Annotated in this window: 53 protein-coding genes (1 of these 53 running past the window's edge); 37 read left to right on the top strand and 16 right to left on the bottom strand. The window is 48.7% G+C overall.

Annotation, left to right across the window (positions count from 1 at the left end; translation table 11 throughout):
* The first annotated feature begins 350 nt into the window (after nucleotides 1–350).
* From hutU to J2Z65_RS20760, 4 genes are all read left to right on the top strand, one after another.
* On the top strand, nucleotides 351–2024 hold the full coding sequence (gene hutU / locus J2Z65_RS20745; RefSeq protein ID WP_167051637.1) for a urocanate hydratase: 1674 nt from the start codon (nucleotides 351–353) through the stop codon (nucleotides 2022–2024).
* A gap of 16 nt (nucleotides 2025–2040) precedes the next feature.
* Nucleotides 2041–3336 carry an imidazolonepropionase gene (gene hutI, locus J2Z65_RS20750; RefSeq protein WP_167051639.1) on the top strand — a complete coding sequence of 432 codons (1296 nt, stop codon included), beginning with the start codon at nucleotides 2041–2043 and terminating at the stop codon, nucleotides 3334–3336.
* Complete coding sequence (hutG, locus tag J2Z65_RS20755) at nucleotides 3333–4301, top strand: formimidoylglutamase (RefSeq protein WP_167051641.1); 969 nt, start codon at nucleotides 3333–3335, stop codon at nucleotides 4299–4301. Before hutI ends, hutG begins: the two co-directional genes overlap by 4 nt.
* 174 nt (nucleotides 4302–4475) lie before the next feature.
* Nucleotides 4476–5639 (top strand): YecA family protein, encoded by a 1164-nt coding sequence (locus tag J2Z65_RS20760; RefSeq protein ID WP_167051643.1) that lies wholly within the window; start codon nucleotides 4476–4478, stop codon nucleotides 5637–5639.
* Nucleotides 5640–6052: 413 nt separating this feature from the next.
* Here the strand turns inward: J2Z65_RS20760 and J2Z65_RS20765 are convergent, their stop codons facing one another.
* Nucleotides 6053–6280 carry a hypothetical protein gene (locus tag J2Z65_RS20765; protein WP_167051645.1) on the bottom strand — a complete coding sequence of 76 codons (228 nt, stop codon included), beginning with the start codon at nucleotides 6278–6280 and terminating at the stop codon, nucleotides 6053–6055.
* A 228-nt stretch (nucleotides 6281–6508) separates the two neighbouring features.
* Between J2Z65_RS20765 and J2Z65_RS20770 the strand changes: the two genes are divergently transcribed.
* The 3 genes from J2Z65_RS20770 to J2Z65_RS20780 all read left to right on the top strand — a co-directional run bounded on the left by J2Z65_RS20770 (nucleotide 6509) and on the right by J2Z65_RS20780 (nucleotide 9128).
* Nucleotides 6509–7174 carry a TVP38/TMEM64 family protein gene (locus tag J2Z65_RS20770; protein WP_167051647.1) on the top strand — a complete coding sequence of 222 codons (666 nt, stop codon included), beginning with the start codon at nucleotides 6509–6511 and terminating at the stop codon, nucleotides 7172–7174.
* A 42-nt stretch (nucleotides 7175–7216) separates the two neighbouring features.
* Nucleotides 7217–7921: a phosphatase PAP2 family protein gene (locus tag J2Z65_RS20775; protein ID WP_167051649.1), complete on the top strand. Its 705-nt coding sequence runs from the start codon at nucleotides 7217–7219 to the stop codon at nucleotides 7919–7921.
* Nucleotides 7922–8117: 196 nt separating this feature from the next.
* Nucleotides 8118–9128 (top strand): LLM class flavin-dependent oxidoreductase, encoded by a 1011-nt coding sequence (locus tag J2Z65_RS20780; protein WP_167051651.1) that lies wholly within the window; start codon nucleotides 8118–8120, stop codon nucleotides 9126–9128.
* Nucleotides 9129–9160: 32 nt separating this feature from the next.
* Here J2Z65_RS20780 and J2Z65_RS20785 read toward each other — a convergent pair whose 3' ends face one another.
* On the bottom strand, nucleotides 9161–9469 hold the full coding sequence (locus J2Z65_RS20785; protein ID WP_167051653.1) for a hypothetical protein: 309 nt from the start codon (nucleotides 9467–9469) through the stop codon (nucleotides 9161–9163).
* An 84-nt stretch (nucleotides 9470–9553) separates the two neighbouring features.
* Between J2Z65_RS20785 and infC the strand changes: the two genes are divergently transcribed.
* The gene (gene infC, locus J2Z65_RS20790; protein ID WP_167051655.1) at nucleotides 9554–10039 is read left to right on the top strand and encodes a translation initiation factor IF-3; all 486 of its coding nucleotides are present in this window, start codon (nucleotides 9554–9556) and stop codon (nucleotides 10037–10039) included.
* A gap of 161 nt (nucleotides 10040–10200) precedes the next feature.
* Here infC and J2Z65_RS20795 read toward each other — a convergent pair whose 3' ends face one another.
* A complete protein-coding gene (locus tag J2Z65_RS20795; protein WP_167051657.1) occupies nucleotides 10201–10983 on the bottom strand; it encodes a C39 family peptidase in 783 nt (260 codons plus the stop codon).
* 245 nt (nucleotides 10984–11228) lie between these two features.
* On the opposite strand from J2Z65_RS20795, the gene J2Z65_RS20800 reads away from it, so the two are divergent.
* The 7 genes from J2Z65_RS20800 to J2Z65_RS20830 all read left to right on the top strand — a co-directional run bounded on the left by J2Z65_RS20800 (nucleotide 11229) and on the right by J2Z65_RS20830 (nucleotide 20338).
* On the top strand, nucleotides 11229–11735 hold the full coding sequence (locus J2Z65_RS20800; protein ID WP_167051659.1) for a hypothetical protein: 507 nt from the start codon (nucleotides 11229–11231) through the stop codon (nucleotides 11733–11735).
* A complete protein-coding gene (locus J2Z65_RS20805; RefSeq protein ID WP_167051661.1) occupies nucleotides 11732–12979 on the top strand; it encodes a M48 family metallopeptidase in 1248 nt (415 codons plus the stop codon). Before J2Z65_RS20800 ends, J2Z65_RS20805 begins: the two co-directional genes overlap by 4 nt.
* Before the next feature lie 144 nt (nucleotides 12980–13123).
* The gene (locus tag J2Z65_RS20810; RefSeq protein WP_167051663.1) at nucleotides 13124–15343 is read left to right on the top strand and encodes an AraC family transcriptional regulator; all 2220 of its coding nucleotides are present in this window, start codon (nucleotides 13124–13126) and stop codon (nucleotides 15341–15343) included.
* Nucleotides 15344–15504: 161 nt separating this feature from the next.
* On the top strand, nucleotides 15505–16455 hold the full coding sequence (locus J2Z65_RS20815) for an ABC transporter permease (protein WP_240159431.1): 951 nt from the start codon (nucleotides 15505–15507) through the stop codon (nucleotides 16453–16455).
* Nucleotides 16456–16465: 10 nt separating this feature from the next.
* Nucleotides 16466–17329, top strand: coding sequence for a carbohydrate ABC transporter permease (locus J2Z65_RS20820; protein ID WP_167051665.1), 864 nt, complete (start codon nucleotides 16466–16468; stop codon nucleotides 17327–17329).
* A gap of 26 nt (nucleotides 17330–17355) precedes the next feature.
* On the top strand, nucleotides 17356–18930 hold the full coding sequence (locus tag J2Z65_RS20825) for an extracellular solute-binding protein (RefSeq protein ID WP_167051668.1): 1575 nt from the start codon (nucleotides 17356–17358) through the stop codon (nucleotides 18928–18930).
* Between the two features lie 16 nt (nucleotides 18931–18946).
* Nucleotides 18947–20338, top strand: a complete 1392-nt coding sequence (locus tag J2Z65_RS20830; RefSeq protein ID WP_240159432.1) for a sulfatase family protein — start codon at nucleotides 18947–18949, stop codon at nucleotides 20336–20338.
* Nucleotides 20339–20576: 238 nt separating this feature from the next.
* Here the strand turns inward: J2Z65_RS20830 and J2Z65_RS35725 are convergent, their stop codons facing one another.
* The 5 genes from J2Z65_RS35725 to J2Z65_RS20850 all read right to left on the bottom strand — a co-directional run bounded on the left by J2Z65_RS35725 (nucleotide 20577) and on the right by J2Z65_RS20850 (nucleotide 25695).
* The gene (locus J2Z65_RS35725; protein WP_275690982.1) at nucleotides 20577–20702 is read right to left on the bottom strand and encodes a hypothetical protein; all 126 of its coding nucleotides are present in this window, start codon (nucleotides 20700–20702) and stop codon (nucleotides 20577–20579) included.
* Between the two features lie 242 nt (nucleotides 20703–20944).
* A complete protein-coding gene (locus tag J2Z65_RS20835) occupies nucleotides 20945–22090 on the bottom strand; it encodes a conserved virulence factor C family protein (protein ID WP_167052109.1) in 1146 nt (381 codons plus the stop codon).
* Nucleotides 22091–22169: 79 nt separating this feature from the next.
* Nucleotides 22170–22757 (bottom strand): guanylate kinase, encoded by a 588-nt coding sequence (locus J2Z65_RS20840; RefSeq protein WP_167051669.1) that lies wholly within the window; start codon nucleotides 22755–22757, stop codon nucleotides 22170–22172.
* Nucleotides 22758–22917: 160 nt separating this feature from the next.
* A complete protein-coding gene (locus tag J2Z65_RS20845) occupies nucleotides 22918–24825 on the bottom strand; it encodes a DEAD/DEAH box helicase (protein WP_167051671.1) in 1908 nt (635 codons plus the stop codon).
* Nucleotides 24826–25008: 183 nt separating this feature from the next.
* On the bottom strand, nucleotides 25009–25695 hold the full coding sequence (locus tag J2Z65_RS20850) for a hypothetical protein (protein ID WP_167051673.1): 687 nt from the start codon (nucleotides 25693–25695) through the stop codon (nucleotides 25009–25011).
* 279 nt (nucleotides 25696–25974) lie between these two features.
* On the opposite strand from J2Z65_RS20850, the gene coxB reads away from it, so the two are divergent.
* The 13 genes from coxB to J2Z65_RS20915 all read left to right on the top strand — a co-directional run bounded on the left by coxB (nucleotide 25975) and on the right by J2Z65_RS20915 (nucleotide 40045).
* Nucleotides 25975–26991, top strand: a complete 1017-nt coding sequence (gene coxB, locus J2Z65_RS20855) for a cytochrome c oxidase subunit II (RefSeq protein ID WP_167051676.1) — start codon at nucleotides 25975–25977, stop codon at nucleotides 26989–26991.
* A gap of 27 nt (nucleotides 26992–27018) precedes the next feature.
* Complete coding sequence (gene ctaD, locus J2Z65_RS20860; RefSeq protein WP_167051678.1) at nucleotides 27019–28890, top strand: cytochrome c oxidase subunit I; 1872 nt, start codon at nucleotides 27019–27021, stop codon at nucleotides 28888–28890.
* Nucleotides 28887–29501, top strand: a complete 615-nt coding sequence (locus tag J2Z65_RS20865) for a cytochrome (ubi)quinol oxidase subunit III (protein WP_127453747.1) — start codon at nucleotides 28887–28889, stop codon at nucleotides 29499–29501. The genes ctaD and J2Z65_RS20865 overlap by 4 nt, the downstream gene beginning before the upstream one ends.
* A gap of 1 nt (nucleotide 29502) precedes the next feature.
* Nucleotides 29503–29820 carry a cytochrome C oxidase subunit IV family protein gene (locus J2Z65_RS20870; RefSeq protein ID WP_167051679.1) on the top strand — a complete coding sequence of 106 codons (318 nt, stop codon included), beginning with the start codon at nucleotides 29503–29505 and terminating at the stop codon, nucleotides 29818–29820.
* Nucleotides 29821–29901: 81 nt separating this feature from the next.
* Nucleotides 29902–30759 carry a cytochrome c oxidase assembly protein gene (locus tag J2Z65_RS20875; RefSeq protein ID WP_167051681.1) on the top strand — a complete coding sequence of 286 codons (858 nt, stop codon included), beginning with the start codon at nucleotides 29902–29904 and terminating at the stop codon, nucleotides 30757–30759.
* A gap of 18 nt (nucleotides 30760–30777) precedes the next feature.
* Nucleotides 30778–31233 carry a DUF420 domain-containing protein gene (locus J2Z65_RS20880; protein ID WP_167051683.1) on the top strand — a complete coding sequence of 152 codons (456 nt, stop codon included), beginning with the start codon at nucleotides 30778–30780 and terminating at the stop codon, nucleotides 31231–31233.
* 139 nt (nucleotides 31234–31372) lie between these two features.
* Complete coding sequence (locus tag J2Z65_RS20885; RefSeq protein WP_167051685.1) at nucleotides 31373–32743, top strand: sodium-dependent transporter; 1371 nt, start codon at nucleotides 31373–31375, stop codon at nucleotides 32741–32743.
* A gap of 132 nt (nucleotides 32744–32875) precedes the next feature.
* Nucleotides 32876–33778 (top strand): ATP-binding cassette domain-containing protein, encoded by a 903-nt coding sequence (locus J2Z65_RS20890; protein WP_167052111.1) that lies wholly within the window; start codon nucleotides 32876–32878, stop codon nucleotides 33776–33778.
* Entirely contained in the window at nucleotides 33771–35057 is a 1287-nt protein-coding gene (locus J2Z65_RS20895) for an ABC transporter permease (protein ID WP_167051687.1), read from the top strand. The genes J2Z65_RS20890 and J2Z65_RS20895 overlap by 8 nt, the downstream gene beginning before the upstream one ends.
* Nucleotides 35058–35429: 372 nt before the next feature.
* Nucleotides 35430–36866, top strand: coding sequence for a sensor histidine kinase (locus tag J2Z65_RS20900; protein ID WP_167051689.1), 1437 nt, complete (start codon nucleotides 35430–35432; stop codon nucleotides 36864–36866).
* A gap of 284 nt (nucleotides 36867–37150) precedes the next feature.
* Nucleotides 37151–38035 (top strand): carbohydrate ABC transporter permease, encoded by an 885-nt coding sequence (locus J2Z65_RS20905; RefSeq protein ID WP_167051691.1) that lies wholly within the window; start codon nucleotides 37151–37153, stop codon nucleotides 38033–38035.
* Complete coding sequence (locus J2Z65_RS20910; protein WP_167051693.1) at nucleotides 38032–39042, top strand: cohesin domain-containing protein; 1011 nt, start codon at nucleotides 38032–38034, stop codon at nucleotides 39040–39042. Before J2Z65_RS20905 ends, J2Z65_RS20910 begins: the two co-directional genes overlap by 4 nt.
* A gap of 175 nt (nucleotides 39043–39217) precedes the next feature.
* On the top strand, nucleotides 39218–40045 hold the full coding sequence (locus J2Z65_RS20915; RefSeq protein ID WP_167051695.1) for a metallophosphoesterase family protein: 828 nt from the start codon (nucleotides 39218–39220) through the stop codon (nucleotides 40043–40045).
* Here the strand turns inward: J2Z65_RS20915 and J2Z65_RS20920 are convergent.
* Nucleotides 40042–40932 carry a LysR family transcriptional regulator gene (locus J2Z65_RS20920; RefSeq protein ID WP_167051698.1) on the bottom strand — a complete coding sequence of 297 codons (891 nt, stop codon included), beginning with the start codon at nucleotides 40930–40932 and terminating at the stop codon, nucleotides 40042–40044. The two genes, J2Z65_RS20915 and J2Z65_RS20920, sit on opposite strands and share 4 nt — an antisense overlap.
* 167 nt (nucleotides 40933–41099) lie before the next feature.
* Here J2Z65_RS20920 and J2Z65_RS20925 point away from each other — a divergent pair, with 167 nt between their 5' ends.
* From J2Z65_RS20925 to J2Z65_RS20945, 5 genes are read left to right on the top strand one after another with little or no spacing between them, the layout of a single operon-like run.
* On the top strand, nucleotides 41100–42479 hold the full coding sequence (locus J2Z65_RS20925) for a GntP family permease (RefSeq protein WP_167051700.1): 1380 nt from the start codon (nucleotides 41100–41102) through the stop codon (nucleotides 42477–42479).
* A gap of 24 nt (nucleotides 42480–42503) precedes the next feature.
* On the top strand, nucleotides 42504–43289 hold the full coding sequence (locus tag J2Z65_RS20930; RefSeq protein ID WP_167051702.1) for a 3-hydroxybutyrate dehydrogenase: 786 nt from the start codon (nucleotides 42504–42506) through the stop codon (nucleotides 43287–43289).
* A 44-nt stretch (nucleotides 43290–43333) separates the two neighbouring features.
* Entirely contained in the window at nucleotides 43334–44041 is a 708-nt protein-coding gene (locus tag J2Z65_RS20935; protein ID WP_167051704.1) for a CoA transferase subunit A, read from the top strand.
* Nucleotides 44038–44712: a 3-oxoacid CoA-transferase subunit B gene (locus J2Z65_RS20940; RefSeq protein WP_167051706.1), complete on the top strand. Its 675-nt coding sequence runs from the start codon at nucleotides 44038–44040 to the stop codon at nucleotides 44710–44712. Before J2Z65_RS20935 ends, J2Z65_RS20940 begins: the two co-directional genes overlap by 4 nt.
* The gene (locus tag J2Z65_RS20945) at nucleotides 44709–45893 is read left to right on the top strand and encodes an acetyl-CoA C-acetyltransferase (protein WP_167051708.1); all 1185 of its coding nucleotides are present in this window, start codon (nucleotides 44709–44711) and stop codon (nucleotides 45891–45893) included. Before J2Z65_RS20940 ends, J2Z65_RS20945 begins: the two co-directional genes overlap by 4 nt.
* Before the next feature lie 90 nt (nucleotides 45894–45983).
* Here J2Z65_RS20945 and J2Z65_RS20950 read toward each other — a convergent pair whose 3' ends face one another.
* The 7 genes from J2Z65_RS20950 to J2Z65_RS20980 form a co-directional block, all read right to left on the bottom strand.
* On the bottom strand, nucleotides 45984–46883 hold the full coding sequence (locus tag J2Z65_RS20950) for a fumarylacetoacetate hydrolase family protein (RefSeq protein WP_167051710.1): 900 nt from the start codon (nucleotides 46881–46883) through the stop codon (nucleotides 45984–45986).
* Between the two features lie 87 nt (nucleotides 46884–46970).
* The gene (locus tag J2Z65_RS20955; RefSeq protein WP_167051712.1) at nucleotides 46971–47744 is read right to left on the bottom strand and encodes an SDR family NAD(P)-dependent oxidoreductase; all 774 of its coding nucleotides are present in this window, start codon (nucleotides 47742–47744) and stop codon (nucleotides 46971–46973) included.
* 16 nt (nucleotides 47745–47760) lie between these two features.
* Entirely contained in the window at nucleotides 47761–48510 is a 750-nt protein-coding gene (locus J2Z65_RS20960) for an IclR family transcriptional regulator (protein WP_167051714.1), read from the bottom strand.
* 302 nt (nucleotides 48511–48812) lie between these two features.
* On the bottom strand, nucleotides 48813–49493 hold the full coding sequence (locus J2Z65_RS20965; protein WP_167051716.1) for a TIGR00266 family protein: 681 nt from the start codon (nucleotides 49491–49493) through the stop codon (nucleotides 48813–48815).
* Nucleotides 49494–49536: 43 nt separating this feature from the next.
* On the bottom strand, nucleotides 49537–50736 hold the full coding sequence (locus J2Z65_RS20970; RefSeq protein WP_167051718.1) for an MFS transporter: 1200 nt from the start codon (nucleotides 50734–50736) through the stop codon (nucleotides 49537–49539).
* A gap of 144 nt (nucleotides 50737–50880) precedes the next feature.
* Nucleotides 50881–51123: a hypothetical protein gene (locus J2Z65_RS20975; RefSeq protein WP_167051720.1), complete on the bottom strand. Its 243-nt coding sequence runs from the start codon at nucleotides 51121–51123 to the stop codon at nucleotides 50881–50883.
* 275 nt (nucleotides 51124–51398) lie between these two features.
* Nucleotides 51399–52304 carry an ArsR/SmtB family transcription factor gene (locus J2Z65_RS20980; protein WP_167051722.1) on the bottom strand — a complete coding sequence of 302 codons (906 nt, stop codon included), beginning with the start codon at nucleotides 52302–52304 and terminating at the stop codon, nucleotides 51399–51401.
* 178 nt (nucleotides 52305–52482) lie between these two features.
* Here J2Z65_RS20980 and arfA point away from each other — a divergent pair, with 178 nt between their 5' ends.
* From arfA to J2Z65_RS21000, 4 genes are all read left to right on the top strand, one after another.
* Nucleotides 52483–53994 (top strand): arabinosylfuranosidase ArfA, encoded by a 1512-nt coding sequence (gene arfA / locus J2Z65_RS20985; protein WP_193580731.1) that lies wholly within the window; start codon nucleotides 52483–52485, stop codon nucleotides 53992–53994.
* 241 nt (nucleotides 53995–54235) lie between these two features.
* Nucleotides 54236–54568: a c-type cytochrome gene (locus J2Z65_RS20990; RefSeq protein ID WP_167051726.1), complete on the top strand. Its 333-nt coding sequence runs from the start codon at nucleotides 54236–54238 to the stop codon at nucleotides 54566–54568.
* Nucleotides 54569–54665: 97 nt separating this feature from the next.
* Entirely contained in the window at nucleotides 54666–56690 is a 2025-nt protein-coding gene (locus J2Z65_RS20995) for an LTA synthase family protein (protein ID WP_167051728.1), read from the top strand.
* A gap of 312 nt (nucleotides 56691–57002) precedes the next feature.
* Nucleotides 57003–57671, top strand: the 5' portion of a protein-coding gene (locus tag J2Z65_RS21000) for an ABC transporter permease (protein ID WP_167051730.1). It continues 108 nt past the right edge of the window; 669 of the gene's 777 nt are visible here — the first part of the coding sequence; it begins with the start codon at nucleotides 57003–57005; the stop codon falls past the right edge of the window.

Raw genomic sequence — 57671 nt, forward strand, 5'->3', positions numbered from 1 at the left:
GCGTTGTTACGTTGTCTCATTCCGCTCGCCTCCCTTTATATGAATAGTACCTTATTTCCCATGGTACTCTCCAATTTAATTAGGGGGCTTAATAGACAACAGCCTTTTGAGCGAAGGAAAGGGAACCTTGGGCCGCTATTTCGTCATTCTGGACTCATATTTGAAGATTGAAGGGAAATAAGGCTCTGTAGTTACCCGCCACACCCTCCAATAACGCTTTTCGCAGAAATAAGGGAACACAGTTCCCCTTAATACCGGGAGATTTCAAATACTTAAGTAACGCTTCTCCAAAACACACTGGCTAATTGCAGGTAGGAAGTTAACCTTATTAGATCAAAGGAGATGTTGATATGACGAATACCAACCATGCGAAGAGAGAGATCCGCGCCCCTCGTGGAACCGAATTATCCTGCAAAGGCTGGGTGCAGGAAGCAGCGATGCGTATGCTGATGAACAACCTTGACCCCGAGGTCGCAGAGCGTCCGGAGGATCTTGTGGTTTACGGCGGTATTGGCAAAGCAGCGCGGAACTGGCCTGCGTTTGACGCTATTGTGCGTGAGCTCCAGCGGTTGGAGAACAACGAAACGCTGCTCATCCAATCCGGCAAGCCGGTCGGCGTTTTTAGAACGCACGAACGCGCGCCGCGTGTGCTGCTTTCCAACTCTGTGCTCGTGCCCAAATGGGCGAATTGGGAGCATTTTCGCGAGCTCGAAGCGAAAGGACTCATGATGTACGGCCAAATGACAGCGGGCAGCTGGATTTACATTGGAACGCAAGGGATCCTGCAAGGGACTTACGAAACGTTCGCGGAAGCGGCCAGGCAGCATGCAGGAGGTACGCTCAAAGGTACGTTGACACTGACAGCCGGTTTAGGCGGCATGGGTGGTGCGCAGCCATTAGCGGTCACGATGAATGAAGGCGTCGTCATCGCTGTGGAGGTCGACCGCACGCGCATCGAGCGCCGCATTCAAACACGTTACTGCGATGTGCTCGCAGAAACGTTAGATGAAGCGCTGCTTCTCGCGGAGGCAGCAATGAAAGCCGGGAAGCCGCTCGCCATCGGACTTCTGGGTAACGCGGCGGAGGTGTACCCGGAATTTGTGCGGCGCGGTATAAAGCCGCATTTTGTAACAGATCAGACTTCGGCTCATGATCCGCTTATCGGGTATATCCCGGCTGGCATGACGCTGGAGGAAGCCGCTGGTCTGCGGGAGCGTGATCCTGATGCGTACGTGCAGCTTTCCAAAAGCAGCATGGCTGCGCATGTGCAAGCGATGCTCGAGCTGCAGAAGAGGGGCTCCGTCGTTTTCGATTATGGCAACAACATTCGTCAGGTTGCTTTCGATCAAGGCGTCTCTAACGCCTTTGATTTTCCGGGCTTCGTTCCTGCCTATATCCGCCCGTTGTTCTGCGAGGGCAAGGGACCGTTCCGCTGGGCTGCGCTTTCGGGCGATCCGGAGGACATCCGCAAAACCGATGAGCTCGTGCTGCGCCTCTTCCCGGATAACGCCCATTTGCACCGTTGGATCAAAATGGCGGGTGAGCGCGTCGCCTTCCAAGGGCTGCCAGCGCGTATTTGCTGGCTCGGCTACGGCGAGCGTGAGAAATTCGGCCTCGCGCTCAACGAAATGGTCCGCAGCGGCGAGCTGAAAGCGCCGATCGTAATCGGCCGCGATCATCTGGACTGCGGCTCCGTAGCATCGCCGAACCGGGAAACGGAAGCGATGAAGGACGGCTCGGATGCCGTTGGCGATTGGGCGATCTTGAACGCTTTGATCAACACGTCGGCGGGCGCTTCGTGGGTCTCCGTCCACCACGGCGGCGGTGTAGGCATGGGCTATTCGCTGCATGCGGGCATGGTCGTGGTAGCCGATGGAACGGAGGCAGCAGCTGAAAGACTGCGCAGCGTTCTGAGCTCGGACCCGGGCATGGGCGTTATCCGCCATGTGGATGCCGGTTACGACGAAGCCGTTGAAACGGCGGATAAACACGGCATACGCATCCCAATGCGCGAGCAGGAATAGGGGAGGAGGAGCGAGGATGGAACGGGTTGATTTGCTCCTTACCGGCATTGGCACACTGGTTTCCCCACCGGGAAATAGGCCGCGCTGCGGGCAAGCCATGAAAGAAGTCCGTGAGATTAAGGATGCCGCGATCGCGATTCGGCAGGGGAAAATTGTCTTCTTTGGCCCGGTGCATGAGGTTGAGGAAATGCTTGCAGGGGTTGAAATCGCGAAGACTGTCGACGTCTGCGGACGGTTAGTCACACCGGGTTTTGTTGATCCTCACACCCATCTCGTGCATGGCGGATCCCGTGAGCACGAGCTGGCATTGAAGCGGTCTGGCGTACCCTACTTGGACATTTTGGCCCAGGGTGGAGGTATCCTCCATACAGTGAAATCCACACGAGCGGCCAGCGAGCAGGAACTGTATGACAAGGCGCGCCGCAGTTTAAACGAAATGCTGCTGAACGGTGTTACAACAGTAGAAGCGAAGAGTGGATACGGCCTTACTTTAAAAGATGAAATGAAACAGCTGCGAGTTGCCAGGCGCTTGGATGAGGCACATCCCGTCGATATTGTTTCGACGTTTATGGGAGCGCATGCGGTGCCGCCAGAATTTAAGGGTCGAAGCGAGGAGTTCGTAGACCATATCGTGAGCGACATGCTCCCCGCAGTGGCGGAGGAAGGGCTCGCGGAGTTCTGCGACGTATTTTGCGAGGCAGGTGTTTTTTCTGTAGAGCAGTCACGTCGTATTTTGCTTGCTGCACAGCGACTCGGGATGGCGTCAAAGATTCACGCTGACGAAATCGTCCCTCTGGGAGGAGCGGGGCTGGCTGGCGAGGTTAGAGCGATTTCCGCCGAGCATTTGTTAGCGGCAACGGATGAAGGCTTGGCTGCGCTCGCTGAGCGAGGCGTCGTTCCGGTGCTGCTGCCGGGCACGTCGTTCAATCTCGGCCTCACCACGCATGCGCGCGCCCGTGACATGATCGACAAGTATCAGCTGCCGGTAGCTTTGTCCACGGACTATAATCCGGGCTCCTGCCCGACCGAGTCGATCCAGCTTATCATGATGCTGGCGTCGCTCAACTTGAAGATGACCCCGGAGGAAATCCTGACCGCCTGCACGATCAACGCGGCGAATGCGCTGGGGCGCGGGGAAGACATCGGTTCTATCGAGGTCGGAAAACGTGCGGATCTGGCGATTTTCGATGCGCCGAATTTTGCGTACCTGCCGTATCATTTTGGGATTAACCATACATTTGGTGTGATGAAGAACGGGCAAGCGGTTGTCTGGAACCGCAAGCTTGTGGCGGGGAAGGAGGAGGAGTCATGAGCCATGATATTCCTTTTCTAAAATCACCTGACCAGGCGGTATTCCGCGATCATATGGAAACGAAAGTGGCCCACTGGATTCGGCAGTGGGATGGTCAGGAAGATCTGCTTGCAGGGATCATCGGCGTCCCTTTATCCAAATCGTCGATCTCGCATTCCGGCGCTTCGACGACGCCTGCGGCGGTTCGCGCAGCGTTCAAGTCATTTACAACCTACTCGCTGGAGTATGGGGTCGATTTGCAGCATTTGGCCGTCCGTGATCTCGGCGATATCCAAATGCATGTGACCGACATCGCGGAGTGCCACCGCCGCATCGAGGAGAGTCTTCGCGCACTGTACAAAAAGCAGCCGAACCTGATCCCGATCATTGTCGGCGGTGACCATTCGACGAGTTGTCCGTCGCTCAAAGCTTTTGCGGACCGTCATCCAGGCCAGAAGGTTGGCATTATCCATTTCGACGCACATCATGATGTGCGTAATTTCGAGGACGGCGGAGTGACCAACGGCACGCCTTTTCGCGGCATTTTGGAATCGGGCGTCGTTCACGGACCTCATATTGTGCAAATTGGCATTCGGGGATTTATGAACTCCAAGCCATATCATGACTATGTGAAGAGCAAAGGTGTGCACGTGTATACCTCGCGGGATGTAAGACGAATGGGAATTGACGTGGTGCTCGATGAAGCGCTTGGGCTTGCTGGGAAAGATACGGATGTGCTGTATGTGAGCTTTGATGTGGATGTGATCGATCAAGCTTACGCGCCTGGTTGTCCTGCGATCGGCACCGGCGGGATCAATCCATGGGACGCCATGGATGCTCTATATCGCCTAGGAACGCTGCCGCAGGTGCAGGGGCTGGATTTTGTGTGCATCGATCCAACCGTCGATGTACGCAATGTGACTTCGCGTCTCGCGGTGCAATTCATGCTCAGCTTTTTGGCGGGAGTGGCTGCGCGTCCGGTCTAAATCCATGTATTTTGAGGCACTTGCCGGTATAGAAGCAGGTGCCTTTTTATGGCTAAACCGTTAACGTTTATGGAAACTAGTGGGAAACGCTATGCCAATCGTTCGATAAATTGTACAATAGTATGATGACATTTGAAGTTGATGATGTTTTTCTTTTCGGAAAGGATGAAGAAAATGGACAAGCGCCAGAGCGCAAAAGATCAGATTGAGGCTTATGTAGGGGAGGAGTTTGGACCCGAGCTTACAATTCCGCTTTCACTCGCTGACTGTCTTGTTCGACTAACGAAAGGCGAACTAACGGGAATTCGGACTAATTTAGAGATTAAAGGCGTAAGCACACTGAAAAAGCAAGATTTAGCCATTGCCTTGGAGCAGCATATTCCCAACGCATTGGCCGGTCTTTTTCATAAATTCGATGAGACGCGCTATCAGATAATGAAGCAGATTGCCGGGCGTGGCGGCGTTTCCCATACGATCATTGATCCAGCGCAGATTTTGTATTTTACAGAGCGGGGTCTGCTGTTTGCTGGCATGCACAACGGAAAGCCTGCTTTGGCTATGCCGCAGGAAGTGCTTGAAAGCTTTAATAAGCTGGACTTCAAAGCCTATCGAGAGACGTTCCAGAGAAACGCGGAATGGATTAAGCTTACGCACGGAATGATGTATTACTACGGGCATTTGTGTGATGAAGAGCTGTTCGAGCTCGTTGAGCAGTACACGGGAACAAAATTGTACACGGCTGAATTTTCACGAGTATTAGAGGATGCGATCCTGTTTTATATGCAAATGTTGCCGGATTCTAAGGGCTACCATAGCACCCTGTTGAAAAACCCGAAACAAGTGCAGCAAGAGCAGGAATCGCGATTAAGCGTATCGCGCTATCCGTTCACCAAAGCGCAGCTTCTGGCTGCAGGGGATATTGATTTCGTTGACCGGACTCCGGCGCACAAAGCTTTTGTGGAGTACATTCGCAAAAATTATACGATTTCGTATGAAGAAGCGGATTTCATCGTAGCTGACTGCGCAGAAGATATTCGAAACGGAGCAACACCGGGCTTTTTGCTTCAATCTATTCAGCAGCAGCTTGAAATTAATGATTTAGAGCTGACGAGGGGCTTTATGAATCACATTTCGGCCCTTAATAATACGACACGACAATGGTTTCTGAAGGGCTATTCACCGAATGAATTGTCTGCGGGAAGATCACCTGTCGCTGTGCTGCAGCAGCCTCCTGTCAGGGCGGATGTTATTGACATGAAAACGCGCGCGAAAGTAGGCAGAAATGACCCATGCCCTTGCGGAAGCGGCAAAAAGTTTAAGAAGTGCTGCGTGGGCTAATAACTGGCATGAGATCGCTGAGTGGCGGCAGGCGTTGGAAAAGAAACGGAGCCGGTGCTGTGAAGGCCGTTACTACCGGTGGATCGCTTCAGCGATCTATCGCAGACGTCCCCTATAAAGAGGCAAACATGCTCGCTTGAATGAGCGACTGACCGTCAAGGCAATATGGCTTGGCGGTTTTTTGCATGGCTTGATGCCGCACGGTGTGTAGGACGGGGACCGAGGATGCTTCAAACCGGCTGTCGGATATGGGGAAGGGAAGGGAAGGGAAGGGAAGGGAAGGGCATGATCGGGCATCAGCTGCAATGGGCGTGGATTGGAGTTTTTTCACTTGAGGCTTCAATTGGGGGAACTATGATCCCTTATTTTTTGTGAAATAGCAGTTTCAGCTAATCGAAGGGAACTACGATCCGCTATTTTACAATATCAGCCGAAAAATGGGCTTCAGAGGGGAGATAAGACCCTGTGGTTCCCACTAAAGCATGAAATGAGCCCATTTCGCTCAAATAGCGCCCTGTAGTTCCCCTTTCGCCCCAGCGCACATCGTACCCGTCACTCATTGCCCCGTCGCACCTGTCACTCTCGCACCCACGCACGTTGCACTCGTCGCCCATCGCCCCATCGCACATCGTACTCGTCACTCATTGCCCCCGTCGCACCAGTCACTCATCGCACCCACGCACGTTGCGCTCGTCGCCCATCGCCCCCAGTACACATCGTACCGTCACACATTGCCCCCGTCGCACCTGTCACTCTCGCACCCACGCACGTTGCGCTCGTCACCCATCGCACCCGCCAAAGTGTTGATATTGCCTCTGCGGTTTTGTAAGATGGGAATCAGAAAAGATTTGTCCGAAAGGAGGCAATTCATGGCGCGTTCGAAGTCCTTTTGGCTATTGTTGGGGTGGTTTCTGGCCGCTGCGGCAGGCTTACTCGTTCTGCAATGGACAGGTGTATGGGCCCACGTGGATTTAAGCCGAGTGACGGAATGGCTGCGACATTTAGGTCCGCTTGGCGGGCTTTTGTACATTATTGTTTACACACTGCGCCCGCTGGTACTGTTTCCGGCCACACCGTTGACGCTGTACGGGGGCTATGTGTTTGGCGCCTTCTGGGGGACCATCTACGATATCATAGGGGCTGGTGGCGGAGCGCTGCTTTCTTTCTATATTACGCGAAAATGGGGCAGAAATGGCTTTCAGCGCATTTTACGCAATAAGAAGCTGCAATCCTTCGATCAAAAGGCTGAAGAAAAAGGGTTTATGGTCGTTTTGTACATGCGCTTAATGCCTTTCTTTCCTTTTGACGGTGTCAGTTATGGAGCGGGGCTTTCCAAAATCCGCTTTTGGGACTACACATGGGGAACGCTGATTGGTATAATACCGGGTGCTGTGGTTTACAACGTATTCGGCGCATCGCTGCAAGACATTGGATCGGGGAAATTTTATGCGGCTGTTGGGATGTATATTCTATTCGCTGTGGTTCCACTGCTCTTGAAACGAAGGCAGGCAGTAAGGGCTCGAAACAGGGCATAAAGAACATGGGAGATTAGTTGAACGTTGGGGGAGAAATCGGGGATGCAGGGTAAACCATTGAATAAAGATTTATTTTGGTGCTTCGGGGCGGCATGCGTGCTGTTAATTGGCTTTATCTTTTTGTCGCAGAGCTTATCTTCAAGCTGGTTACAGGCATTTGATGGAAGGATCGCCAGCGCTGTGCAGTCGCTTCGCAGTGACGGGTTAACCCCTGCTGCCAAATGGATTACTTTGCTCGGAAAAGCAAAGGCGGAAAGTATCATTTTCCTCGTGGTTGGCGCGGTTTTGTTATTCAGGCTGAGGCAAAAATGGGAGACGCTGGTGCTGCTTGTCGGTGTTTTGACAGCCTGGGGATTGAATACGGTGCTAAAAGGTGTTTTCGAGCGTGACCGCCCTGCGGGAACTTGGTTAATTGAGGAAACGGGTTTCAGCTTTCCCAGTGGACATGCGATGGTGTCGAGTTTATTTTACGGATTAATCGGTTATTTAGTCTGGGTTAATGTACGCAGCAAATGGAAGGCAGCATGGCTGATTCCTGTGATTACTTGTGTGCTCGTCTTGGGTATTGGGCTAAGCCGTATTTATTTAGGCGTTCACTATCCGAGCGATGTGCTGGCTGGATTTGCTGCGGGGGGCGCCGGACTCATCGGATGCATCATGGCGATTCATCGCATTAGGTATCGGAGAACGCGCATACAGCAAGGGGTGGATCGACCAAGTCAGCCAAGCCACAATATGCCTGGGTAACCTAGGATGTATTTTTTTCGTAAAAGGAAGTCATAAAGTTCCGCCAGAGTCATACACTTTTAGTAAGTAAGAGGATCACGAAAGACATAGTTATAATCGGGGACAACGCCTTTCAGGGGTTCGTCCTTTTTCTTTTGTTCTCAGGACGTTGTATAATCTAAATCATCGGCAGATGACTCAGAAGGAAGGGAAGACTATGCTGAAATTAAGTATTCTTGATCAGTCACCGGTATCCACCGGTTTTACGCATAGCGAAGCGCTGCAGCAGACGATTCGGATGGCGCAGTTGGCCGACCGTCTCGGCTATACGAGATTCTGGGTGTCGGAGCATCATAACTCGCAGGGCCTCGCCGGTTCCTCGCCAGAGGTGCTGCTGTCGACGCTGGCGGCGCGCACAAGCCGCATCAGGCTCGGCTCCGGCGGCGTGCTGCTGCCGCATTACAGCGCCTACAAGGTCGCTGAAAATTTCCGTATGCTCGAAGCGCTCTATCCGGGGCGCATCGACCTGGGCATCGGGCGCGCACCTGGAGGCACGCCGCATACGGCCAAAGCGCTGAGGGGTGTCAGCGCTGATCTGTTTGAAGGACTTGAGCGGTTCCCGGCGCAAGTCACGGATCTGCTTGGGTTCCTTACCGATTCGGTGGAACCCGGGCATGTGTTCGAGGGCATTCGTGCCACCCCCATGGTGGCTGGAGTGCCCCAGGTGTGGCTGCTCGGCTCCACCGGGCAGAGTGGGGTGTACGCCTCGCAGGCAGGCGCAGCGTTCTGCTTCGCGCACTTCATCAACGGAGCGGGCGGACAGCATGCGGTGCGCAGCTACCGCAGCTCGTTCAGACCGTCCGCGCTCAATGTCGTGCCGCAGGCGACGGTTTGCATCTATGTGCTCTGCGCCGATACGCAGGCAGAGGCGGAAGCGTTGGCCGCTTCCATTGATTTGCGCATTTTGCAAATGGAAAAAGGCGAATTCACCGGAGTGAAATCGCCCGAAGAAGCGGCTAATTATGTGTACTCGGATTGGGATCATACCCGGGTAAGGGATAATCGGTCCAGGATGATTATCGGCGATCCGGGGCAAGTCAGGGAGCAAATGCTGAGCCTGGCCGAAAGCTACAAAGTCGATGAGGTCATGGTAGTTGCCGGCGGTTACCTGCCTGAAACAAGGCTGCGAACCATTGAACTGTTAGCGGAAGCTTTCGGGCTCGCTTAATTCAAACAGCGGTCTCATTTTCCTTAATAGGATTAACGATTTCGTTTATTCCTCTTATCGATTTCCTGTGTCACGATGAAAGCAAGCTCTTCATTGCCGAAGAGAGACAGCACGCCTAATACAGTGCCGTCTGCGACTTCGCCGGCTTCTTCTTTGGATACCGTTAAATCGAGAGCTTGCTGGAGAGCGGCATTATTAGGTTGATCCGGGTAAGCGGCATGATAAAGCGCAGCGGGGTCCAGATCATGATTAATACACCACTGGGCAAAAACGAGAATCATCATATGCTCCTCGCGTTTATAGTTTTCGATCATCTGTTCTTCTAATTGTTTTTTATTCATAATAGCGTAAACATCTCCTTAACTGCCTATTCCACTTTTCTGGGCGGATGGGTTCATTATAGCGAAAGATCAGGTGCAATCACAATGTTAAAGAATGAGAAAATCAAAGCCTCCGAGGTTCATCTCACTGGCATCCATGGTGAGGACCTCGGGGTCATGTCAACGAAGGAAGCGCTGCAGATGGCGAAGCAATTGAAGGTCGATTTGGTTTGTACCTCGCTCATGAGCAGCCCGCCACCGTGTAAACTGATCGGTGCAGGCCAGGCTAAGCAAGAAGCGCTGCAGGAAAAACAACAAGCACGCAAACGTGAGCAAGCGCCGAAAGTCAAGGAGCTGCGCTTGACGCCGCACATTGAGGATCATGACCTGGAGACGAAGCGCCAGCAAGCTGAGCGGATGCTGCAAGGCGGGGATGCCGTGCAATTAGTTGTGAAAATTTCCGGCAAAGAAGGCGCACAGGCCAAAGCTTTGCTGGAAGCTTTAGTGAAGGATTTAAGCGCCCATGGGCGTAAGCAAACCGGCATTCAGCTCAGTGGGAAGCAAGCTTCCGTACAGCTGGATCCTTTATAAAAAAAGCATGAACACGGCTCCGCTCCGAGAGGGGAGAAGTCGACGTTCATGCTTTTTTCCGCCTATGCGGGAGGGAAGCCGTTTACGGTGATTAAGAGTCCTTAGAGACTGCTATTTTGGTTAATTTGCGGAGGAAGCAAGCTCAGCGGCCTCGCCTCAACCTAATTCACGGTGATGGCTTGTGAACCCATCAGCTCCCAGACATTTTTGACATCGCTTAATGTATAAGCTTCCTGCTGTCCGGTCATGGGGTCGTTCATATACGCGTAATCGTCATCCCAGCCGGTTAAAAGTAAGGCATGCTCCGGTTGATACCACTCCACGAGCCGGTCCTGATCATCCTGCCATTCCAGATCCAGGTAAGGCGTATCCATATTTTCGGTAGCCCATATCATTGCCGGTTTGCCAGCCGCGATCACGCTTAGCAAATTGTCAAAGGAAGTACCGGTAATATCTTGGAGACGACCCGGCAGCAACCGGTTCATTGTGACATAGACGGGCTTATGATAAATGCCATACCCCGCCTCATAAGGGTTGCCGACAAATACATCCTCCGGATTGCCGCCTACAAAGGCCCCATCGTCATTCTCAGTGGGCATCTCGCCTTTGGGGAGCGCATCAGCCACTTCCTCTTTGGTGACAGGCAGCCCCGCCCAATTCAAGAGCATGGTGGCTGCTACAGCCTCGCACCCGTTGGGCAGCTCCGGCAGCTGTGAAAGAGCAGGTGCTTGCGTAACCAGATAATGGTGCTCCGCAGGAGCAGCAGCGTCTGCAGCATTTGCATTCGCATTCGCATCGTCATCAGTATTAGCATTAACGGGCTTAAGGAGGGGGACAGGCGATACAGCCTGTTCGACAGCAGGCGCAGTGGGCTTGGCCAGTGCCAGGCACATGACGGTCAATAACGCCAAAAGGCTGCACAGTATTTTATTCAGAGAAATCACTTCCGATCCCAAACGATCTTTTTATTACAACATGGAGAACCGGGAAAAGCAATATGAAGAGCTGGAGACATACATTTATAGCCATGCTGCATAGTCTAGGAAAGCGGGCAGCCTCTTGAAGCAGGCTCGTCTTTGCAACATTTTACGGCATGAAATCATGTTTAGGGATGACCACGTGAGGCATAAGCTCATACAATAGGGTAAAATGGTATAAAATACCCGGTTGACGGATATGAGGGAAGTTTATGAACAAGCACGAGGATGAGAAGAAGGCGTTAGAGCAGGCGGCTATCGATATTTTTCTTGAGTTATACAATGTAAATAACGAGGTTGCGCTGCAGATGGTTCGCCAACAGGAGAAGCCCGATGCGCTACTGGAGGATGCCGATGGCGGGCGGATCGGACTTGAAGTGACGCATTTGTTTTACGATACGGAGGAAGCAAGACTGATGATGTCGCGATCCGAACTTACGAAACCAGGGGCAGAGGTGCTGGAGACGTTTATTAAGGTCATTAATAATCGGATTGTTAGTAAGGAACTGAAGTTCCAAGATTATTCGCATGATTATCCATGTATGCTGCTCATACGCAATGTTTCGCTGTTGTTTGGGATGTCGGATGTTCTCAGCCTCAAACATAAGCTGGTTCCGCCAAGCGGACTGTTCACGCAAGTATGGCTGTTGTCCAGGGATTTCACGCCGGATTGGTTATTAATTAATCTACATGAAGTTGGCAGCGGAGGGATGAAATGAAGCGTCTCTATTTGGGGCTAGGCGCAGCTTTTGGCGTATATGCGATCATCATGATTGTGTACTTATTACAAGGAGATTTGTTTCCGATTCCTCATGCACTGGTTGGAACAAGCGCAGACCCGCATACGTTCATGACGGTAGAGGAGATAAACAAAGCCGAATCATTGTCACGCATCCGATCTTTAGCCTATTTCCTGAGCTCTCCGCTGCAAATCGGATTGATTCTGCTGCTTCTAGGCGTAGCTGTCACGATTCGAAGCTTTGCTGAAAAGCTGTTTAGAGCCTCCTTCCTGCAAATGGTCGTTTTTGTACTTCTGTTTATTTTGTTGATGGACGTGCTGTTCTTGCCGGTGGATTATTTTTTGTTCAAAGTCGACCAAGCCTATGGGGTATCGACGGAGACGCTGGCCATCTTCTGGGGGGATCATGGGAAAGATTTTCTACTGAACGCTGTAGGGACGATTGTGATGGTCTGGATATTCAGACTGGTGCTAAAATGGAGCCCAAACCGGTGGTGGTTCTGGTTCTGGTTGTTATCCGTTCCGCTGATTCTGTTCGTCACCTTTATTCAACCTGTTGTGCTCGATCCCTTGTATAATGATTTCAAGCCGCTTCAGGATCAAGAGCTCAAGGCGCAAATTCTTCAGCTTGCAGCACAATCGCACATTCCGGCCAAGCAGGTTTATGAGGTCAATATGTCCGAGAGGACGAACACGATTAACGCATATGTTAATGGAATTGGCGGCAACGCCCGAATCGTGCTGTGGGATACGACGCTGAAAAAGCTGCAGCCCGATGAGATTTTAACGGTGATGGCGCATGAAATGGGACACTATGTAGAGAAGCATATCTACCTCGGCATTGCCTACGGAATCGCACTCAGCTTTGTTGGTTTATGGCTTGCTTTTCACGCTTACCGTTTTTTCCTGAAACGCTGGGGCTCTAGATGGGGCATCAGGGGAGAAAATGATTTAGCGGCGCTGCCCGTATTGCTGCTCCTTATTACGCTCATGAGCTTTGTCTCCGCACCAGCGCAAAATGCGTTCTCGAGGGTGATCGAGCATCGGGCAGATGTGTATGCGATGAAAATGACAGGAGACGGCAGCGCCGCCATTCGCGCTTTTCAGCAAATTGCCAAAGAAAATTTAAGCCCGGTCACACAGCCGAAGCTGGTTCAGTGGTTTCGCGGTTCGCACCCGGCGATTATGGATCGGATCCTGTATTTTGAACAATTTGAACGATAATTCCATATTGTTAACTAGCGTTAGAACTCCTGGAAATTCTCGGGAGGGCTAACGCTTTCTGCTTTTCTATATTGACAAAGCAAGCATTTGGTTACTAAGATAAAATCTAGTCTGCTTCAAAGAAGAGAGTTAGGAGGAACTTTATTGAAAGGGTTTACAAATAGACCGTTTTTTAACCGTTCCTTATTTCGAAAGCAGCTGCTATCGTATTTCGTAACGGTACTTATCCCGACTCTCATGATTGTGTCTGTCTATTCGTATACGATCAGTGAGGATTTGAAAACCCAGATCGAGCAAGCTTCCGATAGCAGCGTACAACGTGTATCTAAAAATATTGAAACGCTAGTCGATCAGATTAATTATTTTTCCCTTCAGCTATCGTTTTTGCCGGACATGAACAGGATGCTGCAAGATCCAGGGGCTTTTACCGTATATGATTACTATCAGCTCAAGGAGCAGATGCGCAATCAGGTTGTTTCGAATAAATTATTTAACTCCGTTTACATATACACCTCTTTGAATGGTAGATTCATGACCTCGAACGAGGGGCTCTTTGACGCCGCCACCTTTTTTGACAAGCCGGTACTGGAGCAGATTCAGCTGCATAACAATGAAACTTTCTGGTATCAGGTGAGAGATGAGTACATTACCTTCTATAAAGCTTTGCCGGTAACGGCGGCCAAACCGCTCGGAACGCTTGTCATTAACATCCAGAAGGGTTTGTTTCTAAGCACCATACACAATTTGAATTATGGCGCCGATCAACGAATCTTCCTTGTCGACAGCAACTCTCATGTCATTTCCCCGTATAGCACAGAGGAAAACAATGCGATTAATCAACTCATGGCCGGGAAGGCATCGATTCCGTCTGAGCCTATGCAGAAAATTCATATCGATCGGCATACTTATTTCGCCCATACGCAAGCCGTAAAGGGGAACGGTTGGACGATTGTGAACTTGATTCCGTATGAGCTCTATAAAGAGCGGCTGTTCGAAAAAATGTCCAAGCTTCTAATCATTGTGCTTGCCGTCTTTCTCATTGGTTTGGCGATTGCGTACGCCTTTGCCGTTAAGATGTACAATCCATGGAAAAAAATCATTGAGGTGTTGTCCTTTTCTGGAGATAACAAACACGCCGCCGATGAATTTTCCCTGGTTAGCGGTGCGATCAGCTCTATGATGGATACGATGAAGCAAAACGAGCCGGTGATGAAGGCGCATCTCATCTCGGATATTTTACGCAACAACATGACGGATAAAAGCACTATTTCCGGCAGGTTGGAGCAGGTAGGCTTATCGTTTCACGAGCCGAACTATGGGGTGATCGTCGCGGTTTTTGATGCCATGCGCCAAGAAGACGCGGAAGATCCCCAGCGCAAACTGGTCATTTACAGCATGGTGTCGGAGACACTGAAAAAATATGTGCCGGCTGAAGGTACGATTCTGGATGGCAGTAAGCTGGGCTTTATCGTCAATCTGCAGCAAAGCAGTTGGGATAGCGACTTACGGGCGTTGATCGAGCTAGCCTATGTCGAAATGAATTCGGTTGCCCAGGAGCAGCTGAATGTTTCCCTCCAATTGATCGTTAGCGAAATAGGATCTTCTGAACGGCTTCATGTCGCTTATGAGCAGATCCGCCGAATTTTGCATTATAAAGCGGTTATTAACCGCAATGATGTGGTGTTTGCTCAGGACCACCAGAGCGAATTAAAGTTTGTGTACCCGATGCTGCTGCAGAAGCAGCTCATTCATTCGGTCACTACGATGAACAGGGAGAAAGCCGCTCAATGTGTGGCCGACTTGTTCGAGCAATATTTATACAAATCGAAGTACCCGCTTGAGAAGCTGCAGGGCATGATCGTCGTTCTGATGAGCAGTGTGCTCAACGAGCTGCTGAAGGAAGGCCACGATATTGGACGCCTGCATGAGGAAGTCGATATTTTCAAGCTGAATGAATGCCAAAATAATGATGAGCTGCATCAATTTATGATGTCGCGTATCAGTACCATTATTGCTTTCCTAGAATCCCTGCAGGACAGACAGGTCACGAATCTTCACGTCTCGAAAACGATTGCTTACATGGAACAGCGGTTTGCAAGCAATATCTCCATTGCGGACATTGCTGATCACATCGGGGTGAGCAGCGGACATCTGAGCCGGACGTTTAAAGCGGAAATGGGGAAATCGATGCTTGAATATTTAACGGAGTACCGCATCATGAAAAGCAAAGAGCTGCTGAGCAGCCGCAGCGATTCCCTGCATGAGATCTGTCAGGCAGTGGGCTATAACGATGTGCAGAGCTTTATCCGTTTTTTTAAGAAATATGAAGGCATGACGCCTGGCGAGTATCGAAAAAGCATCTAGAAAAACTGATATTCATTCGAAATTTATAACATCAGGCGTGCGATGATCATAAAATCCTCATGTTTATTGCAAACTGAGGATTTTTTTAATGCTCTTTTCCGGCTAGGATGAAAGCGTACACATTAAACCGTGTGACGCTCGGCGAAAGGAGGAGACGCTAGTTGGAAAATCGGTTCGAAGCATCAAGGAGTTCACAGATAACCCCTGTAGCACATACGAGGCCGTCGGCTTTTATCAAATTATTTCATAAACATAAGTACTACTATTTACTTTTGCTTCCAGGCATCATTTATTTCATTATCTTTAAATACATCCCAATGGGCGGGATCATGATCGCTTTTCAAGATTTTAAAATTGCCGGGAGCATGTTCACGAGCCCTTGGGTGGGGCTGAAATGGTTCCGCATCCTATTCGAATCGCCTGATTTTTGGGTAGCTTTGAAAAATACGGTCATCATTTCTTTGTATAAGCTCGTATTCAATTTCCCTGCACCTATTATTTTGGCGTTATTGTTAAATGAAGTCTTGAGCGGCACATTCAAACGGATCGTTCAGACCATCGTATACTTCCCGCATTTCGTATCTTGGGTAGTGTTAGGGGGCATCCTGTTCTCCGTGTTCTCGGTGGATACGGGATTGCTAAAGCTTCTGGGATTCTCGTCGTCCCCGATGATGAATCCGGATGCGTTCAGAGGATTTCTCGTCGGTTCGGAGATGTGGAAAGAGGCAGGCTGGGGCACGGTCATCTACTTGGCGGCCATTGCCGGTGTTAACCCGGAGCTGTATGAGGCGGCAAGAATGGACGGAGCTAACCGCTTTCAGCTCGTTCGCCACATCACACTGCCGAGCATTGCATCGACGATCGTTGTACTTCTCATTTTGCGTACAGGTCAAATTCTGAATGCAGGCTTCGATCAAATCTTTATTTTGTATAATCCGCTCGTGTACAATGTTTCGGACATCTTAGACACGTATGTGTATCGCGTAGGGCTAACAATGGGCAGATATTCATTTGCTGCAGCTGCAGGTCTGTTTCAATCAGTAGTAGGCTTAATTATGTTGTTGACGACGAATTGGCTTGTTAGACGCATGGGAGAACGAGGACTTTGGTGAGGATGAGCATATGATCAAAAAAAATATAGGTGAACGTGTTTTTGAATGGAGCAACTATGTGTTTTTAACGCTGCTAAGCGTTGTCACTTTTTATCCTTTATGGCATGAAATATCCATCTCCTTAAGCTCGGCGGCGGGAGCCATGAGGGGCGGACTCTTTCTATGGCCGAGAGGGTTCACCTTGGAAGCCTACGGTTCCGTTCTTTCATCGAGCTTTATATGGTTAGCTTATCGCAATAGTATTATCGTTGCTGTGTTAGGCACCGTGATGCACGTCTTATTTACGGCAACGACGGCTTACCCTTTGAACAGAAAAAGCTTGCCAGGTGTTAAAGTGCTGACGTTTCTCATCATTTTCACCATGCTATTTGGCGGTGGATTAATTCCGACTTATTTGCTGGTCAAAAGCCTAGGAATGGTGAACACATTGTGGGCGTTAATGATTCCCGGCTTAATTTCGGCGTTCAACGTCATTGTGATGCAGAGCTTTATGAGGACGATCCCCGAGGAGCTGGAGGAGTCTGCCACGATGGATGGCGCGAATCCGCTGCGCATTTTCTTCACCATGATCTTGCCGCTCTGTAAACCCGTACTCGCGACAATTGCGCTGTGGGAATGCGTTGCGTTATGGAATAACTTCATGCAGGCGCTGATTTATTTAAATAAAAAATCGCTATTTACGCTTCCTCTGCTGCTCAAAGAAATTATCGCCGGACAGCAGCTGGCAGCTCAAACGGGTCAGTTTACCGTATTCTCGGCAGAGTCAGCGATAGCCGCAACCGTTATTTTGTCCATATTACCTATTCTTGCCGTATATCCGTATATGCAAAAATACTTCATGAAAGGCACCATGCTCGGTTCCGTCAAATCTTAACTTGAACATTATGGAGGGGTCTTCCTATGAAAAAAATGAACAAAATGATAGCTGTCGTATGTACATCTTGTTTGACAGGGGCTTTGCTTGCCGGGTGCAGTTCCAGTAATGAAAAGCCTGGGGATGTGAGCAAGCAAGCGTCAGGTAGCGAGAAGTCCAACGCGCAAAAGGCTCCGGTGACGTTTAACATGTTTTTCAATCTTGGCATTCCGGAATATCCGGAAAACGGCGGGGCAGCGAAAGATAAGGTCATCGGACAAATGGACAAAGCAGGCATTCAAGGGATCGACTACAAAGTAAATCTGCTTGCCGGTGATGAGTATAAAACGAAGCTGAATTTGATGGTTTCTTCCGGTGAAATGCCAGATTACTTCAGCGTTGATTCAACGCTTCTAGCCCAGTATGTGAGCCAAGGTCTGGTCAAGCCGCTCGACGATTTGATCACCAAGGCGCCGAACCTGATGAAAGTCGTGCCGAAAGAGCGCTGGGAGGGCGTGAAGTATGACGGCAAAATCTACGCCATTCCTTACGGTGTCAGATCGGAATCGTTCAATTCGCCTAACACGGCTGGCGTGCTTATTCGCCAGGATTGGCTGGATAATCTCAATTTGAAGGCGCCTACGACTCTTGACGAGCTGCATGATGTGCTGAAAGCGTTCACTCTTAACGACCCTGATAAAAACGGGCAGAAGGACACCTATGGTCTGGGCGGAAATAAAACATCGGTTTTCAGCAGCGTGTTTGCGGCTTTTGGCATCGGGGTCAGTTCCTCAAGCGGGTCCATGTATTGGACGGAGAAGGATGGGAAAATCATTAAGAGCTTCCTGACGCCGGAAGCGAAGCAAGCGCTCGCTGTTTTACAACAATGGTATAAAGAAGGATTGATTGATCCTGAGTTTCCGGTGATGGAAGCGAAACAGGGAGAGGCCAGAGTCGTCAATTCTAAGGTGGGCATTTTTGAGGGAGATGCTTTTCTAGCTGATCCCAAAGGCAGCGGCGTTCCGGAAGCGCTCGTAAAAGCGACACCTTCAGCCAAGTTGACCATGATTACACCGCCAAAAGGTCCGGGCGGCAAGCTGGGTATGCCGGAAGTCAATCCTTTTGCAGGCGGTGGCTTGCGAGCGATTAGCGCGAAGGCGAAGGATCCGGAAAGATTGCTTCAATTGCTGGACTGGTCGGTCAGCGAAGAAGCAAATGGCGGGATTAATCTGGTAACCTATGGCGAGGAAAACGTCGATTATACGTATGACAAAGGTAAAAATCTGATTACGCAAACCTCCAGCGTTTCGGACTTGTACAAAAAAGGTTTCTCCAACCCGATCCGCTTCGTCCAGGTCACAGACCGCCGTTGGACGAACGATGCGGTTCGTGCAGCGCTCGACATCTCTTCGAAGTATTTGGTCAAAAATGCTTTGTGGAAATCTGTTCCAGCTGAACTTGATTACCCGGATCTGGAGAAAAAATTATGGACGGAGTACTTTGTTAAGATCGTAACCGGCGTTTGGTCCATCGATAAGTTCGATGAGTTCGTACAGAAGTATTACCAACAAGGCGGTCAGAAGATTGAGCAGCAAGCCAATGAACTGTGGAAACAGAAATAAAGAAGGGTGAGTGGATATGAAGGCTGAAGCAAATGCAGGCATGAACGCAGGAATAAAAGCAGACAGAAAGCCGAATGTCATCGTTTTTTTTACTGATCAGCAGCGCTGGGATGCCGCGGGTGTGCATGGTAATCCGTTGGATTTGATGCCGAATTTTGATCGCATGGCGATGGAAGGGACGCACGTCTATAATTCCTTTACGTGCCAACCGGTATGCGGTCCGGCGAGATCCTGTCTGCAAACCGGCAAGTATGCCACGGAGACCGGTTGTTTTGTGAACGGCATCCCACTCCCGCAGGAGTCTGCTACGCTGGCTCATTATTTCCGTGAACACGGGTACCAAACCGGCTACATCGGCAAATGGCATCTGGCTGACCAAGAGCCAGTCCCAGAGGAGCAGCGGGGAGGCTACGAGTACTGGCTAGCTTCTAACATTCTGGAGTTCTCATCGGATGCCTACGATACCGTCATGTATGATAATAACAACCAGCCGGTTAAGCTGCCGGGCTACCGGGTGGACGCGCAGACCGATGCAGCGATCCGCTATATCAATGAGCGCCAGAAGGACCCGTTCTTCCTGTTCTTATCTTATATTGAACCGCATCATCAGAATCATTCTGATAATTATCCGGCACCGATTGGATATGAAGGACGCTATACCGGTAAATACGTTCCTGCAGATTTAGCCACGCTGGGCGGTACTGCACATGCGCATCTTGGCGGTTACTACGGGATGATCAAGCGTTTGGACGAAGCGCTCGGCCGTTTGTTCGACGCGCTGAGAAGTCTCAGATTGGAAGAGGATACGATCGTCCTGGTTACGTCGGATCACGGCTGTCACTTCAAAACGAGAAACAGTGAATACAAACGTTCCTGCCATGACAGCTCGATTCGTGTTCCGACAGCGTTTCATGGCGGTTGCTTCAAGTCCGGCGGACGTTTACAGGAGCTGGTGTCCTTGGTGGATCTTCCGCCTACGCTATTGGATGCCGCAGGTATTCCGGTTCCGTCTCACATGCAGGGACGCTCCATTCTTCCACTGCTCCGCGGAGAGAGGGCGGGCTGGCCGGAAGAAGTGCTTGTGCAGATCAGCGAATCGCAGGTTGGACGTGCGATTCGGACGCAGCGCTGGAAATACAGCGTCAGCGCGCCGGATCATGACGGATATCGGGAAGCGGGCTCCGATACCTATGTAGAGGAGTATTTGTATGACCTGCAAGCCGATCCGCATGAATTATGCAACCTCGTCGGACTCGAGCCATTTGCGAACATTGCTGCTGAGCTGCGTGAGCGGCTGGTTCGGAAGATGATGGAAGCGGGGGAAGACGCACCAAAGATCGTGCCGGCGCCGTCCAAGAAGCAAGGCGGCCGCAGGGTTTCGGTGGAGGAGCTGCGCGTGAAGCTGTAAGCGCCGAAAAGGCTAGCAGGAGGAGCGATCATCGCTTCTTCTACTAGCCTTATTTATGTTTATGTTTATGTTGCTTGGATGACGCAATTGTTATTGCCACCGCTATCACCGCCACGATTGTCATCATGGCTACCATCACCATGACCGCAACCATTGCCATCATGGCCTCCGTCAGCGCGATCCACCTTAGTCACGGTCAACATCCACCATCACACGGTCAACATCCATATCTCCATGGTCAACATCCCACATCGCTACCGTCAACATCAACCATCGCACGGTCAACATCCGTATCGCCACGGCCAACATCCATATCGCCACGGCCAACATCCCACATCGCTACCGTCGACATCAACCATCGCACCCGCCAGCCACCGTCAGCGCCAAAATAGGGGAACTACGCTCCGCTATTTGCTGACACGGGAGTGTTTTGGCTTGGGAGAGGGAACTATGGTCCGCTATTCATCTCCAAATTGGGGGACAAGCAAGCTGTTGTAGCAAATAAGGCCCTACAGTTCCCTCAAAACGGCGAAACAGACTGATTTCGCCCGAATAGAGGACTGTAGTTCCCAATTCGCAGAGGCCGTAACTACTACCAGCCGGATGTTACTGCTCGTTCCTGCGAGTCATCTGCTGCCAGACCGAGCCCTCGGCTGCATGCCCGCCTTCGATCCGCTCCAGCGCGATCTTGACCTGCATGCGCACCTCGAACTCAGGGTCGTCGGCCGCTTCCTGAAGGTCTTTCAGCACCGAGCTGTCGCCGACCTCGTACAGGAAGCGCGCCGCGCGCCAGCGGACCAGCTTGTTGCGGTCCTTCAGCGCCTTCGCCATGGCCGGCATGGCGGCAGGGTCGCCGAGGTCGGACAGCGTATCGCCTGCCGTCCGACGCACAGAAGCTGAATCGTCCTCGAGAGCACGATACAGGAAGGGCAGTACCTCGGGTTCTTTAATATCCCCGAGGTACACCGTGGCCAGTCGCCGAATCGACGTGTTCTCGTCCTGCAGGGCATGGACGAGAAGCGGCAGCGTCGTAAGCGACGGCTGGATCTTTTGAAGCGCGGCGTAGCGCAGCTTCCAATCACTGTGGCGCAGCTGCTCCAGCACAGCTCCTGAATCTTCGGCTTCGGCCTCTTCCGAAGCGGAAACAGGGGTCTCCTGCATCGCTTGGGAGACCAGGCTTTCGACGCGGGCGTCGTCGTAAGAAGCGTCCAGCTCCTGGACGACTTCGCCCGCGATATCCTTCAGCTCGCCGTAGCGCACGCCGAGTTCTTCGAGCTTCCGCTCCTTGATCAGGTTCGGCGATGCCGTACCTGCACGGACCGCCGCCTGCGTGAAGCGCTCCGGCATGGCCACGCGTGCTTCTTCGCTTCCGGCACGCACCCTCACCTGGAGCGGAATGCCGCGGAACATCTGCACGAGGACTTGTGCCTCCCCGAAGGCCGCTTCAGCCTGCGGCTGCACGGACAGTACATCGCCGTTGTTCGCAGAGCCTTGCACTTCGCCAAAAATCTCGCGGGCTTTAGCAAGGATGAACTGCCAATCTCCCTTGGAGGTGCGGTCCAGGGCTATGAAATCTGCAGCGTGGAAAACACTGATCACGCCTTGGACAGCGAGCAGCTGTTGAATGCTGTCTGGGGCCTCAGTGCTGTTGTGCTTTGTATAAGTTTTGCGGACACCTGCCGGCAGCGATTCGTCCATATTGAGCTTCATGGAATTCGGGCTTGGGGTTGGTTCGATAGAAATAATTTTCATCATTAACACTCCTTCCAGTCTGATATTACATGAAAAGACCCGGACGTAAAAACGTCCAGGCCTGTTATAGGCATTTCATTTAGTCTAAATCAACGAGGTTGCGGTTTAAATATTTATCCAGTGTTTTGGTTAGATCGAATACGGTATGCGCCAGATCCACATTCTCGAAGACATGATCGCATTGATCACGGAAAGCCAGTTCATCTTCATAATAAGAGAGGTACTTCTTAATGATCTCCTCGGAGTCTCCGCTTTCTCTCATCCGCTCTTCGAGGGTATCCCGCTGAGCATAAATGAAGACCAGAACGACGTGTTCACCATAATGCTTTTTGAGCGTCTCGGCGCCGAAACGGTTCAAAATTAAATAAATGCTGCCGCTATGCTCGAACATTCGTTCAATATCGGCACTTTTAATCCCATATAAATGATCATTGACGGTGCTAACCTCAATGAATTCACCGTTTGCCTGCGCCTGTACAAATTGAGCAGGGGAGATAAAGTGATAATCTTGACCGTCTTCTTCGGTTGCTCTCGGAGGTCTGGTGGTGTAAGAGATAACTTGCTTCATGCCAAGCGTAGATCCTGACATTTCAGCTACCGTCTTACGACCGGCTCCGTGAGGACCGGTGAATACAAAAATCATTTCCTTGTCCTTTAATGCGTACATGGAACATACCTCCTTATTTGTGAAAAGTGGGGGGTAAATCCTACGTGCGTGCAACGGTATGAAACGATTTTTGTCCAAGTAGGATCATTTTCAGCCGTACTTATATTTTACATGTTTCGGGTAATTCGGTAAAGGTCTTGCCGTGGAAACGCTATTTTGACTAGCGTTTCCCGCCGCGGCTTCCTCTTGGGGCAGTGCCCCGAGGTGAGCCGCCTCTGTCGCCGCGTGGAGCTCCACTACGAGCTCCGAAGCTGTCGCCGCGTCCGCGTGTCTGACCGCCGCGTTCGCCGCCGGCTTGGTAGCCGCGAGCTGCGCTAGGTCGGTCAACGCGCGAAGCAGTGCCGCCGCGTGCGCCGTAGCTGTCGCTGCGTGCAGCTCCGCGCTCCGCGCTGTCGCCACGGCCTTTACCGCCGCTGCGAATCGCGCGTGATGCGCTTGCTGCATCGTCGCGGCCCGTGCCGGCGTACTTGTTGTATGGCGAGTAGGATTTATCGCCATGAGGAGCAGAGCGTTTGCGGTCTGTGCCATCACCGCGACCTGCAGGACGTGGAGTGCGTTCGGCAGTTTCGCCGCGTCCCCATGAACTGGTGACTCGCGCTTTCGCAGCGCTCATATTATCGCCACGGCCTGGTCCTGCGTTCACCGGCTCTTTTCTCTCCGCGCGTCCCCAAGTGTTCGGATTACGCTCCGAATTTACCTTCGCAGGGCGTTGACCTCTTGGCGCATCGCTGTTGCGCGCACCAAATTTATCGCCGCCTCTGGATGCGGAACGTCCAGTGCCGTATTGCATGCCGGCTTTGTCTTCACGCGCGCCGGATCTTCCACGGCTCTGTTGACCACGCGGCTCTGATGTCCTGCCGCTGCGGCCGCTGCGAGAAGCTCCGCCGTTTCGACGGCCTGATCCTCGACCTTCTTGCTCGAAGTGATCCTCAGAGCTGGAACGAACGCGTCGCACTTGAGGCTCGGATGAACCTCTTAAGGACATTTTGATGCCTTTTTCGATCAACTCGATAGTTGGCATATCCCGCTGCGTAGCGAAAGTCACGGCAACGCCTGTATCTCCGGCACGACCGGTTCGGCCGATTCGATGAATGTAGCTTTCAGCGTCTTGCGGCACATCATAATTGAAGACATGCGTGACCCCTTCAACGTCTAACCCGCGCGCAGCGATATCGGTAGCAACCAATAACTCGATGCGGCCATCCCGGAATCGTTTCATAACTTGCTCACGTTTGGCTTGCGACAAATCTCCGTGAAGCTCGTCGGACATGAGACCAAGTTCTTGCAAAGCTTCATTTAATGCAATAGCTCTGGCCTTTGTGCGGCAGAAAATCATCGCGAGGTAAGGTTTATACTGCTTAATAGCGGCTATCAAAGCATCTTGCTTCTGGCGGTCAGTCGTTGGAACGAGAACCTGCTCGATTTCGGTTAACGTAACCTGCTTGCTTTGAATTTTAATTTCTTTTGCTTCCTTCATATAAGCTTTGGACAGATTCATGACTTGTTCCGGCATGGTGGCAGAGAAAAGAAGGGTCTGGCGGTAAGGAGACGTCTGTGCAATAATGTCCTTCACTTCATGAAGGAAGCCCATATGCAACATTTGATCGGCCTCATCCAATACGAGTATCTTCAATTTATAAAAATTGATTGAACCGCGGCGAAGGTGATCAAGCAATCTTCCCGGAGTTCCTACTACTATATGTATGTTCCCCTGTAGCTTTCTAAGCTGCTTTTCTACGTCTTGCCCGCCATAAGCTGCAAGCACCTTTGCTCCTGTAACAGGGACAAGGGTTTTCAGCTCATTTGAAATTTGAATCGCCAACTCGCGTGTAGGAGTAAGAATTAAGGCTTGGACATCTGAGCTCTCTACATCGATTGTTTCTAATATGGGAAGTACAAAGGCAAGGGTTTTACCTGTACCTGTCTGTGCTTGTGCAATGACATCCGTGCCTTTCAATAAAACAGGTATGGCTTCTTTTTGAATGGGGGTCGGTTCGATAACGCCTGATGCTTGTAAGACCCCTACAAGTTTTTCTCTAATTCCTAATGAGGCAAATCCACTTGACATGGTAATTGGCCAGCTCCCTTTTTCCTACTATTGATAGGGATCTTTGGTGGTAGACCAAAGTCTCTCCTTGTTAACGACGATTCCCCCATTGTACAGGAATGCCAGACAAATGAAAACAGGAGCCGGCCAACAAGCAGTAATATATCTATTTTATATAGAAGAAATGGATTCATAAACGTACCTTTATTTGTCCGGCAATACTTGGGCTGTCCCGAAAACGCGCTCCACCGTTTGGTTGAAATCCGTTAGAAGGGGCATAAGCGAATGGCCTTTCCAGCTCTCTTGCGCGTAATTGTTCATTTTATTGAGGAAATCGCGATTGGCTGAAATATATACATCCATAACACTTGGCTGCAATAAACGGATTTTCTCCGCCATAGCTTGTTTAAAACGATGGGATAGCAAGTCGTGATGGACGGCTGTTTCATAACTGTTATACCCGTTGTTCAGATCATTGGACGGCAAATAGTCGTTGAAAGGGGCATTGTCATTGTAAAAGCCTTTACTGGTTCCTTGGTTGTTTGTTTCTTTCGTAGTCCCTTTGGTGCCTGTGGCGCTGCTGTCAATCATCAGGGCGACATAGGCATTTTTGTCCGTAGTCATAACGATAGCCGTGTTAACACCATTCATAGCATTCAGTTGATTCGAGAGAAATTGATTGTATTCGAGACTTGTATTGTTGTGTGATACCGGACCATAGAGCTGCTGTGTTTGATAGGCTCTCTCGGATTCTGTCGATTTGTCGGTGGCAGAACCGAAGTTGGTATGGTCGGGACTTTTGCCATATTCTCTTCCGCCTTCCGCGCAGCCAGATAAAGTCAGCACGAGGAATAGCATTCCAGAAATCGGAAAACCTAACTTACTGAGCATCAAAAATGACCTCCCAATATAGAGTGTAATGTCTATAGGATGGGATGTTTCTCTCCTTTTATTCGTGTCAGGAAATATACGCTTTTATGCATAAAGAGGTGGGTGTATGGAAATAACCATGAAGGGAAAATATATCGCTACAGAGCGGTTTAAGAACAATTTGTGAACTTCCCTCCAGCGATTGACAAAAACTTTTCACGAATTTATAGTTAATAAAGTGAATTGACATGGGCATGGCCATCGTGGTAAAAATAATGTTTTAAAAGTGGGGTTGATACAATGAGTCGATTGAAAAAGTTATGGCGTCTGCTACCCCTTTTAGCGGTAATGACGTTCTTGCTAACCGGGTGTGGAGACCCAACTCTGTCTGCTTTACAGCCTAAGGGTCCTGTTGCATCAGAGCAGTTATTTTTGATGAAATTAAGTCTCTTTATCATGGTTTTTGTCGTAATTGTCGTATTTGCAATTTATGTGTATGTTTTGATCCGCTTTAGGAAACGCGAAGGCGACAACAGCATACCGAAACAAGTTGAAGGAAGCCACGTGCTTGAGATCATCTGGACTGTTGTTCCGATTCTCTTACTGTTAGTACTTGCGGTGCCAACGGTATCCTACACATTCAAGCATTCAACGAACTATAACAAGGACAAAGCCGCCGTTCACGTCAAAGTCACTGCGCATCAATTCTGGTGGCAGTTCGAATATCCGGATCTAGGCATCGCAACAGCCCAACAGCTTGTTGTGCCTAAGGATAAGATCATTGCTTTTGAGCTTATCTCCGCGGACGTTTCTCACGCATTCTGGGTACCATCCCTGGGCGGTAAAGTAGATACGAACCCTGGAATCTCCAATACGCTTTATTTGCAAGCCGATGAAATCGCTACATTCCAAGGTAGATGTACGGAGCTTTGCGGAGCTTCTCACGCTTTGATGAACTTCACGGTTGAATCGAAGAGTCAAGCTGATTTCGACTCATGGGTAGCGAAAATGAAAGCACCTGCAACTGTGCCGGCAACTGCACAGAAGGGTGAAGAACTTTTCAAAGAAAATTGCATGTCATGTCACGCTGTTACAGCTAATGGGCCTGGTGTTGCTCCGAACCTCAAAGGCTTCGCAGACCGCGATACGCTTGCAGGTATTCTAGAACACACTCCTGAGAAAATGGCGTTGTGGATACATAATCCTCAAGAACAGAAACCAGGCAACAAAATGCCTGCATTCGGTAAAAGCGCAGGCGGCAAGCTTGACGACGCCCAAATTAACGATATCGTTCAGTACTTACAGACTTTGAAATAAACTTCTCAGGTAAAGGAGGTTAATACGTTGGCTCACTCTCATCCAGTAAAAAAACATACCGGTCTAATGGATTGGCTTACAACAGTCGATCATAAGAAAATCGGTATCCTGTACTTACTAGCGGGCGGGTTCTTCTTCCTCGTAGGAGGACTCGAAGCCATTCTGATTCGGATTCAGCTCGCTTATCCCGATCAACACATTTTTATCGGCGATTCATTTAACCAATTAACAACGATGCACGGAACAACGATGATTTTCTTTGCGGCGATGCCGGTTATCTTCGCTTTTATGAATGCCATCGTTCCTCTACAAATTGGTGCAAGGGACGTTGCGTTCCCATTCGTTAACTCACTTGGATTCTGGCTGTTCTTCTCGGGCGGCGTATTGATGAACACAAGTTGGTTCTTGGGTGGAGCACCGGATGCCGGTTGGACTGGGTACGCACCATTGTCCTCGATTACCGACAGCAGTTGGGGGCAAACACTCCAGAATAACCTGCAAGGTACAGATTTCTATGTACTAGGTTTGCAAATTGCCGGTATCGGTACACTTATCGGGGGGATTAACTTCCTCGTTACCATTATTAACATGCGTGCACCTGGTCTTACGTATATGCGTTTACCAATGTTCACATGGGCAGCATTCATCACTTCCGGTTTGATCGTTCTTGCATTCCCTGCAATTACGGTTGCGCTTGTTGAGCTTATGTTTGACCGTGTCTTTGGCGGAGCATTCTTCGATGCAGCCAGAGGCGGTAACAACGTACTATGGGAGCATCTATTCTGGATTTTCGGGCACCCCGAAGTTTACATTCTGATTCTTCCTGCATTCGGTATCATTTCTGAGATCGTTTCAACGTTCTCCAAAAAACGTCTTTTCGGATACAGCTCCATGGTCTTCGCAACTGTGTTAATCGGTTTCTTGGGCTTCATGGTTTGGGTTCACCATATGTTTACAACAGGCTTGGGTCCGGTTGCTAACTCGATCTTCTCGATTGCAACAATGGCGATTGCCGTTCCTACAGGTGTTAAAATCTTTAACTGGTTGTTCACCCTTTGGGGAGGACAAATCCGTTTCACAACAGCTAATATTTTCGCAACGGCTTTCATCCCGACTTTCGTTATGGGTGGAACAACAGGGGTTATGCTTGCGATTCCTGCAGCAGACTTCCAGTACCACGATACGTATTTCGTAGTTGCTCACTTTCACTATGTTATCGTTGGTGGTCTAGTTCTTGGTTTGTTCGCAGGTCTGTACTACTGGTGGCCGAAAATGTTTGGTCGTATGTTGAACGAAGGACTTGGTAAATTACATTTCTGGTTGTTCTTCATCGGTTTCCACCTAACATTCTTCCCGCAGCATTTCTTGGGTCTTATGGGTATGCCGCGTCGTGTATTTACATACCAACCAGGGTATGATCTTGAAGTGGGTAACTTGATCTCTACGGTCGGTGCTTTCTTCATGGGTATCGGTACAATCGTATTCCTTATCAACATTATTGCAACAGCAAGAAAACCGGTTACGGCTCTTGCAGATCCATGGGATGGCCGTACTTTGGAATGGTCGATTCCATCACCTGCACCGGAGTATAACTTCAAACAAACGCCGCTTGTTCGCGGATATGATGCACTTTGGAAAGAAAAAATGTCTGGTAATAAACAAATGACTCCGGCAGAACCGGTTGGTTCGATTCATATGCCGTCAGCATCCATATTGCCGCTAGTTATGTCCGTTGGCTTGTTCATTGCAGGTTTTGGTTTCATGTACAGAAACTACTATGTAGCTGGCGCGGGTCTGGCTGTTACATTAATCGCTATGTTCTTACGCTCGGTATACGACGATCACGGTTGGCATATTGAACCGGAAGAACTTGAAGATGACAAGGGGGTAAAGGCATGAGTACTCATCATACGGGCGCACTGCCTGCTAATCCGGAAACGGCTACCCTCGAAGGGAAAAATAAGGTCCTCGGATTCTGGTTATTCCTTGGCGCCGAGGTTGTATTATTCGGTTGCTTGTTCGCGACTTACATCGCGCTTCGCAACTCTGTTCCTGACGGTCCAACAGCGGATGAAATTTTCAAGCTCAAAACAGTGGGCTGGTCAACCTTCATCCTCTTAACAAGTAGTTTAACAAGCGTGTTCGCGATCATCGCGATGCACAAACAGAAGCTGGGACAATTGTTATTCTGGCTACTGATCACGGTATTGTTTGGTCTTTCGTTCTTGGGTCTTGAGATTTATGAGTTCGTTGAATATGTCCACGAGGGTCATAAATTTACAACAAGTGCTTTCTCAACTTCGTTCTATACGCTAGTTGGTTTCCATGGAGCGCACGTTGCATTCGGTATTTGCTGGATTACCCTGTTGATTCTGCAAGGACTCAAAAAGGGTCTTACCGTTGTTACAGCACCAAAGTTCTACGTAGCAGCGTTGTACTGGCACTTTATCGACTTAGTCTGGGTATTTATCTTCACAGTCGTTTATCTGATGGGGAAGGTGGGTCACTAAGATGAGCAGCAATTCTCATGATACACACGCACCTAGCAAAAGAGTAAAGCATGAATCTCCATTGAACCACTACTTGTCTTACATTATCTCGATCTTGCTGACAATGCTTGCATTCGCAGTTGTGCTCTACGGAGACCTAGATCGTTCGTTTATTCTAATCTTCATCGTAACTTTGGCGCTTGTGCAAGCTGTTATCCAGTTGTTCTTCTGGATGCACGCCAAAGAAAGAGGACACTTATTCCCGCTAATCTTTCTTGCGGGCGGGGCTTTCGTAGCTCTGACTGGTGTTATTACAGCCGTATATTGGATGTGGTGGTAAGCCACCCTGAAGAGGCAACTTTGTCTAGGCAAAGTGCCTCCTCTTTTTTTAGCATGAGTTGAAAGGAGAAAGAGATCAGCTATGAGCCAAATTGGTGGATTTTTCGAGTTGTGGAATCCGGTATTACTGTTGGTGATCGTCGTTGTTGGATATATATATCGTCGCTTTGTCGCTAAGGGGAAAGGGAACTCCACAGATGTTGAGCCAGTTTCGGCTTCGCAGCAGATCTCTTTCTACGTTGGACTTGCTTTGTTTTATATAGGTCAAGGGAGTCCGATCAACTATATCGGCCATCACTACTTATTCAGTATGCATATGCTGCAGCAAACCATCCTGTATTTAATCGTACCTATCTGTATTTGGCTTGGTACACCGGCGTGGATGATGCGTTCAATTATGAAAATTACCGTGATTCGCGCTATATTCTCATTTTTTACTCGACCGTTGATTGCTCTGTTCCTGTTTAACATGCTCTTTTCCATTTATCATATGCCTATGGTTATGGATTACTTAATGATAAATGATTTGCCGCTCTTCGGTTATCATACGATGCTGCTGTTCACTGCTTTTATGATGTGGTTCCCTGTTTTTTGCCCGCTACCTGAGATGAACCGCTTGAATGACTTAAAGAAGATGGCTTACATTTTTGGTAATGGGGTTTTGCTGACACCAGCCTGTGCGCTCATTATTTTCGCGGATACGATCATTTATGACATGTACGCGAATGTAACCGTACCCTTCGCCCATTTATCACCTCTTGATGATCAACAACTGGGTGGTGTTCTGATGAAGATGATCCAGGAAGTCGTTTATGGAGCAACGCTTGCGTATATTTTCTTCCGGTGGTATCGCAGAGAGCGCAAGGAAGAAAACGATATGGAGCTCATGGAGACACAAGAGGGTTTGAATAATCAAGGCGGGAATTGGAATCGCGCTTAGGAGAAAGGATTTAGGGAGATGCACATTTTACCAACGATTTCTACGATGTTTATCGTGATTAGCGCCATTTTTGTCGGCTTCGGCTGGTATCATATTGTGAAAGGGAACCGGGAAACTCATCAAAAGTTGATGGTCCTTGGGGCAATTTTCGCACTGGCGTTCTTCATCATCTATATGTCACGTACGTTGTTTGAGGGCAATACCTCTTTTGGCGGACCTGAGAGTTTGAAGCTGCCGTATCATCTATTTTTATTTTTCCATATTGCCTTAGCTACAGTGGGTGGTGTTCTCGGATTAGTGACACTTTGGTTCGCCTACAAAAACAAGTTTCTCAAGCATAAAAAAATTGGCCGAGTAGCGGCAATTGTATGGCTCCTTACCGCGCCAACTGGTGTTTTGGTTTATGTTTTGCTTTACTTGATGTACCCAGGCGGAACGACGAAGCCAGTTATTGATGCTATATTCGGTTTATAAAAAGAAGCTGAACGTGTGAAGCACTCACATGGTTCAGCTTTTTTTATTAGTGTTATTGTAAGATTTTACAAGGTGACGGGCGCGTGATTTTTCAGTACCCTAAAATAATCAAATTAAGTTAGGGGTTTATTAGACACTCATGAGCAATATTCAGACATCATCTCAAGCATCAAGTAAGAAAACAGGGACGGTAGAGCGTTTTACTTCAACCGGCTTTATTTTGGCTGCAATCGGCAGCTCGGTAGGACTCGGCAACATGTGGAAGTTTCCCTACATAACGGGGAAGCATGGGGGCGCGGCTTTTTTCCTTTTGTTCATCGTTTGCTTAATTATTGTAGGATTGCCGATTTTGCTTGCAGAAATGACCATTGGCCGCGGAGGCAGGGGTAACGCTTCGGTATCATTTTTTAATTTGACCGGTAAAAAGTATTGGGGGGCCTTCGGTCTACTCTCGATCCTTACCGCATTCCTGATCATGTCTTATTATTCGGTAGTTGCGGGTTGGACGCTTCACTATACGGTAGAGTCGTTTACAGGACTTTTATTTCAAGAGGGTTCGGATTATAAAACCAAGTTTTTATCTTTCGCTTCAGGCTACTGGCCGATCTTCTGGCAAGCTGTTGTGATGCTGGTGACGGGCGGAATCATTGCGAAAGGAGTGTCCGGGGGAATCGAGAAGTTCAATAAAATTTTGATTCCGGGATTTCTGATTATTTTATTAGTGCTGATGGTTCGTTCGCTTACGCTCCCAGGGGCGGCAGAAGGAGTATCGTTTTTCTTGAAGCCTGACTTCTCCAAACTGGACGCAGAGTCTGCACTTGTTGCATTGGGGCATGCCTTTTTCTCCTTATCGTTAGGAATGGGCTGTATGTTGACCTATGGATCGTATGTGGATAAAAGACAATCACTTGGCGCGGCAACACTTGCGATTGGATTCGGTGATTTGGTGTACGCCTTCATTGCCGGACTGGTTATTTTTCCAACGGTTTTCTCCTATGGTCTTCAGCCAAGTGAAGGTGTGGGCTTGGCGTTCATGGCGCTGCCTGCGGCGTTTTCGCAAATGCCGTTTGGCTTTTTCTTCGGAGGATTATTCTTCTTACTGCTGGCTATTGCAGCACTGACTTCAGCGATTTCTATCTTAGAGGTTCCCGTCGCTTACGCTATGCATAAATGGCAGTGGAGCCGTAAAAAATCGGCAGTAATTCTATCCGTACTTTGCTTCCTGGTAGGAGTACCCTCAGGACTTTCCGTCGGAGGTGTTCTAGGAGATTTCCATCCTGGCGGAAAAAATATTTTTGACTGGATGGATTTTGTTACATCGTATGTGCTCATGCCGTTTGGCGGCTTGGTTGTCACGCTGTTTACCGCTTATGCATGGAAAAAAGCCGGCGAAGAAGCTGGCTTGAAGGGCTTCTGGTATAAAGCTTGGATGTTTTTGCTTCGCATCGTAGCACCCGTTCTCATTGTTTTTGTGTTCTTGTATTCGGTAGGTTTAATTAAATTCTCTTAAGTTGTACGTTGAAGGCAAAAGACAGCACTTGCGCTGCTTTTGTCTTCTTTGCATTTCTTTTATTTTCCAAATTCATGTAAACTAGTCATAGGCAGCAAGCAAATCCGAAAAGAAAGGTAGGTTCAGAACATGATATACCCGCTTTCGGTAGAAAATGTTTCGAAGCAGTACGGTGAGAAGACAGCTGTGAACGCCATCAACCTTCAAGTACAGCAGGGAGAGATTTATGGTCTCCTTGGTGCCAATGGTGCTGGGAAAACGACAACGATGCGAATGGTTCTTGGCCTCATTTATCCTGATCAAGGAAATATCTTGTGGAAAGGGCAGGAGTATCGCGAAGAGCTGAAGAGGCTCATGGGCTACTTGCCGGAAGAGCGAGGCTTATATCCAAAAATTAAAGTGAGCGAGCAAATCATATATTTAGGTGAGCTTCGCGGCCTATCCCGTAAGCAGGCGGAGTCAGGGCTGAAGGCTTGGCTGGATCGATTTGAAGTGCCGGAGTACTACAATAAGAAAGTAGAGGAGCTGTCCAAAGGGAATCAGCAGAAGATTCAATTTATCGCTGCCGTCATTCACAATCCTGAAATTTTGATACTGGATGAGGCCTTTAGCGGACTTGACCCGGTAAATGTGGAACTGCTGAAAACGACGGTGAAAAGCTTGCGCGATGAGGGGAAAACGATTCTTTTTTCAAGCCATCGCATGGACCATGTGGAGGAGCTGTGTGAGCATATTTGCATTCTTCATCGCTCCAATACGATTTTGCAAGGGAGCTTGAAGGAAATTAAATCGGCGTTTCCAAAAGAGAAAATCATCCTGCAAACCGAACAGCCCATTGAGGGCTTGGAGCAGCTCCCGGGCATCAAGGCTGTGGAAAGGCAGCTGAATGGGTATCAGATCCGAATCGATTCAACTGCTGATTCGCAGCAGATTTTAAGGTATGCGATGGAGCAGTCCGATATCCGGCGATTTCAAATCATGGAGCCCACGCTAAACGAAATCTTTATTCAAAAGGTGGGGAAGGCACATGAATAGTACATGGACTGTTGTAAAGTTTACCTATTTGAGCCGCTTTCGTTCCAAATCATTTCGTGTAATGAGTCTGATTCTCATTGTACTCTTATCCGTTCTCATTCATCTGCCAACCATTATGAGTAAGCTCTCCTCCCATGAGGCGACGAAAATCGGCGTGTTCGCGGGGAAGCAAGCGATGGTTGCAGAGAAGTTGGCTGCTTTTTATAATACACAGGCGAACCCGGAAATTGTCATCATTCCCTTGCAAGATGCAGGAAGCGCTGCTGCGAATGAAGCCCTTGCTAAGCAGCAAATAGCGGACAAAAAGATCAAGGGATATCTAGAGTTTACGGATACAGCCGTAGCCGGATTCCCCAAAGCTATTTATAAATCCGAAGGGACGATGGAGTTTTCGCTCAAAAACAAGCTTCAAACCGCCCTTCAGCTGGTCAAGACCGATGTAGCTTTGCAAGGAGCCGGAATCGCTCCCGATCAAAAGGCTAACATGCAAGCCCCGGTCTCCTTAGAAACCGTGCAGATTTTGATGAACAATGAAGGAGCTGCTGGCAAAACGGAATCGCAAATGGTGATGTCCTATGCGCTCGTGTATGTCATGCTGTTCATGCTGTATATGGGCGTCATCGGCTTCGGCAATATGGTGGCCATGGAAATAACCGCCGAGAAGAGCTCACGGGTTATGGAGCTGCTCATCACAAGCGTCTCACCGCTCAAGCAAATGTTTGGCAAAATCGTTGGAATCTGCTTGCTCGCGCTGACGCAGATTGCGCTCTCCATCGCTGTAGGCGCTGTTAATTTAAGCTTATCAAGCAGCAGTAAGCTCGTCTCACAGCTTAACTTGAAGTGGGAGGATCTGCAGGTTTCCCTGATCGTTTATTTCTTGATCTTTTATCTCTTGGGCTTCTTCATTTATGCCACCGTTTTCGCCGCCGTTGGCTCGCTCGTGAGCCGCACGGAAGAGGTGGGGCAGGCGATTATGCCGGTGACGATGCTGATCGTAGCCGCCTTTATGATTGCGATCTTCGGATTAAACAATCCGAATGCGGGATTCGTCGTCACGATGTCATTCGTGCCCTTCTTTTCACCGCTGATCATGTTCCTGCGAATCGGCATGAGCTCCCCGGCGACATGGGAAATATGGCTGTCCATTGTCATTCAATTGGCTTCCATCGGTGCAATGGCTTGGGTTGCAGCTAAAATCTACCGTGCAGGCGTGCTTATGTACGGCAAACGGCCTACATGGCGGGAGCTGCGCAAAGCGATGCGGGCGTATAGGGTTTAAACATGTTTAGTACGTAGGCACCTTGTGCCTGCGTTTTTTTATGTTTTCAGGCTCGAGAGAAGCCACGATTACCTTAGAGGAACTAGAGGGCGCTATTTCACTGAAAACAGCCCTATGCCAAAGCTTGAGGGAACTATGGGCCGCTATTTCGCAATTGAGGACTGTATTTGGCTCAGTCAGCTGCAATAAGTCCCTGTAGTTCTCCTAAATCGTCAGAAGTTCGGATTTTTTGGCAAATAGGGGATTGGTGTTCCGTTATGTAGGGAGACAATGAGCAACTGATTCAATAATATGGGAAATTTACTAATATTTAATATAAGATTCATGTGCATATGTTACTTTAGCCATAAATAATTTAAAAGGTTGTGGCTTATGACGCTAAGAACAAAGTTGTCTCTAATGTACTCTTTCATTTTAATGTTGACCTTGGTTGTGTTTGGAACGGCACTTTATGCTTTTTTGAATCTATCTATCTATAACGATATAAAGAAAATTTTGGCATATGAAGTGAATACTATCCATGAATCTATGTCGTATGAACTCACCGTTTCCCCAACAGCTTGGAATCTGTTTATCCAATTTGATGAACGTGAAATGCTCCAAAAAGGTCTTCTTTTTCAAATTACGAATTTTTCCAATGGCCTAGTTTCGAAATCAAACAGTTTAAACAATATCGAGCTGCCTGTACAAAGAGAAAAAGCTGAATTAGGTAAGCCTTTTTATGATCGTGTCTCCATGTATGGTTCGACAATTCTAGTTTATACTTATCCGTTATACATAAAAGATAAAATGGTAGGGACTATTCAATCTGGCGTAACGATTAACCAATATGAAAGTTTTTTTAGAAACCTTCGCATTATTTTGTATATGCTTACCATCCTAGTTATTTTGCTAACTATTCTATCAGGAGTCTACTTCTCAAAGCTATTTTTAAGTCCCATATATGTATTAATTCAAAAACTAGATCGAATAAGAAGTACAGGGGAACTATCTGAAAGAATTCATTTTCATAATTCCAAAGACGAGATCGGCCAGATCGCAGTGGCTATTAACTCCATGTTGGACAGCATACAAAACAGTTACTCGAAAATAAATCAGTTATACCTAACCCAGCAAAGGTTTACCGCCGATGCATCGCATGAGTTGAGAACACCTCTTACATCTATTTTAGGAAATGCACAATTACTGAAAAAGGTTTGGGAAAAGACGTCGGAAGCTAACATGGATCACCAGATGTTAACCAGTTCATTAGAATGTATAAACGATATTGTAGAGGAATCTGAAAGAATGAAGAAGTTAATAGGAGACTTGCTGCATTTGGCGAGATCTGACTCCGGCATAAATTTGGATTTAAGAAAAGTTGAATTGAAACCTGTCGTAGAATCGATTGTTCGTAAGGTAGAAGTGCTTCCTAAGCATGTGTCTTGGCATGTAAATGATCTTCACTTATTAGATAACGTTCATATTTGGGGGAATAGCGACTATTTACAGCAATTAATTTTCATCTTCATTGAGAATGCTTTTAAATACACTTTGGTTGGAACAGTAGAATTATATATCAAGACAAGAGATCAAATGGTAGGTATTTGCATAAAAGATACAGGAATTGGAATGGATAAATCTGAAATTCCGTATATCTTTGATAGGTTTTATAGAGCGGACCATTCAAGAGGAGAAATCGAGGGTACCGGCTTAGGATTGTCGATAGCCAAACTAATAATTGACGAACACACTGCTTCTGTTGATGTTACAAGTGCTAAAGGAACAGGTTCGACATTCACTTTATGGTTTAAGGTAATCACCGTATGAGAGACGGCTCAATTCTCTTTTGGAATTTGATCTCGATCAATTATTGTTCGAAGGCGGGCTGTCTGACCCGGCCTAAAACATAGGTAAGTCACAAGCCTGGATGAATCAAAATGCTGATTCTTCCGGGTTTATTTTTGTCGGCCAACAAAATTTATCAATTGAAAGCACAAAAATTATCATGTGAAAGCGTGTCCAATCTCTCTAAAATTAGGCTTACAAAAAGATGATCTAAGGGATAAACCTAGTCATTACAACATTATAGATCAAGGAATGAGGGGGAGCACATGAGTAACATGATGCAAAAGAGAGTGCTTGTTTTTTCTTTTCTGGCATTGCCGGTTGGATTATTACTGTTATTTCTGATTTATCCAACAGTGAAGCTGTTTGAATACAGTATGACTGACTGGAATGGGATCAGCAGGGAACTGCACTTTGTAGGATTTGATAATTATTTGAAAGCGCTCAAAATGTCGCAGGTTTGGCAATCGCTTTCGAACAACTGGCTTTATTTTATCATCCATGCGTTGTTAATTCCGTTTGAGATTTTATTAGCGGTTATGTTAAATGCCAAGATGAGAGCCAGTGAATTTTTTCGCTCTATCATTCTACTGCCCTACATCATCAATGGTGTAGCTGTCGCTTACATTTTCAGCTATTTGTACAACCCGGTGAACGGTCCGGTCAACGAGCTGTTAACGGCCGTCGGCTTGGAAGGTTGGATTCATAACTGGCTTAGTGATGTGAAAATTGTAAACTATTCGCTTGTTGCTATCTCGCTATGGCGGTTTGCAGGGTTTCATATCATCTTATTCCTGGCTGGCGTCCAGTCCATCCCGAACGATCTGTATGAAGCTGCAACCATTGACAGAGCAAATAAAGTGCAGCAGATTCGTTATATCGTTCTGCCAGGTATTCGCCGCGTCATTGAAATTATCTTGTTCTTGAATATTCGGGGAGCACTCCAAGTATTCGATATTCCTTTTCTGGTTACACAAGGCGGTCCTGGAACTTCAAGTAGCACGTTCACCATTTTCACGATCAATACAGCATTTAAGTTCAATAGTTTTGGTTTAGCTTCGGCAATGGCCATTATTTTGATGATTATGATCATCGCATTCAGTTTCATTCAAAACTTATTGATCCGTGAGAAGGGAGAAAAATCATCATGAGTATGTCCCAAACAGAGACTGCTATCAATCCAAACAAATTGGAAAAGGCTGAAATGCTTTCCTTCCTCGGTAAAACGCTTTATTACGTCATTCTAGCCATCATTACGTTAATTATTTTCGTTCCGCTGCTTGTCGTTGTTTTCGCAGCTTTCAAAACATCGCCGGAGCTCGCGGCAACATCGCCGTTTTCGCTTCCGAAGAGCTGGTCGCTTCACAATTTTGCCGTTGCGTTTGAGAAAGCGAATATGCTAGTCGGCTTTGTTAACTCGCTCAGCATGGCGGATATTACCGTAGCTTTCGACGCTGATACCATCGACTTTGTATCCGTAGATCCGTTAATTTCTGGATTTACTGAGGTTCAGACTCAAACCGACGTACCCGGCCAAATTCGGATTATCGCTGTGAGCCAAGGGAATACGGGAGTGGTAACGGCAAGCGGAGATGTATTTAAATTCAATTGGATCGCGAAGCCGAATCACCCGTCCACGACAACGAATCTGGTACTGACCAAAGTAGCTGTTTCCAACGGGCTGGGGCAGAAGTTGGATGCTACTCCCGCTAATCTGACGGTTTCGATTACGGCGATAGATAAGACATTGCTGCAGACGGTCATCGGCTTGGCGCAGTCCATTTATGATCATGCGGTAGAAGGAACCCATTTCGGACAGTATGCGGCCGGCTCCAAAGCAGTGCTGCTATCCGCGATTCAAGCTGCCACTGCCATCTATTCGGATCCTGCAGCTACGCAGCAGCATCTGGAAGACTCAGCCATTGCGTTAAACCAAGCGCTACAAGCCTTTAGCGGACAGATCATTACGGTTTATGCGCCGGGAGATGTCAATGGGGATAACGCCATCGATATTGGAGACTTAGGCAAAGCAGCCGTGCATTACGGGAAGACAGCGGCTAGCAGCGACTGGAATGAGGCGAAAAGTGCGGATATCAATCATGACAACAAGATTAGCATCGTGGATATCGTAAGTATCGCTAAACTGATCCTGCAATAACGATCTATCAGAAACGGAGGAGAAAGGAGAGCACTATCTCTATAACCAGTGCTCGGTTCAACGTTAAGTTGGCCCGGGCACTGTGCCATTTCTAGGCTTGTAAACTTTGAGTCTAATGAATAAAATGAGATTGTCGTGTTGTAGTAGGCTTATTATCGTAACGGAGGCGATCGGAATGAAGTTGGTCATGATGGGGGATTTTCATTATTCGCATCTGGGGAATGCAGCAGAGGAAGTACTTGAAGCCCAAGAGAGGGCTTATGCGGCTATGCTGCAAACGTTTGTGGAGATGGAAGCGGATTTCCATATTTCTTTGGGCGATTTGACGCACGATGGTTTACCGGGGGAGTTGGACTATGTGTTTCAGCGGTTAAAAGGCAGCGGACGCCGGTTCGTCCATGTGCTTGGCAATCATGACGCTCACTCCATGACCAAAGATGAGATTATGAGCCTGACCGCTCAACAGCGCTATCATGCGATTCACAACGAAGAGGCGACGCTCATTTTTCTGGATACCACCAAAGAAATGAACCCCTCCGATTGGGGAGGAGAGCTCGATGCCGAGCAGTTGGCTTGGCTGCAAACTGAGCTGGCGCAAGCGGGCACTAAGCCTGTCATGATTTTTGCTCATCATCCGGTGTATGGCACGACCGCTCGATCAACATTGGATAAATTGTCCATAAATCCAGAACTGGATATGAAAGCTGTCCTTCATACCGCAGCAGGTTCCGGGTTCTACTTCTGCGGGCACAACCATGAGAATTCCATCGTGAAGCAGGAGAATTGGCACTATATACAGACGGCTGCATGTCTGGATGTTCCTGCTTTTAGAATCGTTGACATCAGAGACGGGCAGGTAACAATCGACCTTGTTTCGATAGACGAACCGATGCTTGCAGACAATATGGCCTTGGTCAAAAGCAGCATGTCGGGCTTTCATCCACTCGAGGGAGCCAGAGGCAGCGAGGCGGATTGGAGCTTGGTCGTAGACGTCAAGGGTTAAGGCTCATTATCGGAAAGCTTTTGGCTAAACGAAATAAATTCACGCATGGCATAAGATACATAGTGATCCTTAGGCCAAATGATAACTAAATTCCACGGGATAGAAGGCTCTGTTAGAGGTAAGGTGAGTACCTCAGGACTGGTGATTTTGCTGCAAATGGTCTCGGGGATGATGGAGATGCCTGCCTTCGATGCCACCATCTCGGCCAACAGGTCCCACTGTGAGCTTTCATATACAACGGAGGGGTCGAATCCAACGGTTCGACAGGCATGAATCACATGATTTCGGACTGCATAGCCGCTGGGAAACAGAATAAAGGGTTCACTTCTAAGCTGCAGGAGGGACACACTGGATTGCTTTGCGAGCGGGTGCTCACGATGGATAATCAGAGCTAATTTTTGATAGATAAAAGGCAGGGTTTCAAAGGCGGACGTATCCACAGGTCCTACGACGACACCAAGATCCAGCTTGCGGTTATGAACAAGGTTTTCCACATGTTTAGCGCCTTCTTCGACTATTTGAAAATGAATGCTGGGATGTATGGTTTGGAATTTCGCGATCACGCGCGCAAAGAAAACGGAGCCAACTACCGGGGGGAGCCCGATGGTAATGGTTCCTTTTTTTAGGTTGGCCACATCATCTAATACGAGATGAAGATCTTGAACGGCCTGCACGATGACCCCGATTTGCTGAACGGCGGCCTGCCCCGAGTCCGTCAATTGGACGTACTTACCGGAACGGTCAAATAGAGTGGCGCCCAGTTCCTCTTCTATATTTTTCACCATTTTGCTAAGGGTAGGTTGGGTAAGGTGAAGGGCTTCGGCGGCCTTGGTAAAGTTCATATGTTTAGCAATCTCAAGCAGGTAATGTAACTGGCGTATATCCAAAGGATCATCCCCGACCTATAGCTTTTTTTCATTAATGTGATTCCAAATATGAATTTTACCTTGTGAGAATCTGCATGTAAACTAAAACTAAGTGAAACGTTACCAATTTCGTCACATTTTCGGGTTTGTGAAAGCGCTTCACAAATAATCATAAAGGAGACCGAACCATGTTTGTTGAGATCATTGCGATTGTGTTATCCCTAGGCCTTCTGATGTTTTTTGCTTACAGAGGTTACCCTGTTATCGTGTTCGCTCCTATTTTCACCTTGCTGGCAGTATGGATTTCGGGTATTGCCTTAATGCCGAGCTATACTGAAGTGTATATGCTGAACGCAGCCAATTATGTGAAAAGCTTTTTCCCGATTTTCTTATTAGGCGCTGTGTTTGGTAAGGTCATGGAATTGAACGGTGCGGCATCCTCTATCGCCCAATCGCTAGTGAAAGCACTGGGTTCCAAAAGAGCCATGCTCTCTGTCGTTCTTGCCTGCGGCATCCTGACGTATGGTGGTGTTTCCTTATTTGTAGTAGCGTTTGCCGTATATCCGTTCGCGGTTTCAATCTTTCGCGAAGCGAATATTCCTAAGAGATTAATCCCTGGTACCATTGCTTTGGGCGCCTTTACTTTTACTATGGATGCGCTTCCAGGAACGCCGCAAATTCAGAATATTATTCCTACAACTTATTTTGGCACAGATTCCTATGCGGCTCCAATTCTCGGTATTGTCGGCGGTCTGCTCGTATTTGGCTTAGGGTTGTTCTGGTTGGAGCGCCGGCGCAGGCAGGCCGAAGCTGCGGGTGAAGGGTATGGTCAAGGACATAAGAATGAGCCTGATATGTTGGACGATCAGAAATTTCCGAACCTGTGGGTGTCGATCATCCCGTTGGTTCTGGTCCTGGTATTTAACTATTTGCTGAGCAGAGGCTTCTTGACGGTAAATAACTGGTATTCCGCAGATCTTTTGAAAACATTTAATATCGCAAATGTGAAAACGGTTTCATCGTCCTGGGCATTGATTGTGGCCTTGCTCATCGGTATTCTCTCCGCGATTTGCATTAATGCACGCGTTGTTCACAGCAAATTGGCGGCGGGATTAACGGCTGCGGCTATGGGGGCACTACTGGCTATTTTCAACACTGCCTCTGAGGTAGGTTTTGGTAATGTGGTGAAAACACTGCCAGGCTTCAAAGCCATCCAAAGCTGGATCTTAGGCTTGAGTTCTCATCCGCTTATCTCGGAGGCCATTTCCGTGAATGTCTTAGCGGGTGTAACGGGCTCCGCATCAGGAGGTTTGTCCATCGCTTTGGAGGTCATGGGCAAACAGTATTTGGAAGCTGCAAACGCAGCCGGAATTAGTCCGGAATTGCTGCATCGGATTGCTTCTATGGCTTCAGGTGGTATGGATACACTCCCGCATAACGGGGCCGTTATCACACTTCTGGCCATTACCGGACTCACACATCGTCAATCCTACAAAGATATTTTTGCCATTACGGTTATCAAAACAGTAACGGTATTAGTGCTCGCAATCCTATTATCTATTTTTTAGTCGTACACAATGGAGGTAAACGCAATGACAAGGTTTTTGGAAAATAGAGTGGCGTTGATAACAGGCGCTGCAAGCGGTATTGGACTAGAGATCGCTCGTACTTATGCACGGGAAGGAGCCAAGGTGGTCATTTCCGACATGAATGGGGAGCAGGCGAGTCTGGCTGCGCATAATCTACAGCAAGAAGGCTATGAAGCTATAGGGATCAAGTGCGACGTAACGCAGGAGCCGCAATTTGTTCGAGCCATTGAAACAGTGGTTCAAACCTATAAACGATTAGACATTCTCGTGAATAATGCGGGGCTGCAGCATGTGGCTCCCATCGAAGAATTCCCCGTGGAGAAGTTTAATTTCATGCTCCAGGTAATGTTGACGGGCGCTTTTATCGGCATTAAATATGCGTTTCCTATAATGAAGGATCAAGGCTTTGGACGGATCATTAATATGGCTTCAATTAACGGCGTCATTGGATTTGCAGGCAAAGCCGCCTATAACAGCGCTAAACATGGATTAATTGGCTTAACGAAGGTAGCGGCACTCGAAGGAGCAGCCCACGGCATAACCGTGAATGCCCTATGTCCGGGTTATGTCGATACGCCGCTTGTGAGAGGGCAGCTGCAGGATTTAGCCAAAACGCGGAATGTTCCTCTGGAAAGTGTGCTGGAAGAAGTCATTTACCCATTGGTTCCACAAAGACGGCTTCTGGCCGTAGAGGAAATTGCAGATTACGCGATGTTAATTGCCAGCGATAAATTGCGGGGAGTCACGGGGGCATCGCTGTTAATCGACGGCGGATACACAGCCCAGTAGAGATAAATATTCAACTTAGGGATCGGGAGAGGAGATGAATCAGCATGAGCAAGCTATATTCTTCCATGGAGGAAGCTGTAGCGGATATTCGCGACGGAGCTACGCTAATCGTTGGCGGTTTCGGGCTTTGCGGAATTCCGGAGAATTTGATTGCGGCGCTTAAGAAGCAAGGAACCAAAGATTTATGCGTAGTCAGCAATAACTGCGGGGTCGATGATTGTGGACTTGGTCTTCTGCTGGCGAATAAACAAATTAAGAAAATGATTTCCTCCTACGTAGGAGAAAACAAAACATTTGAGCAGCAATTCCTGAGCGGGGAGCTCGAAGTAGAGCTGGTCCCCCAAGGTACGCTTGCCGAACGAATTCGCGCAGGCGGTGCGGGGATTCCGGGGTTTTATACAGCTTCAGGCGTAGGCACTTTAGTTGCAGAAGGCAAAGAGCATAAAGAGTTTGATGGGCGCACCTACCTGCTCGAAAAAGGGATTGTTGGCGATTTTGCCTTAGTCAAAGCTTGGAAAGCTGACCCCCTGGGCAATCTGGTTTTCCGTAAAACATCGCGCAACTTCAATCCGCTGGCGGCAACAGCCGGGAAAGTGACGATTGTTGAGGTAGAAGAAATTGTACCGTTAGGAGAACTGAATCCGGACGATATTCATACGCCTGGCATTTATGTGCAGCGGATTGTGAAGGGTGCGTCCTATGAGAAACGGATCGAGCGTCTCACCGTTCGCAGTAAGGAGGTATCGGAATGAAGAATGACCGACTATCCATTATCAAAAGCGCAGTCGAGGAAATCAAAGAGGGCATGTATGTCAATTTAGGCATTGGCCTGCCTACACTGGTAGCCAATTATATTCCCCCAGAAATGACGGTTATGCTGCAATCGGAAAATGGGCTTTTGGGCATCGGAGCCTACCCCTATGCGGGTGAGGAAGATCCGGATTTGATTAATGCCGGCAAGGAAACGGTAACGGCCGTGGCGGGCGCGTCCTTTTTTGACAGTGCAGAATCTTTCGCCATGATCCGAGGCGGCCATATTGACTTAGCGATTCTTGGCGGTATGGAGGTTGCGGAGAATGGGGATTTGGCGAACTGGATGATTCCAGGAAAAATGGTAAAAGGGATGGGGGGCGCCATGGACTTGGTCAATGGGGCCAAACGGGTCATAGTCATCATGGAACATGTGAATAAATCAGGTGAGTCCAAGGTGAAAAAGGCATGCACCCTGCCTTTGACAGGCAAGGGAGTGGTGAATCGTCTGATCACAGAACTAGCCGTCTTTGATTTTACGGATAGCGGCATGGTATTAAACAGCATTCAGCCGGGAGCGACGATGGAAGAGGTCGCGGCCCATACAGAAGCGCAGTTTACAATTAGCCCTCATCTTCAGAATGAGCTTCAGATGGGAGGGGGATTGTTATGAATAGAGAAGTCGTAATTGTAAGCGCAGTTCGTACAGCCATTGGCACCTTTCAGGGCGCACTGGCGGACATATCTGCTCCGCAGCTCGGTAGTACTGTTTTCCAAGAGGCTTTGAAGAGAGTGGGTCTAACTGACAAACAAGTTGATGAAGTCATCATGGGGAATGTACTTCAGGCAGGACTTGGGCAAAATCCGGCCAGACAGGCTTGGCTCAAGGCTGGGTATTCGCACTTCATACCCGCCTTGACGATTAACAAGGTGTGCGGATCTGGCTTGAAGTCCGTCATGCTGGCCGCACAATCTGTGAGCCTTGGCGATGCCGAGATCGTGGTGGCAGGCGGTATGGAAAATATGACGCAAGCACCTTATCTCTTGCCAGGGGTACGCTCGGGCTTGCGTTTAGGCGACAGCAACATGGTAGATTCAATGATCAAAGACGGATTATGGTGCGCGATGTGCGACATCCATATGGGCATCACCGCCGAGAATATTGCGGAGCATCATCGTCTTTCACGAGAGGAGCAGGATGAATTCGCTGCATGGAGCCAGCTGAAGGCGGAACAAGCCATTGCATCAGGCAGATTCAAAGATGAAATTGTGCCGGTAGCTATCCCGCAAAGAAAAGGCGATCCGATGCAGTTCGCGCAGGATGAGTTTCCTCGGGCAGGTACGACGGCTGAGATCCTTGGCAAGCTTCGTCCGGCGTTCAAGAAAGAGGGCACGGTCACAGCGGGGAACGCATCAGGCATTAATGACGGAGCCGCAGCTCTTGTTGTTATGTCTGCAGATAAGGCTAAGGAACGTGGATTGAAGCCTTTAGCTCGAATTAAAGGTTATGCAAGCGCAGCCTTAGATCCGTCGATGATGGGCATGGGGCCGGTTGATGCTGTTCGCAAACTGCTCCGTAAAACAGACGTGTCCTTAGACAGCGTTGATTTATTCGAGCTGAATGAAGCTTTTGCTTCTCAGTCTTTGGCTGTTGGTCGCGAGTTGGGCGTTGCGCGCGAGAAGTTAAATGTCAACGGCGGATCGATTGCCCTTGGGCATCCGATTGGCGCCAGCGGAGCTCGCATTCTGGTTACGCTGCTGCATGAGTTGGACAAAAGAGACGGCAAACTGGGTGTGGCGGCGTTATGCATTGGCGGCGGACAAGGAGTAGCGATGTTGGTGGAGCGAGGATAAGCGTGCAGGTAAGGCATGAACCCCCCATAAGGAGAGCACTTGAAAGGTGATGTCACCTTGTCGAAGTACTCTCGATATGGGGGGATTTGTTTATTCGTTAACCATGCGATTGGTTAAGCTGCCTAATTTCTCAATAGAAATCGTTACGACATCGCCGTCTTTTAAATAAACGCGCTTATCAACCGGATCGCCGAGCACGACGCCTTCCGGTGTTCCTGTGAGAATGATGTCTCCGGGGTATAAAGTCATATGCTGAGAAATATAGCTGACAACCTCGTCGCAGTGGAAAATCATATCCGCTGTATTCGAGTTTTGACGCACCTTGCCATTAACCGTGGTGCTGATTTTCAGGTCATTCGGATTGCCGACCTCGTCTGCTGTAACCAAGTACGGCCCGAGCGGGCTGAAGTCATCGCATGACTTGCCGAGCAGCCATTGTGCAGTGCGCATCTGCAGATCGCGCGCGGAGAGATCGTTCACGCAGCAATAGCCGTAGACATGCTCCAGCGCTTGCTCTTTGGAGACATATTTAGCCTGTTTCCCGATGACGATGACGAGCTCGGCCTCATAATCGACTTCCTTGGTTACACGGGGAAGGGCGATGTCATGCCCATGTCCTGTCAGCGTATTGTTAAATTTGTTAAAAAGAATCGGATACTGCGGGATCGGGGCATTCGTTTCTTCCGCATGCTTGCGGTAGTTAAGCCCTACGCAAATAATTTTGCCGGGTTGCGTGACGCATGGACCGTAGTTGAGGGATGCTTCGCTGAGCAGAAGAGAATCGCGGTCTTTGCTTTCAAGGGCAAGGTTCACAAGCTGATGAAGTGCATCGGTAGCGGAAGTACCGCCTTCAATGGCTTCCATTACCGTGGTAGGAACAGTGAACGCAGGGGACAACTGTTGGACGGCTTGAACGACATCGAGCACACCGGAATCCGTTTGAATGCCGAGCGTGTGCGAGCTATTTTTGCTAAATGTAAGCAGTTTCATAAGAGAACCTCCTGAATAATTGAATGTATGAGGGCATGAAAAGCATGAATGAAATGTATGCACGAACAAGTGCAGCAGCCGATAAAATTAGGCGTTCTTGCCGAAAGTCACGCCGCCGTCAATATAAAGCGGTGAGCCCATCATGAACTTGGAATCATCAGAAGCGAGGAACAAAGCGGCTAAGGCGACGTCATCAGGACGTCCCATCTCGTTGCTCAGTTGTCTGGATTTCAAAGACGCGATCGCAACCTCAGGATCGTCATACGAGGTGCGGAGATAATTTTCAACAAAAGGGGTCAAAATCGTCCCGGGAAGCAGCGCATTCACCCGAATGCCATAGGAAGCATAATCCACCTGCATGGATTTGGTTAGCGCAAGAACGGCGCCTTTCGTTGCAGCATAAGAGGCGCGGCGGGCCAGTCCGATCTCGGCAATGCAGGAAGACATATTGATGATAGAACCTGATTTGCGTTCCATCATATGGGGGAGAACGTGCTTCGAAGGGAGGAAGACACCCTTCACATTAATGCTCATGATGCGGTCCCACGCGTCAGGCTCCAGCTCGTGAAGAGCGCCGACGCCGCTAATTCCCGCGTTGTTGAAGAGCACGTCAATTCGGCCGTAGGCCTGAATGATTTGTTCGACCATCGCCTTGACGGAGTCGGAGTGGGTAACATCCGCTTGTATGAAGCGGGCTGCTCCGCCGGCCCCGATAATTTCATTTACAGTCTCGGTACCTTTGACTTCGTCGAGATCATTCACGATGACCTGAGCGCCTTCCCGGCCAAATAAGAGAGCCGTACTTTTGCCAATTCCTGAAGCTGCGCCTGTGATGAGAATGACTTTGTTGTGCAACCGCATGTTCAATTCTCCTTTGCTATTCGGATAGTTGATGAGCCAGCTTACAAACTTCTTCTATACAGATCTGCTTCTTCTGTTCCCACTGAGGTAACATCATCGAGCAGCTGACAGCGGCAATGACTTTTCCTTCGCTATTTCGAATTGGAGCGGCTGCGCAGCTGAATCCGATGACAGCTTCTTCCAAATCGAGCGCAAAGCCTTGGGTGCGTATTTGCTCCAAGTTTTTTTTCAAGGCTTGCAAAGAGGTAATGGAATGCACAGTTAGCTGAGAAAACGGCTCTTGATTCGCGCCGAAAAGCACTTCAAGCTCCTCATCGCTGAGATCCGCCAGCATGACCTTGCCAAGTGCAGTAGCATGGGCAGGCAGCCGCATGCCTGGTCCTGAAGCGAGCCGGACAGGTGTGGGCGCTTCCTCTTTGGCGAGATAGAGTACTTCGTTACCGTCCAATCGGGCAAGCTGCAGCGATTCCCCGAGCTTCAGTTTAGTGAGGGAAGCTTCTTTGTGGAACGACTCGTTCAAGTCACGATGCTGTATAGCCGCATGGCCCAAGCGAGACAGCTCCCGTCCCAGACGGTAGGTTTCGCCAGCCTCTTTCTCGATCCATCCCAAGTTCTCCAGCGTTAAAAGCAAGGAGTACATTGAGCTTTTGTTGATGCTGAGCGACCGCGATAGATCGATGAGTTTCAGCTGACCGGGCTGCAGTGAGATTTCCTTGAGTATGAGGTGAGCACGTTCAATAGCCGGAACGCGATACTTATCATCCAATCGTGGGCCTCCTAATTCAGTTGGTTTTATATACAAAACTAAGTTTAATGATTAAAACCATCATAGCATAGACCAACGGAAAAAACGAGTGGGAAGATGGAAGCTGCTGTCACCTGAAGGCCGTACAGGCGGTATGGGATTGCGAAAAGGGGAGGGCGAGTGCGAGAGCAGGAGCATGAGCAAGAGCAAACGCAAAAAAAACTTGCAACACTGCTTTGTAGCAGTGTTGCAAGGGCTATATTGAGGCAAGGCAACTAGCGGCTTAGCTCCCCTTTTGGAACATGACTGACAGTCAACACGAACTACCTTGCGCCCGGTATGAACTGTTTCACCCATCCGCCGAAACTTTGCGGGTTTCTCGTTTGAATGAGCACCACGCCTTCGCCGCGGAACCGGCATACTACGCCTTCACCGCTTGTGAAGCTCGACAGCCAGCCTTTGGCTGCTTTCTCAATCGTATACTGCGTATAATCCGGCCATGCGACCAGGTGCCCGTTATCAATGACTACCTCTTGTCCAGGCGCAAGATTAATGGCATGAATAGCTCCGTAGGAGGAGAGGAAAACGGTGCCTCTACCGCTAATTTCAACGATAAAGAAACCTTCGCCTGACATGAAGCCGCTCATTAGGTTTTGCATTTTGGTATTCACCTGAATGCCGGAGGTTCCGGCGAGAAAGCCGTCCTTTTGCACGTACAGCTTGTACGATCCGTCAAGCTCGACAGCTTCAATGTCGCCGATCACCGAAGGTGCCAATAGAACTTCACCGCTTCCCCGAGTTGGCGTCAGTTCTTGGAAGAAAAATTTCTCGCCGCTCAGCATTCGGCCAAGTCCGCGCATAATGCCGCCATCTACAGTTCCTTTGAGCTCAACGTTGGGCGACATAGAGACCATGGCTCCGGCCTCCGCCTTAATGTTTTCACCAGCTTCAAGCTCCACGCGCAGCATAGGGAATGCGCCTTTATATAAAATTTCGTGTTTCATAATCCATCCTCCAAAAATTGGTATAATTTGAATAACAAAGTGGTCAACCCGTCTTTGACGGGCGTGCAGCCTCTAAACTGCGATTCGAGTAAACGAATATGGCACAAAGCAGCAGGATGCCCATCGTGACATAGAACACCGACTTGAACCCATACGCCGCTGCAAAATGACTGCCAAGCAAAGGGCCAATCAGATTGCCGAGAAATAGCGAAGAAGTGTTAAATCCATACGCGGTCCCCTGAATTTGGGTGGGGGCCAGTTTTAAGACAAGCACGTTCAGGGAAGGGATCATGCCTCCGATGAACAATCCCAGCAGGAATCTTCCGACCAGCAGCATCGTAATACCGCCAGCAAAAGCCTGCGGAATGAAGGCTATAGCCGCCATCGACAAGGCAATGACCAGCGTTTTGCGCTGACCGATACGGTCCCCAAGCCTGCCTAAGGTTGGAGCGCCAAACAAGTTGGCGATACCTGTAATCGCTACTACTAACCCGGCGAGCAGCTCTAAATGATTACCCGAGTATAGCGTCTTGGCGTAAACCGTCACAATCGGCTCGATGCTCATCATCCCGATTTGCGTAATCAACGAAGCGGCAAATACCGGCAGCAGAGGCCGAAAGAGGCGCCATTCCGTGCGTTGGCGTGCTTTTTTCGGAGCAGGAACTTTGCGTTCCTCATGGATGAAAATCATCACAATGAGACTTGCGCAGAGCATGAGACCGCCTGTGAAAAAGAACACATGGCTGTAACCGATCATTCCGGCCAGCAGGCCCCCGATCAAAGGGCCGATGAGCGATCCGGCGATTGATCCCGTCTGCAGCGTGCCGAGCGACTTTCCGGAATGTTCCGGCGGTGTCAGAGAGGCTTGCAGCGAGACGGCCATCGAGATGAAGCCGGAGAAAAAGCCATTCAACAGCCGAAGCGCAAGCAGCTGCCATGGTTCCGTGACAATCCCCATCAAGGCGGTCACAACAGCCATGCCAAAGCCGGCGCGAAGCAGCATAATTTTGCGTCCGCGGCGATCCGCGATGGCGCCCCAGAGGGGCTGCGTCAGGAACGAGGTGATAAACTGGGCAGCAACGATCCAGCCTGTCCAGCGCACGACATCGCCTACCTCGTGTACCCCAAGTTGACCAACGTAGAGCGGCAGAAACGGAAGAATAAGGTTCATGCCGCACATGATGGAAAAGTTAGCCCCCCATAATATCCATAATGACTTTTTCCAATGTAAGGGTGTAGGCATCAGAGAGGCTCCTTAACTTTTTTTCCAGTATAGCATACTTCACTTGGAAGCCATTTATTGGGGCATGGAAAATAAAAAGGCCATCCCAAAATGGAATGGCTGCCTATTGAGCAGAGAAATAGCTGCAAGGCTAAGAGCTTAAGATTATGTATGATAACTGGACATCACTGTGCCGAAAATGATAACAACAAAAACAATATAGATGACAAGACCGATTGCCGCCCAAATGAGGCTGGCTTTGGCATAGTTCGATTTCGATGGGTTTTCCCCTTTGCTGAATGCCCACACGAATAACAAGATGATATTCACAATTGGGATGGCTAGCAGCAGGATCGTAATCATCCAATCCTTGACACTTAGTACAGGCGCATTCTGTTGTTCTGGCATCGAAAGATCAACTCCCTCTCAGTCATTTACCTTACTGTATTGCCAGAGGTCTCCATATATGACTGAAAGTTTACATAACTAACTTGGTTAAAGGTGAGGGGGGGGCTTGGACACTGCTGAAAGGCTGTTTTTCAGCGCTAACGTAGTGCCAATTGGAAAAAGTGCAGCTGAAACGTCGAAAAATCATCTTAAACGCTCCTTTATCCCCTCCGAAACGCTGCTTTCCAACGTCGTCACCCGCCGAATCCGCACCACATCCGCACCACGCCGCACACCTACCGCCGGTAGGTACGAAAAACAATATCCCGGTTATAGTTGCCAAAGCCTTCACCGTACAGCGTAAGCCCGCCGACATGCGCCGCATGCTCCGGCACTTCAAACCGCAATGTCCACTCGTTGCGGGACATGGGGATATCCTTGACCGTGACATCGGAGAGCCGCTGCCCGTCAAGGAAAGTGCCCTGCTCGGTGATCCGGATCACCTTCAACCAACCGTATTGGTTGATGGAGTCCGGCCACCAGCTGGGCGTGAAATGCCCGCGGCCCTGCCCCGAATCGCCGGGACTTGTCCAATAGCCGAGCAGGGTGCCGTTGACATAGAAATGGATGTCCGACGGCCAATTCTCGGCAATGCCCGGCGCTTCCGAGCCGAGCTCCAGCGAAATCTCAATCTCCTCCAGCGTCTGGCTGGGGAGCAAATAGTTCGGGACTCGGTATTCCACGAAGCCGCTTCCGAACCAGAGAATCTTCGCATGCATCCGCTCGGGCTCGAAGAAATAGCGCGGATCGTCGTATTGGCCGATGGCATGATCGGCCGTTGCGAGACCGCACGTAGGCTGGACTTCAAAGCGCGTGTAATGTCCGATAGGAATGGACACTTCATCGAACACGCGCTGGGGCTCGCTCTGCTGCGGCAGCTGAATCTCCACGCGCGATACGGCTAGCGTGCATATTTTATGCGTGCCGCCTTGCTTGCGAACCAATGCCGTGTGAATCAGGCCTCCGGCCTCCAGCTTCTTCACATGCATCGTCACAATGGCGCTGCTTAAGCCAAGTGTCTGGGCTAAATCCTTCACATTCATTTCTTGCACAGCAAGATGATCCAAAATTTGAAGCCGCACATCGCTTGCCAAAGCTTCATAGAGCGGCAGCCATTTGCGGTCTGTTGTCGCACGTATCATTAAACCAAACTCCTCATAGGTAAACTTCGAGTGATTCATATAAATATAAATATAAATCCAAAGCATGCGCAAAGAAAGGCTTGAAATCAAGCATTGATTATTGTTTAATAGAATCAATATCATAATATTTGTATTAACTGATTTATATTTTTATTAATTATACTACGAGGTGATGTCAATGTCTATGAAAGCAAGCATGATTGTCGACAAAGATTTTAAAATTGGAGAAGTAGATTCCCGTATTTACGGCTCGTTTATTGAACATTTGGGACGTGCTGTTTATGGGGGCATTTATGAACCGGGGCATCCGCAAGCCGATGAGCAGGGGTTTCGGGCGGACGTTTTGGAACTGGTCAAAGGACTGGATGTCCCGATCGTTCGTTACCCGGGCGGGAACTTTGTTTCCGGTTACAACTGGGAAGACGGGATTGGACCGCTGGATCAGCGCAAGAAAAGGCTGGATCTGGCATGGCGCACGATTGAGCCTAACATGGTTGGACTAAATGAATTCATGGATTGGTGCCGCAAAGCGAACACAGAGGCGATGATGGCGGTTAATCTAGGAACTCGCGGCCCCGAGGAGGCCAGAGACATTATTGAATATTCCAATATAAAAGGCGGTACGTACTGGAGCGATTTGCGGATTTCTCACGGGTACAAGGCGCCTCACAATATCAAAACATGGTGCTTAGGCAACGAAATGGACGGTCCATGGCAGATAGGCGCCAAAACCGCTGTTGAATACGGGCGTACAGCTTGCGAAACGGCCAAAGTGATGAAGTGGGTTGATCCAACGATTGAGCTTGTGGCATGTGGCAGTTCCAGTTTGACTATGCCGACGTTCCCGGATTGGGAAGCAACGGTGCTAGAACATACGTATGATCATGTCGATTATATTTCCCTGCATCAGTACTACGGCAATCGTGATAAAGACTCATCTAATTTCTTGGCGCAATCCATGGGAATGGATCGCTTTATCAATACCGTAATCTCAACTGCAGACTATGTTCAGGCCAAAAAACGTGGAAAGAAGAAAATCAATCTTTCCTTCGACGAATGGAACGTTTGGTATCACTCTAATGAAGCTGACCGCAAAATCGAACCTTGGTCGATCGCTCCTCCGCAGCTCGAAGATGTTTATAACCATGAGGATGCGCTCCTTGTAGGCTGTATGCTGATCTCGATGCTGAAGCGTGCGGATCGCGTGAAAATGGCTTGCTTGGCACAGCTCGTCAACGTTATTGCGCCAATTATGACGGCGAACGGCGGGGCAGCATGGAAGCAAACGATCTACTATCCGTACATGCACGCAAGCTTGTTCGGACGCGGAACGGTTCTTGTACCTCTGATTAAATCGCCTAAATACGACGCGAAGGATTACACGGACGTACCTTATTTGGAAGCTGTCGCGGTGCATAATGAAGAGAAGTCGGAAGTGACGATCTTCGCGGTGAACCGCCATCTATCAGATGCGCTTCCGCTTGAGCTGGATCTTCGGAGCTTTGACGCCTGCCAAGTTACCCAACATATCGTGTTGGAGAATGATGATCTGAAAGCCGCGAATACGATTGACGCCCATGATCGGGTGAAACCGCATAATGGCGGTAATGCAGCGGTGGATTCAAATGGACAAATTCAAGCAACGCTTGGCAAAGCCTCATGGAATGTTATTCGCTTGAAACTGGCTTAGGCTGATCAGTCAACAGCCGGCACTTAATAGACATGGTACGGAGCAAACTGCTTCTGCCATGTCTTTTAGTTGCTCATTTTCAGGCATTTTTTACATGATAACCGCAAAATAAATCGTCTCGGCCTATCACATACTATGCCCAAGCAGCCTGTAATCACTCATCCAGGCACTTTCGACTTCTTTATTTTACAGTCCGTGCTCTGGTATGATGGAGGGAAATATTTCTTTAAGGAGTTCCAGGATGAAAATAAGGCTGCTAATCATGATCATGATTGTTTTGACTTTAGGACTAACGGCTTGTGGAAATAATGGCAATAAGAAGCAAAATGACGCGCAAACGACGGCTGTGAATGCCGATCCCCAAAAGATTTACCAAAATTTTTGTATCTCTTGTCATGGTAATCAATTACAGGGCGGAGAGGGTCCGAACATTCAAAAAGTCGGGGAACGCTTAACGGAAGCCGAGATCATTAAGCGCATACAAAAGGGTGGTGGCGGGATGCCGCCGTTCCAAGTCGCCCTCAAAGAAGAGGAATTGAAAGCATTGGCAACTTGGCTCGCAGGTCTTAAATAGAGGGAATAGATGGATTTCCTAAGGTTCCTTTAAGGTTATCTACATATTTTCTTCACAATTGGGGTTTAGAATGGGGGCAAGAGGAGAGTGATGTAAGATGCACCCCAATTTGAAGCCCCGGAGCGATCTTCATAAGAAGCAGCAGAAGATTAGACCACAACGTCTGGGAGCGATGATTTCGCTAGTCCTGTTTTTAATCCTGTTACCTGTATTTTCAGTGGCCGGCATGGAGCTACTCGAGCGCGGTTCACTGCATGATACAATGAATTGGATATCTTCCAATCAATCGCTTTATATATTAAATGTAGGAATCACCTTCTGTTTGCTTGCTTTTATTTATGCTTTGGTGGGATCCTTGGCGATCTCAGGAGCGATTTCGACCTTACTGCTTGGCCTGATGGCATTAATTTCTTATATGAAGGTGACAATGATCGGGGAGCCGTTCTTCCCGTGGGATATTTTGCTCAATAAAGAAAGTATGGATATTGCTTCATTAGTTACGGGAAAAGCAGCCCTTGTACGAATCGGAGCCATAGCCGCCTCAATTATTATCGTACTTGCATTAAGATGGGTCTTACCGCGTACAAAGATATCTATTATCTCAAGAATTGGTTTAGGGCTATTCTCGCTCTATGCCTTATATGCTTTTGGGATCAAAACACCGCTAGCAGGCAAAATTCTGGATCATGTCGGCGTGAACGAAATCGTTTGGAATCAGCAAGAAAATTATGCGAGTAACGGAACAGCGCTAGCTTTTACGCTCAACGTCAAAAATTCCATCGTTCAAAAGCCGGATACCTACAGCAATGAGGCCATCGGGGCGGTTGCGACAACGATCGAGGAGAGCGCACAAAAAGCGCCTGCTTTGAAAAAAGCGTCAGTCGATCCGCTGCAAGGGAAAAAGCCGAATGTCATTTTTATTATGAGTGAGGCTTTCTGGGACCCAACATTGTTAACCAATGTGAAATTCAGTGAAGACCCGCTGCCAACCGTCCACCGTTTGCAAAAGGAATCGTCTTCCGGTTACCTGCTGTCTCCTCAATTTGGAGGAGGAACCAGCAATGTGGAATTCGAAGTATTGACAGGTAATTCCATGAGTTTCCTGCCTGGAGGCTCCATTCCTTACCAACAGTATGTAAGTAAGCCTGTTCCAAGCTTAGCGAGTTATTTTGCCGACCAGGGTTATAAAAGTATGGGAATTCACTCCTATGAAGGCTGGTTCTGGGACCGTAATTCCGTATACAAACAGCTTGGCTTTGAATCTTTTAAAAGCAGTGAGCATTTCGTGAATCCGGAAACGAAGGGTTACTTCATCTCGGATGCCGAAGTGTCGAGAAACATTATCGATGAAGTGGATAAAACCGCCGATCCTATGTTTATCTACACGGTTACGATGCAAAATCATGGTCCTTATGACGATCCGCGGTACGGAGAAAATCAATTTAAGGCGGAAGGCAATTTGACGCCGCAAGCCAAATCGATTTTGGAAACTTACGCCCAAGGCGCGCATGATGCGGATCAAAGTTTGCAAATGCTTATTGATCATTACAAAAATTCTGATGAACCTACGATGATCGTCTTCTATGGAGACCATCTGCCGATGCTTGGTCTTGATTATCAAGTGTATAAAGAAGCGGGTTTCATCTCTACAAGCAACGCTAATGACTGGTCATTGGAAGAAGTGAAGAAAATGCACAGCATTCCGCTGGTCACATGGTCTAACTTCGATATGCCGAAGCAGGATATTCCGCTGCTCAGCGATTCCTTCTTAGGTGCGCACGTGCTGGATATGCTGCATATGGAGAAACCGGCGAATTTCGCGCTGAATGCGGAACTGGCCGCCAAAGTACCAGGATTGCTGAGTAATCTGGTTGTGGACCAGGACCAAACATTGCATGCACAGGCACCTGAGTCCGTGAAACCACTTCTGGACGACTACAGGAACGTACAATATGATCTGCTTTTCGGTAAGCAATATTTAGCTTCTTACATTGATCATGACTATTTAACGAAGGCGTCGCAACCAAGCTATAACGCCGAGTTTGATGACCCTGAGACGAAACTTCGGGCAACAGGGGAAAGCAGTCCTCCTCCTGAGGCTAAGCCTGCGAGCGTTCAGTAAAGAAGCTGTTGTTTTTCACAGCAGCATGAGGAGCCGTTTGGCTCCTGCTACATAAGTTAGGATTGGTATGTACGCTGACAACAACGAAGGTTGCCTCGTTCTTCGTCACAATTAGAGCCTCGACACTAGTGAGAATCACTGGTGTTGGGGTTCTTTTTCGTTCAATAACGATGAGAGTCCAGACCATCGTGTACGCTGTAAAATAATCATTGCCATACCCAGGGGAATTTTGGTAATATGGAACTCCGTCTCTACGCTGCGGCTGCAGTAGGAATTCGTTTTTTTCGTATGAAAAAACATAGGAGGTGTTTTATGCTTTTCGCGGTTTTAGCCCGCAAGGCATACGCAAGGAATTTGCAGTATCGCGGTTCGCATCTGCTGCACAATGCAGTAAGCGCGGTGTTTGGCTTCATTTATGCGAGTATATGGACGGGGCTCGGGACCGATTCTTCGCTCGGCGATTACGGCGCCAAAGGGATCGTCGGGTACATCGCGTTTAACCAAGCCAGCCTATGGGTTACGCAGTTTATGACGAATGGACTGGGGCTCGAGCAGTCGGTGCGTACGGGTCAAATAGCCGTCGATCTCATGCGTCCTGTTCACTTGTTCTATCAGGCGATGAGCCGGGAATGGGGGCAGGTGTGGTATCAGTTTCTTTATAAATTTATCCCGATTTATGTCCTCTACTACTTCATTTTCTCCTTACAGCTTCCACAGAAAGCTTCGGTTTACGGTTGGACAGCGATCGCGCTGGTCTCGGCATCGTATATCTCCATTTGCATGAATTATCTGATTGGTGTTGCAGCTTTATGGACTACGGAATCCCGTTGGTTTTACTGGGTGAATTACTCGTTCAGCATGCTGCTTTCGGGCTTTTTCATTCCTCTCGAATGGCTTCCGGGCTGGCTTCGCACCATTAGCTTTTATACTCCTTATCCGTATTTACTCTACTATCCGACTCGTATTTATTTGCAGCTTGAA

The organism is Paenibacillus aceris (assembly GCF_017874035.1).
GTDB classification, from domain to species: Bacteria; Bacillota; Bacilli; order Paenibacillales; family NBRC-103111; genus Paenibacillus_E; species Paenibacillus_E aceris.

Coding starts and splice junctions, on each gene's coding strand:
- hutU (WP_167051637.1), top strand. CDS start 351: ATGACGAATACCAACCATGCGAAGAGAGAGATCCGCGCCCCTCGTGGA.
- hutI (WP_167051639.1), top strand. CDS start 2,041: ATGGAACGGGTTGATTTGCTCCTTACCGGCATTGGCACACTGGTTTCC.
- hutG (WP_167051641.1), top strand. CDS start 3,333: ATGAGCCATGATATTCCTTTTCTAAAATCACCTGACCAGGCGGTATTC.
- J2Z65_RS20760 (WP_167051643.1), top strand. CDS start 4,476: ATGGACAAGCGCCAGAGCGCAAAAGATCAGATTGAGGCTTATGTAGGG.
- J2Z65_RS20770 (WP_167051647.1), top strand. CDS start 6,509: ATGGCGCGTTCGAAGTCCTTTTGGCTATTGTTGGGGTGGTTTCTGGCC.
- J2Z65_RS20775 (WP_167051649.1), top strand. CDS start 7,217: ATGCAGGGTAAACCATTGAATAAAGATTTATTTTGGTGCTTCGGGGCG.
- J2Z65_RS20780 (WP_167051651.1), top strand. CDS start 8,118: ATGCTGAAATTAAGTATTCTTGATCAGTCACCGGTATCCACCGGTTTT.
- J2Z65_RS20785 (WP_167051653.1), bottom strand. CDS start 9,469: ATGAATAAAAAACAATTAGAAGAACAGATGATCGAAAACTATAAACGC.
- infC (WP_167051655.1), top strand. CDS start 9,554: ATGTTAAAGAATGAGAAAATCAAAGCCTCCGAGGTTCATCTCACTGGC.
- J2Z65_RS20800 (WP_167051659.1), top strand. CDS start 11,229: ATGAACAAGCACGAGGATGAGAAGAAGGCGTTAGAGCAGGCGGCTATC.
- J2Z65_RS20805 (WP_167051661.1), top strand. CDS start 11,732: ATGAAGCGTCTCTATTTGGGGCTAGGCGCAGCTTTTGGCGTATATGCG.
- J2Z65_RS20820 (WP_167051665.1), top strand. CDS start 16,466: ATGATCAAAAAAAATATAGGTGAACGTGTTTTTGAATGGAGCAACTAT.
- J2Z65_RS20825 (WP_167051668.1), top strand. CDS start 17,356: ATGAAAAAAATGAACAAAATGATAGCTGTCGTATGTACATCTTGTTTG.
- J2Z65_RS20830 (WP_240159432.1), top strand. CDS start 18,947: ATGAAGGCTGAAGCAAATGCAGGCATGAACGCAGGAATAAAAGCAGAC.
- J2Z65_RS20835 (WP_167052109.1), bottom strand. CDS start 22,090: ATGAAAATTATTTCTATCGAACCAACCCCAAGCCCGAATTCCATGAAG.
- J2Z65_RS20840 (WP_167051669.1), bottom strand. CDS start 22,757: ATGTACGCATTAAAGGACAAGGAAATGATTTTTGTATTCACCGGTCCT.
- J2Z65_RS20845 (WP_167051671.1), bottom strand. CDS start 24,825: ATGTCAAGTGGATTTGCCTCATTAGGAATTAGAGAAAAACTTGTAGGG.
- J2Z65_RS20850 (WP_167051673.1), bottom strand. CDS start 25,695: ATGCTCAGTAAGTTAGGTTTTCCGATTTCTGGAATGCTATTCCTCGTG.
- coxB (WP_167051676.1), top strand. CDS start 25,975: ATGAGTCGATTGAAAAAGTTATGGCGTCTGCTACCCCTTTTAGCGGTA.
- J2Z65_RS20865 (WP_127453747.1), top strand. CDS start 28,887: ATGAGTACTCATCATACGGGCGCACTGCCTGCTAATCCGGAAACGGCT.
- J2Z65_RS20870 (WP_167051679.1), top strand. CDS start 29,503: ATGAGCAGCAATTCTCATGATACACACGCACCTAGCAAAAGAGTAAAG.
- J2Z65_RS20875 (WP_167051681.1), top strand. CDS start 29,902: ATGAGCCAAATTGGTGGATTTTTCGAGTTGTGGAATCCGGTATTACTG.
- J2Z65_RS20880 (WP_167051683.1), top strand. CDS start 30,778: ATGCACATTTTACCAACGATTTCTACGATGTTTATCGTGATTAGCGCC.
- J2Z65_RS20885 (WP_167051685.1), top strand. CDS start 31,373: ATGAGCAATATTCAGACATCATCTCAAGCATCAAGTAAGAAAACAGGG.
- J2Z65_RS20895 (WP_167051687.1), top strand. CDS start 33,771: ATGAATAGTACATGGACTGTTGTAAAGTTTACCTATTTGAGCCGCTTT.
- J2Z65_RS20900 (WP_167051689.1), top strand. CDS start 35,430: ATGACGCTAAGAACAAAGTTGTCTCTAATGTACTCTTTCATTTTAATG.
- J2Z65_RS20905 (WP_167051691.1), top strand. CDS start 37,151: ATGAGTAACATGATGCAAAAGAGAGTGCTTGTTTTTTCTTTTCTGGCA.
- J2Z65_RS20910 (WP_167051693.1), top strand. CDS start 38,032: ATGAGTATGTCCCAAACAGAGACTGCTATCAATCCAAACAAATTGGAA.
- J2Z65_RS20915 (WP_167051695.1), top strand. CDS start 39,218: ATGAAGTTGGTCATGATGGGGGATTTTCATTATTCGCATCTGGGGAAT.
- J2Z65_RS20925 (WP_167051700.1), top strand. CDS start 41,100: ATGTTTGTTGAGATCATTGCGATTGTGTTATCCCTAGGCCTTCTGATG.
- J2Z65_RS20930 (WP_167051702.1), top strand. CDS start 42,504: ATGACAAGGTTTTTGGAAAATAGAGTGGCGTTGATAACAGGCGCTGCA.
- J2Z65_RS20935 (WP_167051704.1), top strand. CDS start 43,334: ATGAGCAAGCTATATTCTTCCATGGAGGAAGCTGTAGCGGATATTCGC.
- J2Z65_RS20940 (WP_167051706.1), top strand. CDS start 44,038: ATGAAGAATGACCGACTATCCATTATCAAAAGCGCAGTCGAGGAAATC.
- J2Z65_RS20945 (WP_167051708.1), top strand. CDS start 44,709: ATGAATAGAGAAGTCGTAATTGTAAGCGCAGTTCGTACAGCCATTGGC.
- J2Z65_RS20950 (WP_167051710.1), bottom strand. CDS start 46,883: ATGAAACTGCTTACATTTAGCAAAAATAGCTCGCACACGCTCGGCATT.
- J2Z65_RS20955 (WP_167051712.1), bottom strand. CDS start 47,744: ATGCGGTTGCACAACAAAGTCATTCTCATCACAGGCGCAGCTTCAGGA.
- J2Z65_RS20965 (WP_167051716.1), bottom strand. CDS start 49,493: ATGAAACACGAAATTTTATATAAAGGCGCATTCCCTATGCTGCGCGTG.
- J2Z65_RS20970 (WP_167051718.1), bottom strand. CDS start 50,736: ATGCCTACACCCTTACATTGGAAAAAGTCATTATGGATATTATGGGGG.
- J2Z65_RS20975 (WP_167051720.1), bottom strand. CDS start 51,123: ATGCCAGAACAACAGAATGCGCCTGTACTAAGTGTCAAGGATTGGATG.
- J2Z65_RS20980 (WP_167051722.1), bottom strand. CDS start 52,304: ATGATACGTGCGACAACAGACCGCAAATGGCTGCCGCTCTATGAAGCT.
- arfA (WP_193580731.1), top strand. CDS start 52,483: ATGTCTATGAAAGCAAGCATGATTGTCGACAAAGATTTTAAAATTGGA.
- J2Z65_RS20990 (WP_167051726.1), top strand. CDS start 54,236: ATGAAAATAAGGCTGCTAATCATGATCATGATTGTTTTGACTTTAGGA.
- J2Z65_RS20995 (WP_167051728.1), top strand. CDS start 54,666: ATGCACCCCAATTTGAAGCCCCGGAGCGATCTTCATAAGAAGCAGCAG.